At 66.0% G+C, this 57127-nt stretch carries 53 protein-coding genes (2 of these 53 running past the window's edge); 22 read left to right on the forward strand and 31 right to left on the reverse strand.

Going from position 1 to position 57127, the window contains the following annotated elements:
* The 5 genes from mlaD to SR882_RS07275 form a co-directional block, all read right to left on the reverse strand.
* A protein-coding gene (mlaD, locus tag SR882_RS07255; RefSeq protein WP_322520589.1) for an outer membrane lipid asymmetry maintenance protein MlaD crosses the window boundary here: on the reverse strand, nt 1-63 show its 5' end (the start). It extends 396 nt beyond the left edge of the window; 63 of the gene's 459 nt are visible here — the first part of the coding sequence; its start codon is at nt 61-63; its stop codon lies beyond the left edge, outside the window.
* A 4-nt stretch (nt 64-67) separates the two neighbouring features.
* A complete protein-coding gene (gene mlaE, locus SR882_RS07260) occupies nt 68-856 on the reverse strand; it encodes a lipid asymmetry maintenance ABC transporter permease subunit MlaE (protein WP_322520590.1) in 789 nt (262 codons plus the stop codon).
* Nucleotides 853-1680, reverse strand: coding sequence for an ABC transporter ATP-binding protein (locus SR882_RS07265; RefSeq protein ID WP_407653305.1), 828 nt, complete (start codon nt 1678-1680; stop codon nt 853-855). Before SR882_RS07265 ends, mlaE begins: the two co-directional genes overlap by 4 nt.
* Complete coding sequence (locus tag SR882_RS07270) at nt 1677-2165, reverse strand: hypothetical protein (protein ID WP_322520591.1); 489 nt, start codon at nt 2163-2165, stop codon at nt 1677-1679. Before SR882_RS07270 ends, SR882_RS07265 begins: the two co-directional genes overlap by 4 nt.
* Nucleotides 2166-2272: 107 nt before the next feature.
* Nucleotides 2273-3133, reverse strand: a complete 861-nt coding sequence (locus SR882_RS07275) for a formylglycine-generating enzyme family protein (RefSeq protein ID WP_322520592.1) — start codon at nt 3131-3133, stop codon at nt 2273-2275.
* A 146-nt stretch (nt 3134-3279) separates the two neighbouring features.
* On the opposite strand from SR882_RS07275, the gene SR882_RS07280 reads away from it, so the two are divergent.
* From SR882_RS07280 to SR882_RS07340, 13 genes are all read left to right on the forward strand, one after another.
* Nucleotides 3280-4266, forward strand: a complete 987-nt coding sequence (locus SR882_RS07280) for a KpsF/GutQ family sugar-phosphate isomerase (RefSeq protein ID WP_322520593.1) — start codon at nt 3280-3282, stop codon at nt 4264-4266.
* On the forward strand, nt 4266-4799 hold the full coding sequence (locus SR882_RS07285; RefSeq protein ID WP_322520594.1) for a KdsC family phosphatase: 534 nt from the start codon (nt 4266-4268) through the stop codon (nt 4797-4799). Before SR882_RS07280 ends, SR882_RS07285 begins: the two co-directional genes overlap by 1 nt.
* Nucleotides 4800-4801: 2 nt before the next feature.
* The gene (gene lptC, locus SR882_RS07290) at nt 4802-5425 is read left to right on the forward strand and encodes an LPS export ABC transporter periplasmic protein LptC (RefSeq protein WP_322520595.1); all 624 of its coding nucleotides are present in this window, start codon (nt 4802-4804) and stop codon (nt 5423-5425) included.
* 64 nt (nt 5426-5489) lie between these two features.
* Nucleotides 5490-6056, forward strand: a complete 567-nt coding sequence (gene lptA, locus SR882_RS07295; protein ID WP_322520596.1) for a lipopolysaccharide transport periplasmic protein LptA — start codon at nt 5490-5492, stop codon at nt 6054-6056.
* Between the two features lie 7 nt (nt 6057-6063).
* On the forward strand, nt 6064-6840 hold the full coding sequence (lptB, locus tag SR882_RS07300) for an LPS export ABC transporter ATP-binding protein (protein WP_322520597.1): 777 nt from the start codon (nt 6064-6066) through the stop codon (nt 6838-6840).
* Nucleotides 6841-7064: 224 nt separating this feature from the next.
* Nucleotides 7065-8540, forward strand: a complete 1476-nt coding sequence (locus SR882_RS07305; protein ID WP_322522401.1) for an RNA polymerase factor sigma-54 — start codon at nt 7065-7067, stop codon at nt 8538-8540.
* 21 nt (nt 8541-8561) lie between these two features.
* Entirely contained in the window at nt 8562-8855 is a 294-nt protein-coding gene (gene hpf / locus SR882_RS07310) for a ribosome hibernation-promoting factor, HPF/YfiA family (RefSeq protein ID WP_125198923.1), read from the forward strand.
* 179 nt (nt 8856-9034) lie between these two features.
* On the forward strand, nt 9035-9517 hold the full coding sequence (locus SR882_RS07315) for a PTS sugar transporter subunit IIA (protein ID WP_322520598.1): 483 nt from the start codon (nt 9035-9037) through the stop codon (nt 9515-9517).
* Between the two features lie 74 nt (nt 9518-9591).
* On the forward strand, nt 9592-10557 hold the full coding sequence (locus tag SR882_RS07320) for an HPr(Ser) kinase/phosphatase (RefSeq protein ID WP_322520599.1): 966 nt from the start codon (nt 9592-9594) through the stop codon (nt 10555-10557).
* A complete protein-coding gene (gene rapZ, locus SR882_RS07325) occupies nt 10554-11435 on the forward strand; it encodes an RNase adapter RapZ (protein ID WP_322520600.1) in 882 nt (293 codons plus the stop codon). The genes SR882_RS07320 and rapZ overlap by 4 nt, the downstream gene beginning before the upstream one ends.
* A gap of 179 nt (nt 11436-11614) precedes the next feature.
* The gene (locus SR882_RS07330) at nt 11615-12016 is read left to right on the forward strand and encodes a PTS sugar transporter subunit IIA (RefSeq protein WP_322520601.1); all 402 of its coding nucleotides are present in this window, start codon (nt 11615-11617) and stop codon (nt 12014-12016) included.
* Entirely contained in the window at nt 12013-12303 is a 291-nt protein-coding gene (locus SR882_RS07335) for an HPr family phosphocarrier protein (RefSeq protein ID WP_322520602.1), read from the forward strand. The genes SR882_RS07330 and SR882_RS07335 overlap by 4 nt, the downstream gene beginning before the upstream one ends.
* 17 nt (nt 12304-12320) lie before the next feature.
* A complete protein-coding gene (locus SR882_RS07340) occupies nt 12321-12650 on the forward strand; it encodes a hypothetical protein (protein ID WP_322520603.1) in 330 nt (109 codons plus the stop codon).
* Nucleotides 12651-12769: 119 nt separating this feature from the next.
* On the opposite strand, the gene hemL is transcribed toward SR882_RS07340, so the two are convergent.
* The 8 genes from hemL to gatC all read right to left on the reverse strand — a co-directional run bounded on the left by hemL (nt 12770) and on the right by gatC (nt 23755).
* Nucleotides 12770-14059 (reverse strand): glutamate-1-semialdehyde 2,1-aminomutase, encoded by a 1290-nt coding sequence (gene hemL, locus SR882_RS07345; protein WP_322520604.1) that lies wholly within the window; start codon nt 14057-14059, stop codon nt 12770-12772.
* Complete coding sequence (gene thiE / locus SR882_RS07350; RefSeq protein ID WP_322520605.1) at nt 14060-14746, reverse strand: thiamine phosphate synthase; 687 nt, start codon at nt 14744-14746, stop codon at nt 14060-14062.
* The gene (locus SR882_RS07355) at nt 14746-15780 is read right to left on the reverse strand and encodes a glucokinase (RefSeq protein WP_322520606.1); all 1035 of its coding nucleotides are present in this window, start codon (nt 15778-15780) and stop codon (nt 14746-14748) included. The genes thiE and SR882_RS07355 overlap by 1 nt, the downstream gene beginning before the upstream one ends.
* Nucleotides 15764-19048 (reverse strand): glycoside hydrolase family 15 protein, encoded by a 3285-nt coding sequence (locus tag SR882_RS07360; protein ID WP_322520607.1) that lies wholly within the window; start codon nt 19046-19048, stop codon nt 15764-15766. Before SR882_RS07360 ends, SR882_RS07355 begins: the two co-directional genes overlap by 17 nt.
* 368 nt (nt 19049-19416) lie before the next feature.
* Entirely contained in the window at nt 19417-20382 is a 966-nt protein-coding gene (hslO, locus tag SR882_RS07365; RefSeq protein ID WP_322520608.1) for an Hsp33 family molecular chaperone HslO, read from the reverse strand.
* A gap of 39 nt (nt 20383-20421) precedes the next feature.
* Nucleotides 20422-21891, reverse strand: a complete 1470-nt coding sequence (gene gatB, locus SR882_RS07370; protein ID WP_322520609.1) for an Asp-tRNA(Asn)/Glu-tRNA(Gln) amidotransferase subunit GatB — start codon at nt 21889-21891, stop codon at nt 20422-20424.
* Nucleotides 21892-21902: 11 nt separating this feature from the next.
* The gene (gene gatA, locus SR882_RS07375) at nt 21903-23351 is read right to left on the reverse strand and encodes an Asp-tRNA(Asn)/Glu-tRNA(Gln) amidotransferase subunit GatA (RefSeq protein WP_322522402.1); all 1449 of its coding nucleotides are present in this window, start codon (nt 23349-23351) and stop codon (nt 21903-21905) included.
* Nucleotides 23352-23467: 116 nt separating this feature from the next.
* Nucleotides 23468-23755 carry an Asp-tRNA(Asn)/Glu-tRNA(Gln) amidotransferase subunit GatC gene (gene gatC / locus SR882_RS07380; protein WP_322520610.1) on the reverse strand — a complete coding sequence of 96 codons (288 nt, stop codon included), beginning with the start codon at nt 23753-23755 and terminating at the stop codon, nt 23468-23470.
* Between the two features lie 401 nt (nt 23756-24156).
* On the opposite strand from gatC, the gene SR882_RS07385 reads away from it, so the two are divergent.
* Genes SR882_RS07385 through mreD form a run of 3 tightly spaced genes read left to right on the forward strand, consistent with a single transcriptional unit; the run spans nt 24157 to nt 26622 of the window.
* Nucleotides 24157-25194, forward strand: a complete 1038-nt coding sequence (locus SR882_RS07385; protein ID WP_322520611.1) for a rod shape-determining protein — start codon at nt 24157-24159, stop codon at nt 25192-25194.
* 11 nt (nt 25195-25205) lie between these two features.
* A complete protein-coding gene (gene mreC / locus SR882_RS07390; protein ID WP_322520612.1) occupies nt 25206-26159 on the forward strand; it encodes a rod shape-determining protein MreC in 954 nt (317 codons plus the stop codon).
* Nucleotides 26149-26622, forward strand: a complete 474-nt coding sequence (gene mreD, locus SR882_RS07395) for a rod shape-determining protein MreD (RefSeq protein ID WP_322520613.1) — start codon at nt 26149-26151, stop codon at nt 26620-26622. The genes mreC and mreD overlap by 11 nt, the downstream gene beginning before the upstream one ends.
* Before the next feature lie 8 nt (nt 26623-26630).
* Here mreD and SR882_RS07400 read toward each other — a convergent pair whose 3' ends face one another.
* Both SR882_RS07400 and gcvH read right to left on the reverse strand, forming a co-directional pair.
* Nucleotides 26631-26993: a diacylglycerol kinase gene (locus SR882_RS07400; protein WP_322520614.1), complete on the reverse strand. Its 363-nt coding sequence runs from the start codon at nt 26991-26993 to the stop codon at nt 26631-26633.
* A 69-nt stretch (nt 26994-27062) separates the two neighbouring features.
* Nucleotides 27063-27443, reverse strand: a complete 381-nt coding sequence (gene gcvH, locus SR882_RS07405) for a glycine cleavage system protein GcvH (protein ID WP_322520615.1) — start codon at nt 27441-27443, stop codon at nt 27063-27065.
* A gap of 241 nt (nt 27444-27684) precedes the next feature.
* Between gcvH and SR882_RS07410 the strand changes: the two genes are divergently transcribed.
* Entirely contained in the window at nt 27685-29736 is a 2052-nt protein-coding gene (locus SR882_RS07410; protein WP_322520616.1) for a TonB-dependent receptor domain-containing protein, read from the forward strand.
* 192 nt (nt 29737-29928) lie between these two features.
* Here the strand turns inward: SR882_RS07410 and SR882_RS07415 are convergent, their stop codons facing one another.
* Nucleotides 29929-30909 carry a sigma-54 interaction domain-containing protein gene (locus SR882_RS07415; protein ID WP_407653306.1) on the reverse strand — a complete coding sequence of 327 codons (981 nt, stop codon included), beginning with the start codon at nt 30907-30909 and terminating at the stop codon, nt 29929-29931.
* A gap of 98 nt (nt 30910-31007) precedes the next feature.
* On the opposite strand from SR882_RS07415, the gene SR882_RS07420 reads away from it, so the two are divergent.
* The gene (locus SR882_RS07420; protein ID WP_322520618.1) at nt 31008-32255 is read left to right on the forward strand and encodes a multifunctional CCA addition/repair protein; all 1248 of its coding nucleotides are present in this window, start codon (nt 31008-31010) and stop codon (nt 32253-32255) included.
* A gap of 21 nt (nt 32256-32276) precedes the next feature.
* On the opposite strand, the gene SR882_RS07425 is transcribed toward SR882_RS07420, so the two are convergent.
* The 9 genes from SR882_RS07425 to ppsA all read right to left on the reverse strand — a co-directional run bounded on the left by SR882_RS07425 (nt 32277) and on the right by ppsA (nt 44145).
* Nucleotides 32277-33161, reverse strand: coding sequence for an alpha/beta hydrolase (locus tag SR882_RS07425; protein WP_322520619.1), 885 nt, complete (start codon nt 33159-33161; stop codon nt 32277-32279).
* Nucleotides 33162-33253: 92 nt separating this feature from the next.
* Entirely contained in the window at nt 33254-35548 is a 2295-nt protein-coding gene (metE, locus tag SR882_RS07430) for a 5-methyltetrahydropteroyltriglutamate--homocysteine S-methyltransferase (protein WP_322520620.1), read from the reverse strand.
* 89 nt (nt 35549-35637) lie between these two features.
* Complete coding sequence (locus SR882_RS07435) at nt 35638-37752, reverse strand: diguanylate cyclase domain-containing protein (RefSeq protein WP_322520621.1); 2115 nt, start codon at nt 37750-37752, stop codon at nt 35638-35640.
* 390 nt (nt 37753-38142) lie between these two features.
* A complete protein-coding gene (locus SR882_RS07440) occupies nt 38143-38295 on the reverse strand; it encodes a hypothetical protein (protein ID WP_322520622.1) in 153 nt (50 codons plus the stop codon).
* Nucleotides 38296-38427: 132 nt separating this feature from the next.
* Complete coding sequence (locus SR882_RS07445) at nt 38428-39351, reverse strand: ROK family protein (protein WP_322520623.1); 924 nt, start codon at nt 39349-39351, stop codon at nt 38428-38430.
* A gap of 113 nt (nt 39352-39464) precedes the next feature.
* Nucleotides 39465-39962 carry a thiol peroxidase gene (tpx, locus tag SR882_RS07450; protein WP_322520624.1) on the reverse strand — a complete coding sequence of 166 codons (498 nt, stop codon included), beginning with the start codon at nt 39960-39962 and terminating at the stop codon, nt 39465-39467.
* A 97-nt stretch (nt 39963-40059) separates the two neighbouring features.
* Entirely contained in the window at nt 40060-40530 is a 471-nt protein-coding gene (locus SR882_RS07455) for an HAD family hydrolase (RefSeq protein ID WP_322520625.1), read from the reverse strand.
* 3 nt (nt 40531-40533) lie between these two features.
* Complete coding sequence (gene apbC / locus SR882_RS07460; RefSeq protein ID WP_407653367.1) at nt 40534-41646, reverse strand: iron-sulfur cluster carrier protein ApbC; 1113 nt, start codon at nt 41644-41646, stop codon at nt 40534-40536.
* A 105-nt stretch (nt 41647-41751) separates the two neighbouring features.
* Complete coding sequence (gene ppsA / locus SR882_RS07465; RefSeq protein ID WP_322520627.1) at nt 41752-44145, reverse strand: phosphoenolpyruvate synthase; 2394 nt, start codon at nt 44143-44145, stop codon at nt 41752-41754.
* A 154-nt stretch (nt 44146-44299) separates the two neighbouring features.
* Between ppsA and SR882_RS07470 the strand changes: the two genes are divergently transcribed.
* Nucleotides 44300-45265 carry an MBL fold metallo-hydrolase gene (locus tag SR882_RS07470; RefSeq protein WP_322520628.1) on the forward strand — a complete coding sequence of 322 codons (966 nt, stop codon included), beginning with the start codon at nt 44300-44302 and terminating at the stop codon, nt 45263-45265.
* Nucleotides 45266-45369: 104 nt separating this feature from the next.
* On the opposite strand, the gene SR882_RS07475 is transcribed toward SR882_RS07470, so the two are convergent.
* The 4 genes from SR882_RS07475 to SR882_RS07490 form a co-directional block, all read right to left on the reverse strand.
* Nucleotides 45370-45621, reverse strand: a complete 252-nt coding sequence (locus SR882_RS07475; RefSeq protein ID WP_322520629.1) for a hypothetical protein — start codon at nt 45619-45621, stop codon at nt 45370-45372.
* Entirely contained in the window at nt 45614-46279 is a 666-nt protein-coding gene (locus SR882_RS07480) for a hypothetical protein (protein ID WP_322520630.1), read from the reverse strand. The genes SR882_RS07475 and SR882_RS07480 overlap by 8 nt, the downstream gene beginning before the upstream one ends.
* Nucleotides 46280-46340: 61 nt before the next feature.
* The gene (locus SR882_RS07485; protein WP_322520631.1) at nt 46341-47069 is read right to left on the reverse strand and encodes a pirin family protein; all 729 of its coding nucleotides are present in this window, start codon (nt 47067-47069) and stop codon (nt 46341-46343) included.
* Nucleotides 47066-48067 (reverse strand): glutathione S-transferase family protein, encoded by a 1002-nt coding sequence (locus SR882_RS07490; protein ID WP_322520632.1) that lies wholly within the window; start codon nt 48065-48067, stop codon nt 47066-47068. Before SR882_RS07490 ends, SR882_RS07485 begins: the two co-directional genes overlap by 4 nt.
* Before the next feature lie 249 nt (nt 48068-48316).
* Between SR882_RS07490 and SR882_RS07495 the strand changes: the two genes are divergently transcribed.
* Both SR882_RS07495 and SR882_RS07500 read left to right on the forward strand, forming a co-directional pair.
* Nucleotides 48317-49567 (forward strand): YeeE/YedE thiosulfate transporter family protein, encoded by a 1251-nt coding sequence (locus tag SR882_RS07495; protein WP_322520633.1) that lies wholly within the window; start codon nt 48317-48319, stop codon nt 49565-49567.
* A gap of 298 nt (nt 49568-49865) precedes the next feature.
* Nucleotides 49866-52100: a choice-of-anchor F family protein gene (locus tag SR882_RS07500; protein WP_322520634.1), complete on the forward strand. Its 2235-nt coding sequence runs from the start codon at nt 49866-49868 to the stop codon at nt 52098-52100.
* A gap of 162 nt (nt 52101-52262) precedes the next feature.
* Here the strand turns inward: SR882_RS07500 and SR882_RS07505 are convergent, their stop codons facing one another.
* Nucleotides 52263-52940: a hypothetical protein gene (locus SR882_RS07505; RefSeq protein WP_322520635.1), complete on the reverse strand. Its 678-nt coding sequence runs from the start codon at nt 52938-52940 to the stop codon at nt 52263-52265.
* A 158-nt stretch (nt 52941-53098) separates the two neighbouring features.
* Between SR882_RS07505 and SR882_RS07510 the strand changes: the two genes are divergently transcribed.
* Nucleotides 53099-54904, forward strand: a complete 1806-nt coding sequence (locus tag SR882_RS07510) for a Na/Pi cotransporter family protein (protein WP_322520636.1) — start codon at nt 53099-53101, stop codon at nt 54902-54904.
* 122 nt (nt 54905-55026) lie between these two features.
* On the opposite strand, the gene katG is transcribed toward SR882_RS07510, so the two are convergent.
* Nucleotides 55027-57127 carry the 3' portion of a catalase/peroxidase HPI gene (gene katG, locus SR882_RS07515; RefSeq protein WP_322520637.1) on the reverse strand. It continues 119 nt past the right edge of the window, so 2101 of the gene's 2220 nt are visible here — the last part of the coding sequence; its start codon lies beyond the right edge, outside the window — the gene reads right to left on this strand; it ends in the stop codon at nt 55027-55029.

Consider the following 57127-nt stretch of genomic DNA (forward strand, 5'->3'; position numbering starts at 1 on the left):
CGCGGCGATCCCGGCGAGCACGAACAGCCCCACCACCAGCTCGACTCCGCGTTGCACATTCATTCCATCACGCCCCAAACATGAAAGCCGTCATTACAAAATCCAGTCCCAGCACGGCAAGCGAGCTCAGGACCACGGTCTGTGTCGTCGCGCGAGCCATGCCGCTGGCGGTAGGCTCGGCCCGGTAACCCTCGTAGACGGCGATCAGGGCGATCACGGCACCGAAGGCCAGCGACTTGATCGCGCCGCCGCCGACATCGTCCCAGGCCTCCATCTGCTCGCGGATCTGGCCCCAGTATGAGGCCTGGTCGACCCCCAGCACCACGACCCCGATCAGGTAGCCCCCGACGATGCCGACCAGCGAAAACATCGCCGCCAGCAGGGGCACCGCGATCATCGCCCCCCAGAAACGCGGGCCGATCACCCGCCGCAGCGGATCGACCGCCATCATCTCCAGCGCAGCGAGCTGCTCGGTGGTCTTCATCAGCGCGATCTCGGCGGTAATCGCCGAACCGGCCCGTCCGGCGAACAGCAGCGCGGCCACCACCGGCCCCAGTTCGCGTACCAGCGAAAGGGCCACCATCACCCCGAGCGACTCGCTGGCATTGAAATTCGACAGGATGTTGTAGCCCTGCAGCCCCAGCACCAGGCCGACAAACCCACCGGCGACCAGGATGATCACCAAAGAGAGCACGCCGGCGGCGTATATCTGCTGGAGGATATCCCGCGGGCGCGACCAGGTCGGGATCAGCACCCAGGCCAACTCGATCGCAAACAGCGCCATCGATCCGGCGTGCTGGGCCCCGTCGAGCACCAGCCGGCCCAGGCGGGCGATCGCGTTCAGCACGGCATTCATTGCCCGCCCCCCAGACCGAGGTCGGCAGACAGCGGGGCCTCGTCCTCGGCCGCATTGAGCGGACCGTCGGCCGCCCCGTCGAGAAACTGTGCCAGGGCCGGCTCCTGCTCGCGCTGCGCGCGCACCTCATCCGGCGTGCCCTGCCCGATGACCCGGCCACCGGCGATCACGATCACCCGGTCGGCGATACTCATCGCCTCCTTCACGTCATGGGTCACGACGATGCTGGTCAGGCCCAGGGCATCGTTGAGCCGCCGGATCAACCGCAGCAGCACGCCCATGCTGACCGGATCCTGGCCGGCGAATGGCTCGTCATAGAGCATGATTTCCGGATCGAGGGCCATGGCGCGGGCCAGCGCGGCACGGCGGGCCATGCCGCCGGAAAGCGCCGCCGGGTACTTGTCCCGGGCGGAGCGCAGCCCGACCGCCTCGAGCTTGAACAGCACGATGCGGCGAATCAGCGCCTCGTCCAAACGGGAATGGGCGCGCAGCGGAAAGGCGACGTTCTCGCCCACCGTCAGGTCGGTGAACAGGGCCCCGTTCTGAAACAGCACGCCCATGCGCCGCCTCAGGGCGTACAACGCCTTGCGGCGGGCACGCGCCACCTCGATGCCGTCGACCATCACCCGACCACTCGCCGGGCGTACCTGTCCGCCGATCAACCGCAGCAGCGTCGTCTTGCCGGTACCCGAGGGCCCCAGGACCACGGTGACCTCGCCGCGGCCGAAACGCATGTCGACGCCGTCGAAGATCACCTGGTCGCCCCGGGAGAAATGCACGCCGTCGAGCTCGATCATGTCGGTCGTGTTACGAGGATCGTTCACCGTCCCATCAACTCCGTCAGGGTGCGCAACCGATCGACGGTGGCCACGGAGGGCGGCTCGCCGTCGACGAACAACGCGGCCTCGGCCGGCGCCTGATCCAGGAAGGCCGACAGCCAGCCATGCAGATCGGCCGGGTTGTTACTGGCCGGCACCAGCCCCACCACCGCCGCCGCACTGACGGCACCGGGGCGCCAGACCGGCGTTTCGTCCGTCAACCGCACCACGACGTGGCGGTCGGCATCGGCCAGCGCCTGCCACGCCGGCGACCAGGCCGACGCTTCGACCACCACAAAAACATCCGTGGGGGCTTCTTCCAGCTCCGCGAGCACGGTCTCGACGTCCGGGTCGTCTCCGGCCACCCACAAGGCGTCCTGTTCGTTGAGCAGGAAGGCCACACGCCAGTCGGCCGGCATCTCGGGATCGAAAAAGCTCGATTCGAGTGCCGGCGAACGCCGGTAGCGCAGACCTAGATGTATCGCCTTCATGGCTGGTGGCCACCTCGGAACGTCAATTGGCCGCCCCTGAACGGGGCAAATCGGACCTTCAGGATCGCTATCGGATCGCTAAATGCGCCGCGCATGATACACGTCGCTCAGGCCCCGATCTCGCGCACCAGGCGAAAACCGAGGTTCAGGTCGAATTCGTCCTGATGACGGCGCGCCCGCGATCCGCTTCGGCATGCCCCCGGGGGATCGAACCACGACCCACCCCGCACCGCGCGCAGATAACGGTATTTCTGGTCGATGCCTTGATAGGCGCGATCACCCGGACGCGGCCCGCCGGCATAGGCATCGCGCCAGTGGTCCTGGGTGAATTCCTGCAGGTTGCCGTGCACCTCGAACAACCCCCAGGCATTGGGCGGCAGACTGCCCACGGGCACGGGCTTGCCCACCCCGCAGAGAAACAACCCGCGGGTGCAGTGCAACCCGCCGGCGCAATTGACCTCCTGGCGGCGAATCCGGTCACCGAAGCAGAACATCGTGTCGGTGCCCGCACGGGCGGCGTACTCCCACTCGGCTTCCGTGGGGAGGCGATAGAGGTGACCGGTGATCTCGCTCAACCATCGCGCGTAGGCCTCGGCATCGCGCGCCGAGACGTTGTACATGGGGAATTCCGGGTGATTCCAGCTGTAGGGGCGTGGCCGACGGTGCCCGCTCGCCGCGAGGAAGGCGAAATACTCGCGGCGGCGGATCGCCCCACGGGTCATGGCGAAAGCGCGCTCGAAATGCACCTCGTGGCGCGGCTGCTCGACGGGCCGGGCACCATGTTCAGTGGCCCGGCTGCCCATCCAGCACCCACCCGGTGGAATCACGGCCACCTCGGGCGCCGGCTCGCCGCCGGCATCGCCGTCCCGGAAGACCACCTCCAGATGATGGCGCCGTGCCGCGTCGCGTTGTCGCTCGATCACCGCATCGGCAGGATCGACCTGAATGGCAGTAGCTCCCGGCTGCATTCGCTCACCTCCAGGACAGGAACAAGGGATCGACCGACGCCGGAACCGCAGGAATCGCCAAGGCAGCGTCTGCCACGGGCGGCCCGCGCGCGTCGGACTGATATACTCCGAAACCCGAAAATCTTAGCACGCCAACCGGACACGCCATGGAGCACAACGCCCTGCATCCCGACAACCTGCTGCGCATGGCCCGCGAGGTGGTCGACATCGAGCGCCAAGCCATCGACGCGCTGCCCGCACGCCTCGACCAGACCTTCGTGGATGCCTGCCGCCTGATGCTTGATTGTGACGGTCGCGTGATCGTCACCGGCATGGGCAAGTCCGGGCATATCGGTGGCAAGATCGCCGCCACCCTGGCAAGCACCGGCACCCCGGCCTTCTTCGTCCACCCGGGCGAGGCGAGCCACGGCGACCTGGGCATGATTACCGAGCGCGACGTGGTCATCGCCCTGTCGAACTCCGGCGAAACCGGCGAGATGCTGGCCATCCTGCCGGTGATCAAGCGCCTCGGTGTCGGCCTGATCGCCATGACCGGCCGCGCACAGTCAACGCTCGCCCTGTCGGCCGACGTGCATCTGGACGTCGGCGTCGACCGCGAGGCCTGCCCGCTCAACCTCGCGCCAACCGCCAGCACCACCGCCACGCTCGTCATGGGCGATGCCCTCGCCGTTGCCCTGCTCGACGCCCGCGGCTTTCAGCCCGAGGACTTCGCACTCTCCCACCCGGGTGGTTCGCTGGGCCGGCGCCTGCTGCTGCACGTGCGTGATGTCATGCACACCGGCGAGCAGCTGCCACGCGTGGGGCCCCGCCAGAGCGTCAAGCAGGCCCTGCTGGTGATGTCCTCGGGTGGACTCGGCATGGCGGCGATTGTCGACGAGGACGATCGCCTGCTGGGGCTATTCACCGACGGCGACCTGCGCCGCCTGCTCGATCGCAGCGATTTCGATCTCGACTGCCCGATCGAGCGCGCCATGACCCCTGACCCGCGCACCTGCCCGGCCAATGTGCTCGCCGCCGAGGCGATGGCGATGATGGAGCGTGACAAGATCAACGGGCTGTTGGTCGTCGACGAGCAACACCACCTGGTCGGCGCCCTGAACATGCACGACCTGCTGCGGGCGGGGGTCGCGTGATGGCCAACCGCGACACGACATGGATCGAACGGGCGCGACAGGTCCGGCTGCTGGTGCTCGACGTCGACGGCGTGATGACCGACGGGCGCCTGCACCTGACCGAGGATGGCGAGGAACACAAGATCTTCCACAGCCGGGACGGCCATGGCATCAAGCTGATCCAGGAGCTGGGCGTGGATGTCGCGATCATCACCGGGCGCTCATCGCCGGCGGTCAGCCGACGGGCCAAGTCACTGGGCATCCAGCATGTGGTACTCGGCGCGACCGACAAGGGCCAGGCGATCGAGGAACTGGCCCAATTGCTCGAGATCGGCCTCGACGAGATCGCCGCGATGGGGGACGACGTGCTCGACCTGCCGATGCTCAACCGCGCCGGACTATCGGCCACGGTCAGCGATGCCCCCATGGTGATCCGAAGCCGAGTCGACTGGATCAGTCCGGTCCCCGGTGGCTGCGGCGCGGTGCGGGCGTTGATCGACACGCTGATCGACGCGCGCGACCAGTGGGGTGACGTACTGGCGCGGTACCGTTAGGCATGCGCTGGCGGCTCTCGTCCCGGGCCAACCGCGGCCTGCTCGCCATCGCGGGGCTGGGCCTGCTCGGCTGGCTGACCTGGCAGAACCTTGCCGACGAACTGATCCCGCCGACGGGTACCGCCGGTGGCTATGCCCAGCGGCTCGACAACGCCACCAGCTGGCAATACGACGAGGCGGGCCAACTCGCCTATCGGCTTGACAGCTCGCAGGCCATTCAACTCGACCAGGCGGCGACCGGCGACCGCTACGAGCTCGATTCCCCGCGAGCCACCCTGCTGGATGCCGACCCAGCCGCACCGCCTTGGACTTTGCGTGCCGAACACGGCACGGTGACCGATCGAGGCGAGACGGTGGAACTGACGGGATCGGTTCACGCCCAGCGCGTACCGTACCGGGAACGCGGGCAACTGGAGCTGACCACCGAACAACTCTGGCTCTACCCGGCACAGCGCCAGGCACGCACCGAGGTTCCCGCTCGACTCAGCGAAACCGCCCCGGACGGCACGCCGCGCTGGCACAGTAACGCCGAGCGGATCGCCCTCGACTGGGGCAACGAGGTCCTGACCCAGACCGGGCAGGTCCAAGACGAAATCCAACCCGGCACGACGGGTAACACCGACTAACCCACCCGCCCCGGCACGGCAGGAATGCCGCCCGGCGCCGGCGAGAAGGCAGGAAGACCACACCATGCATATTCCGACGCGTTTCATCCGCGCAAGCCGCCCCCACGCCCCCCGACTCGCGACCCCGCTCACGATACTGGGCCTGTCACTGATGATCGGCCTCGGCGCCCAGCCCGTCCTCGCCGCCCAGGCCGACCGGGCGCAGCCGGTCAAGGTGCAGGCGGACAAGAAGGTGACCAAGTACCAGGAAGGCACCAGCGTCTACACCGGTGACGTGGTAATCGACCAGGGCAGTCTGCATGCCACCGGCAATCGCGCGACGCTCTATCTAGAAGATGGCGAGCTGATTCGGGCCGTGCTCGAGGGCCGCCCCGCCACCTTCCGCGAACGCGATGACGAAGGCAACTGGGTCGAGGGCGAAGCACGCGAGGCCGACTACCGCACCGCCGAGGGCTCGGTCGTTCTGACCGGCGAGGCGTGGCTCAAGCGCACGGGTGACGAGATTCGCTCCGATCGCATCACCTACGATCTCGGCACCGAGGTGGTCGAAGCCGGCGAGGAAGGCGGCAACGCCCGTGTCGAGATGACCCTGCAGCCGCGCAACACGAAAGACGCCAACAGTGGGGACTGAGGCAACCATGACCGAGGCGACCGCCCACTCGCGCCCTGAGGCTACCCCAAAGCGGGCTCCGGCCCTGCTCGAGGTCCACAGCCTGTCGAAGAGTTACGGCGCTCGCCCGGTGGTGCGCGATGTGTCGTTGAGCGTCGAGGCAGGCGAGATCGTGGGCCTGCTCGGTCCCAACGGGGCCGGCAAGACGACCAGCTTCTACATGATCGTCGGCCTGGTCGGCGTCGATCAGGGCGCGGTCCATCTCGATGGCCGCGACATCACGCACACGCCGATCGACCGGCGCGCCCACCTCGGGCTGGGTTACCTGCCGCAGGAACCCTCGGTATTTCGCAAGCTGACCGTGCGCGAGAACATCCTCGCCATTCTCGAGCTGCGCCGCGATCTCGACCGCGCCACCCGCCGACGCGCGCTCGACGAGCTGCTCGAAGAACTCCACATCACGCACATCGCCGACTCCAAGGGCCAATCCCTGTCCGGGGGCGAGCGTCGTCGCGTGGAGATCGCCCGGGCGCTCGCCGCCAACCCCCGCGCCATGCTGCTCGACGAACCGTTCGCCGGCATCGACCCCATCTCGGTGATCGATATCCAGCGCATCATCGAGCACCTGCGGGATCGCGGGATCGGTGTCCTGATCACCGACCACAACGTGCGCGAAACCCTCGGCGTGTGCAAACGGGCCTACATCGTCTCCGACGGCACGATCCTGGCGCACGGCACGGCCGAGCAATTGCTGGCGAACCAATCGGTGCGCGACGTCTACCTCGGCCACGATTTCACCCTGTAATCACCCCGAGACGAACCGGGACGAAGCGATTTCGTGGGCGGCACTCCGGGCGAAATCGCTGGCACAGTGCGCCTCCGATCGGCTAAACTCGATCTTATGCAAATTGCGTGCGCACACCCCTCTCATTGCCTGTTGCCGGGCTCGGCAATCCCCATGGCAGCCATTCCCCTCGCTCGCCACCAGCTCGGCGTTTTTGCAACCGCGGGAGGCCCGACATGGCCGGCATGAAGGCAGGACTCGAGCTTCGCCTGGGCCAGTCGCTGGCGATGACGCCGCAGCTGCAGCAGTCGATTCGGTTGCTGCAGCTCTCCACCCTGGAACTGAGCCTCGAGATCCAGCAGGCACTCGACAGCAACCCGCTGCTCGAGGTCGCCGAGGAGGAGCACCCGGAAGAAGACACCGCCGAGCCGGACACCGCCGAGGAGCAGGACCCTGGCGCGCAGGCGGGCGAGGAACTGCTCGAGGACCGCAAGGACAAGTCGGCGGACGACGACCTGGTCGTGGACTCATCCTGGGAGGACTACTACGAGTCAGACGGCAGCACCTCCCTGAGTGCCAACACGCCCGGCGATGACTACGACCCCTTCGCGACCCAGTCGACCGGGGAGGACAATCTGCGCGATCACCTCCTGAGCCAGATCCATCTGGCCACGCTGTCGGAGACTGATCGCCGCATCGCCACGGCACTGATCGAATCGATCGAACCGTCCGGCTATCTCGAGGAATCACTCGAGGAGCTCGTCGCCCTGCTCGATAAGGAACTGCCGGGCATCGATGTCGAGGAAGTCGAGGCCACGCTTCACTACATCCAGCGTCTCGACCCGGTAGGCGTCGGTGCCCGCTCGCTGGCCGAGTGCCTGGTCATCCAGATCGACCAGCGCCACGGCGACGACCCGGCCGCCGCCGATGCCCGCGCCGTGCTGGAGGGCGACTGGCTCGAGGCAATCGCACGACGTGAACTGCCGCAGGTCACCAAGGGCCTGGGCATCAGCCGCGAACGCCTCGAGGCGGCGCTGAGACTGATCCAGATGCTCGATCCCCGCCCGGGGCTGGCCATCGGCGACACGGCAGCCGACTACATCAAGCCGGACGTGGTCGTGACCCATCGCGAGGATGGCTGGCATGTCGACCTCAACCCGGAAATCGCGCCCCGACTGCGAGTAAACCAGACCTACGCCGGACTGATCGACCGCTCCAGCCGGGGCAAGGATGCCACCTACATCCGCAACCACCTGCAGGAGGCGCGCTGGTTCATCAAGAGCCTCAGGAGCCGCAACGAATCGCTGCTGAACGTGGCCCGCGAGATCGTGCGTCGGCAGATCGAGTTCTTCGAACAGGGCGAGATCGCCATGAAACCCCTGGTCCTGCGCGAGATCGCCGAGACACTCGAGCTGCACGAGTCCACGGTCAGCCGGGTGACCACCAACAAGTACATGCTCACCCCCCGGGGCGTGTTCGAGTTCAAGTATTTCTTCTCCAGCCACGTCGGCACCAGCGACGGCGGCGAATGCTCCGCCACGGCCATCCGGGCACGCATCAAGAAGCTGGTCGAAGAAGAAAATCCCAAGAAGCCCTTGAGCGACGCCAAGATTGCGACCATGCTTGGAGACGAGGGGATCGACGTCGCGCGACGGACGATCGCCAAATACCGCGAGGCGATGGGGATCGCCTCATCAACCGACCGCAAGCGACTGATATAACGCACTTATAAGGAGCGGCACATGCAGATAGACATCACCGGTCATCACGTCGACGTTACCGAGGCCCTCAAGGCCCACGTCCACGAGAAGTTCACTCGTCTTGAGCGTCACTTCGACAAACTGGTGGATATCCACGTCATTCTGACCGTGGAGCGCAAGGAAGCGCAGAAGGCCGAGGCCAACCTGCACGTCAGCGGTCAGGACATGCACGCCGAGGCGGTCACCGACGATATGTACGCCTCCATCGATGCCATGATCAACAAGCTCGACCGGCAGATCGTCAAGCACAAGGAAAAGCTGACCAGCCACCGCTGAGCCGCCCCCGCCGGCGTGATCGCCGGCGGATGACGAGAGAAGCGCACGAATTGCTCCCGTCACCATGTCGGAATCGGTGTTGCACAGCCGGCGCAACACGCTATGATGCGCGCCGATTCAACCATTCCCGCCCCGACCCGTGAGTGATCCTCGCGGCCAGTCGACCGACAGGGTGCTTAATGAATACTGCCGAGCTGTTTCCGATCCATCACATCCGGATCGACGAGCTGTACCAGAGCCGCAAGCGTGTCCTGGAGGTACTCTCCGGCCTGCTGGCCGACGACGAACTGGGCGGCCAGCAGGCCACCCGCATCTTCGAGGCCCTGGTTGCCCGTGAACGGCTGGGCTGCACGGCCATCGGGCATGGCATTGCCGTGCCTCACGGCCGAGTCGACGACATCCTCACCCCGCGAGGCGCGCTGATACGGCTGCGCGAAGGCGTCGACTTCGGCGCCCCCGACGGCGCCCCGGTCACGCTGGTGATCGGCTTGGTCATCCCCGAGGACTGCCCGGAGCAACACCTGGAAATCCTCGGCCGACTGGCTCGCCACCTCAATGATCCCGACGAGCGGGACACGATCATGGGGGCCCAGAGCGCCGAGCGCGTCCAGGCGCTGATGGTAGAGTGGCTCAAGGACAGCGCGGAGGCGACTGCCGGCTAGGGAAGGTCGTGCAGACCTTCCCTAAACCGGGCTTTCGCCCGACCATCGAGCCTTGATCGGCAAACGGGCAGGCCATGATCCCGAGCTTCACCTACCAACACCTTCCCTCCAATGCCGGCGACGGCGACTGGCAGCAGGCGCTTCCCGACAGCTGGGACACGCCCGTTGGCGACGACCAGCGCCTGGTCGGCCCGGCGAACCCCTGGATACCCACCCGCGTCGCGCTGATCTCCCCGGCGCTGCGCCACTACCTGCAATGCGGTGAAGAGTGCCTGCAGCGGGCCAATGGCCCCGTCGCGACGATCGCTTCACCGCGGGTGATCATTCTCAGTCGGGCACACGCCGACGTGCTCGCCGACTGGCTTGATCGGCACGCCACGGCCCCAAGCGCGTCGGCCGATATCCATATCCTGAGCAGCAGTGAGGATGACGAGACTATCGCTCGTCGGCTGCGGCGGCTGTGTGGCAACACCAACGAGGACTGGCGCCATGGCGTGTTCATGGAAGTCAGCGGGCTCGGGGTGCTGATCCGCGGCTCGGCGGGCATTGGCAAGAGCGAGGTGGCACTCGAACTCCTCAGCCGCGGGCATCGCCTGATCGCCGACGACGCGCCGTGCTTTACCGCACACGGTGAAGAGGTCACCGGCTCGTGTCCCGATCGCCTGTTCGGCCTGCTCGAAGTCCGAGGCATCGGTATCGTCGACATCCGGGAACTCTTTGGCAGCAACGCCCTCAAGACCCGCAAATATCTTCGTCTGATCGTCGACCTCTATTCCTCCGATGCCGGCCGGACGATCGGCGCCGAGGAACGGCTGTTCGGCGACCGCGGCAACGAGCGGGTCGCCGGGCAGACGATCCCCGTCTGGCGCCTGCCGGTGGCACCGGGGCGCAACCTGGCGGTCCTGTTGGAAACCATCGTCCGCCAACGCAATCTGGAACGTCAGCGGGGCGGCCAGCCGGCCAGCCCGCAAATCACGCGGCTGTTCGCCGACGGCGAGATGCCCCCACGACCCGACGAAAGCCCGGAGCCCTGGTCATGACCAGACCGTTACCGCGCTTGATACTCGTCACGGGGCAATCCGGCTCCGGCAAGTCCGTGGCCCTGGCCGCGCTGGAAGACAGCGGGTTCTACTGCATCGACAACCTGCCGCCGGACCTGCTCGACCATCTCGCCGAAAGCTACCTGGAAGGCGGCATCGTCGCCCGGGGGATCGCAATCAGCATCGATGCGCGTGCGCCCGAGCAATCGCTGGCCAACCTGCCCGACCGAATCGACCGACTCAAGGAGCGCCTGCCGCAACTGCAGATCAGCAGCCTGTTCCTGGAGGCCGACCGTCAACGCCTGATCACCCGCTTTTCCGAGACACGTCGACGCCACCCACTCTCCTACCAGATCGACAACCTGGTCGAGGCGATCGCGCGCGAGGGTCAACTGCTGATGCCCATCCGCGCCTACGCCGACCTGGTCATCGACACCAGCCTGACAACCGTCCACCAGCTCCGCGAGGACGTGCGTGCGCGCCTGATCGGTGAAAAGGAGTCCGGTCCACGCATCCTGATCCAGTCGTTCGGCTTCAAGTTCGGCATCCCGCTCGATTCCGACTTCCTGTTCGATGTGCGCTTCCTTCCCAACCCGCATTGGGCGGCAGCGCTGCGTTCGCACAGCGGTCTCGACCAACCGGTCGTGGACTACCTGGAACAGCACCCCGTGACCCACGAGACCCGCGCGCGCATCGCGGACTTTCTTGCTCACATGCTGACCGAGGCAAGCCACAGTGATCGCAGTTATCTGACCTGCTCGGTCGGCTGCACCGGCGGCAAGCACCGCTCGGTCTACATCGTCGAGCAGATCGCCTGCGATCTGCGGCCGACCTTCGCCAACCTGGTGGTGCGGCATCGTGATCTCGGCAACCACTGAACCGGCACGCCGTCCCCTGTCTCGAACCGGTTTTTCGGTATGATGCCCTTTTTGCGAAGGTCTGCACGAAGCCGATGCCACTCTGGCCTGGCGAGTCGTCCGTGCTCAAGGGGCGCAGAGCGGTATCGGATTTGTGCAGACCTTCCTTTGCCGACCGCGACCGAGGAAGCATCCCCGCAATGACCGTCGGAATCCTGCTGATCTGTCACAACGACATCGGCGGCCAGTTGATCGAGACGGCCACCGACATGCTCGAGCGTCTCCCCACCCGGCTCGACCACCTCGACGTCCGTCAGGACGACGATCCGATCGATCTGCTCAACGCCGCCCGGCGACGGGTCGCGGACCTCGACAGTGGCGAGGGGGTACTGGTGATGACCGACATGTACGGCTCGACCCCGTCGAACATCGCCCATCGCTTGCGCGACCAGCACGACGTGCAGGTGCTGTCCGGCGTGAATCTCCCCATGTTGGTCCGCGCCCTGAACTATCCGCGTCTGCCGCTCGAGCAGATGACGGCGAAGGCCTGCAGCGGGGGACGCGAGGGCATCATCCAGGAAGGAGCGACCGACCGGTCATGAACGACAGCGCCCCATCAGTCGCCCAGCGGCAATTGACCCTGCGCAATCGTCGCGGCCTGCACGCCCGAGCGGCCGCGCGTTTTGCCGCGAAGGCCGAACAATTCGAAAGCGAAGTCGAGGTCGAATTCAACGACCGCCGGGTCAATGGCAAGTCGATCATGGGCCTGATGATGCTGGCCGCCGCCTGTGGCAAGACGATCAGCGTCACCGCCACCGGCGACGATGCTGCCCAGGCCATCGAGGGGATCGCCGACCTGGTCGATGCCCGTTTTCACGAATCCGAATAAGAGAAACGGAGTACAGCATGCAGCGTAGAGGCAACTCAGCGAAAGACGGTTACGTCGGGATCGACAACGACCGAGATGGTGGCATGACCTTCCACGGCCGCCTGGTGCTCGACGCCCGCGTGTTCGGACTGATCCCGGAAGACGAGACCTGCGAAGGCTGGGAACTGGGCCGCCTGCAGGGACTGGCCGACCGGGTCAACGCCGAGTGGGACAAGCATGGCGGTGGCATTCCGAGCCTGCTGCCCGACGATCTGCGCCGTCGCCACGCGGAGATCTACGAGAAGCAGATGGAGAAGGCGCGCGATGCCGGCTGGAACCCGGACGCGAATCTCGAGGACGAACAATAAGGCGATCGGGCACGAAGCATCCCTTCGCCCCGCCCTAGACGTCAAAAGGCCGCCGGACCCCCTTCCGGCGGCCTTTTTTACTGCCCGGAGACCCGCTAATCGCAGGCCCCGCCGGGTATTCAACCTGCCATGCGGGCCAGCACGCGCTCGGCGGCGCTGATCGTCGCATCGATCTCCGCCTCGCCGTGGGCCATCGAGACGAATCCCGCCTCGAACGACGACGGCGCAAAGTACACGCCCTCGTCGAGCATGCCGTGGAAGAAGGCCTTGAAGGCCTCCTTGTCGCAGGCAGTCGCGTCGTTGAAGTTGGCGACGCGGTCCTTGTCGGTGAAGAACAGCCCGAACATGCCACCCACGTTCTGGGTGATCATCGGGATGCCGTGCGCCTTCGCGGCGGCCGACAGACCATCGCAGAGTGCCTGGGTGCGACGGGTCAGCACGTCGAAGAAACCCGGCACGCTGATCAGCTCGAGCGTCTTTACGCCGGCCGCCATGGCCATCGGGTTACCCGACAGCGTGCCGGCGTGGTAGACCGGCCCCATCGGCGAGATCATCTCCATGATCTCGCGCCGGCCGCCGAAGGCACCCACCGGCATGCCGCCGCCGATCACCTTGCCCATGGTGGTCAGGTCCGGCTTGATGCCGTAATGCTCCTGCGCCCCGCCCAGCGACACGCGAAAACCGGTCATCACCTCGTCGAAGATCAACACCGCGCCGTACTCGTCGCAGACGTGGCGCAGCCCCTCGAGGAAACCCGGCTCCGGCGGGATGCAGTTCATGTTGCCCACCACCGGCTCGACGATGATCGCGGCGACCTCGTCACCCACCTCGGCAAACACCTCGCGCACCTGCTCGAGGTTGTTGTACTCGACCGTGGTGGTCAGATCGGCGAACGCCTTGGGTACGCCCGGGGAGCTCGGCACGCCGTGCGTGAGCGCCCCCGAGCCGGCCTCGACCAGCAAGGAGTCGGAGTGACCGTGGTAGTTGCCCTGGAACTTGACGATCCGGTCCCGGCCGGTAAAGCCGCGAGCCAAACGGATCGCGCTCATGGTGGCCTCGGTGCCCGAGGAGGTAAGCCGCACCATGTCCATCGACGGCACCAGCTCGCAGAGCAGATCGGCCATGCGGGTTTCGCTGACCGTGGGGGCACCGAAGGACAGGCCGCTCTTGGCGGCGTCGCGGACCGCCTCGATCACGTCGGGGTGCGCATGCCCCAGGATCATGGGCCCCCAGGAGCCGACGTAATCGATATAGGACTGGTCGTTCTCGTCGAAAAAGCGGGCGCCCTCGGCGCGCTTGACGAAGACGGGATCGCCGCCGACCGAGCCAAAGGCACGCACCGGCGAATTCACCCCGCCGGGGATGTGGGTCTGCGCGCGTTCGAACAGCTCGTGGTTGGATGCGGTCATCTAGGGATTCTCCGGATCGTGGTTTGTGCTTGAAAGGGATTCGATCGGGCCGGCGGCCATGGCTTGCGCCATGGTCTCGGCGGCGGCCCGGATGTCGGGGGCGGCGAACACCTCGCTGATCACCGCGATCATGTCGGGCCGATGCGGCATCAGGTCGCCCACGTTGGTCGCCGTAATACCGCCGATGCCGCAAACCGGACGACCGAGCCGCTCCCGGGCCCAGCCGAGCACCTCCGCGGGGGCGCCGGGCGCATGCGGCTTGGTTGGCGACGGGAACATCGCGCCGAAGGCCAGGTAATCGGCACCTTCGGCCGCGGCGCGTTCGGCCCGAAGCCGGTCAGCATAGCAAGACACACCGATGATCGCATCGAGCCCCGCGGCCTGAAAGCGGGCCCGCGTGTCGGTCAACGGGGCATCCTCGCGGCCCAGATGCACCCCGTCGGCGCCGACCTCGGTCGCCAGTGCCACGTCGTCGTTGACGATGAAGACGCGACCATGATGCCGGCACAGCTCGCCGAGGGCCGCGGCCTCGTCACGGCGCCGCTCGGCATCGCCGCTCTTGTCCCGATACTGGACGATCCGTGCCCCACCCTGAATGGCCTCGCTGACCGCCTCGACCAGCGCCTCGCGCTGAAATCGGGTGGTATCGGTGATCACGTAAAGTCCGTTCAGCTCGCCCCGCCTCATCACGCTCCCCTGCTCGAGTCCATTGCCTGCTCGGCACGGTCCCGCGCAGCCAGTTCGCGCGCGCCGGCCAGGCCGAGTCCGCCATCGGCAATCACCCACAACGGCAGACGACCGAGCATGGTCGCAAACCGCCCCTTGTCGAGAAAGCCCTCGAGCGTCTGCTCGCGCAGGAACGGCAGGATGTGCCCGACAATGGCGCCGGCGAGGAACACCCCGCCGGTGGGCAGTGCCTTGAGCGCCAGGTTGCCGGCCTCCGCGCCAAGAATCCGCGCGAACAGCCGACAGGCGATCACCGCGCACTCGTCCTCGCCGCGATTCGCCCATTGCGTGATCAGGGCATTGGGGTCGGAAGCCGCTGACAGCTGTCCATCGGCGCCCGGGGCCGGTCGCCCAAGTTCCGCGTGACGCGCAAAGGCATAGAGCGAGGAAAAGCCGTCACCACTGAGAATGCGCTCGTAGCTGACATGCCCACCGAACCGCCCACGCAGGTAGCGCAGCAACGCCATCTCGCGCTCGTCGTTGGGGCCGAAGTCGCAATGTCCGCCCTCGCTCGGCATCGGGTTGTGGTCATGACCGTCATGGAAGAACAGGGCCTCGCCCAGCCCGGTACCCGGCGCGATCACCGCCGCGTGCCCCTTGCCCGACGCGGCCTCGGGATTGAGGTTCACCCGCCGGTCGATCGGGCTTGCCAGCGCGCCCAGGCCCACGGCGATCAGGTCATTGACCAACCGCACCGGCGCGCCGCCGAGCGCCTTGCCAATCATCGCCGCCGACAAGGTCCAGGGCAGGTTGGTCGCCTGTACCCGGGCATCCGCGCCCTCACCCTGCACCGGGCCGGCGATACCGAACGCCGTCGCCTCGATCGGCTCGCGGTCATGATGTCGCCCGGCAAGGTCGAGAAAGGTCGACAGCATGGCGGAAAAATCCGCGTATTCCCGACTGGACAAGGTCTGTTCGAATCGCGCCACCGGCTCGTCGTCGGCGAACAGCGCCAGGCGTGAGCGTGTTCCACCGATGTCACCCGCGAGAATCATCGCCGACCTCCTCCGTCACACCCGCCGAATCGGCATCGGCCATGAGCAAGTAATCAAGCGCCGCGCCCACCCAGTAGGCAACGGCCTGAGGGGGCCGATGGTAGAAGGCCTGCCAGGCATCTGCCCGCGACTCGTCGTAAAGCCCCTCTTGTTCGGGATGATCCTGGAGCCAGGCCAGACGCACGGCGTGCCCGATTACCACGTCGAGTACCAGCGGTTCCTCGATCGACAGTCCCGGCGCCTGCGCCACGATCTCGATCAGCGCAGCGATCGCCTCGACGTTCAACTCCCGGTATTCAGGCGCCTCGATTCGATTGAGCCGATGTTCGACGGCCAGGGCGAAGTTGTGCTCGCGGGCCGTGGACTGGCCACGATAAAGCGCGCTGTCGAGCACATTGCGCGGATCGAACCGGTTGCCGATCACCAATGTCGGGACATGGCCGAGCAAACCCCAGACCCCCTCGTAAAAGCGTTCGGGCAACCGACTCATGGCCCCGCCGATCTCGCGATGGTGGTACCAGTCGACCGAGCGACCCGCCTCATGGGGCGACTCCGGGTGACTCGACCCATATCGAGCCAGCACCGAGGCCACCGCCGATTGGGTCATTTCGTCCCCGACAGACACGGGGGGAAGGCTGGCGCTGTCGCGTCGATGCAGCGCCTCGAGCCGCTCGGGTTGATCGCGCCAGTCGATCGCCTCGCGCAATCGATCGCGCAGGGCGTGCGGCGTCATGTCGACGAGATCATCCAGCGCCTGCGACGGCGGGATCGCTGCCTCCCGGGCGCGCAGGGCCACCAGGATCTGCAGCAGCGGGCCGGTACGCAGGGTGATCACGTTGCAGAACAGCTCCGGCTCGGCGCGCAGCCAGGCACCGAGGTGAATCACGAGTTCCTGGGTCAGGCAACGCTCGCGCGGATCGTCCCCGCAATAGGCGTGGATCCGCCGCAGGATCTCGCGGTTCGAAATCGGTGCGTCGATCACGGCCGAACGGCTGTAGGAACGGCCCACGGCCAACCGCTTCTGGCGCACGACCAGGTCCATCAAGGCGACCTCGAGGAACCCGTCGACCACCCCGGCCAGATCAGCAACCAGGCGCATCACCCGCCAGGCACCCACTCGCTGGGCCAGATGCAACAGGGCGAAACAGTGACCTTTCCAGTCGCGCCATTCACCGTTGACATCGGCGAACGTCCGCTCAGGGGGCAGCGCGCTCCGCGCCAGCCAATCGAGCAACGCCAGCCGTTCATCCAGCGCGGTGACGCGCCCGAAGGCCGCGATCCGCTCGTCGACCGAAGGCGCCTCGCCCAGCTCGGCGGCAATGGCATCGACGTCACCACCCCACTCCCATGGTCCGTCGGTGACGGGCGGTTCGGCGGGCGCCTCGGGGAGCTCGCCGGGCAATCGCCACCGGGATGCCGATTCCGCCAACGCGTCCAGGGCCTCGACCCGAATCCCGTCAACCCGGCCGCTCGCCAGCTTGTCGAGGAATGCCAACAGCGCCTTGCCACCCGGCCCGTCGAGCATCCAGTCGAAAACCGGAATGGCCCACAGCGGCTGACCCGGGCCACGGGCATACCGGGCCAGGTAGGCAAGGCTGGTACGAATCTCGTGGACCAGCAATTCGGTATCCCGGCCAAGGAGGAAGATGTTCGTGTCGAACAGGGCCGGGGCCACCGCACAGTCGCCCTTGTCGGTGGCGATCAGACGGCCCGCCGAGAGACCCAGCAGGCGGCGCTTGGGACGCCCGCTCAACGCGAGGCGCGCATTGGTACCGACCGAGGCCAGTCGCTCGACCAGGACGTCGGCCGGAATCACGGCCGTGCGGGTCCGATCCGGCCACGAGACCGGTGCAATGCCCGCCGCCTCGAGCCGCTCGCCCACGGAGGGCGTCTGGGCCAGCAGGGTCACGCCGATCGCGGGATTAGCGGTATCCCGCCGGGAGCCATGACGGCCGATCGGGTCCACATCATCCGGTTCAATACGTCCCGCCAACAACAGCCGGCCGACCACCCAAAGGCTCTGCGCCCAGACCAGCGGTCGGTTTTCATTCGCCAGCCGATCGGCGGAGCCGGGGGCGTGACGCTCGGTCGCGAGCGACTCGATCGGCACGTAATAGAGTTCGGGCAACACCGGGGCGCCACATTCGCAGACCGCGACCCACTGGATCTGCCGTTGAATCGACACGGCGGTGGCGCGATCCCCGGAAAAACAGGCGTTGATCAGCCGATAGGTGAAAAACAACGGCCACTCGCACTCGATGCGGGCAAAGGCCTCGAGCTCTTCGGGCTCGTAGTGGAGCTTGGTGTCATCCTCGATCGCCGTCTGGTGTCCGTCGCGCAGAAAGCGCTTGTAACCGTAACGCCCGGCCAGCCGGGTCTCGATGCGTTCACCCACCTCCTCGGCCTTGTTGCCGGCGGCAAAGGCCGGAAAACCGATCACGGCGAGCAGGGCCGAATCGATCTCCTTGGAGGCCGATTCCCGCGGGAGGATGGAGTCCAGGCACTGCTGTACCCGGGCGATATCGTCGGGCACCACCTGCAATCGACTGCTGTCGTCGCCCTGCTTGCCGAACAGATCGAATTCGTCGGCGGCCTCCAGCGCGGCGAGTACCAGGCCAAGCGAACTGGCATTGAGCTCGCGCACGCCGTGGTTGATCTTGTTGCCACGCTCCCAGATGCCGTAGTCGGGGATCACGTAGGCCCGGGACAGGTACCAGACCAGGTTCTGGACGAAATCCACCTCGTCACGCCCCTGCACGATCGTCAGTCCGCCTGCGGTCATCTGCACCAGCATCAGCACGAACAGCGAGGTGGCATCCAGTTGCAGGTGCCCCCACTCCTCGTCGCCCACCACCGCCTCGCCGCTGGCGGTGTCGTACTTGGCATGCAGGGCGTCGATCGGGTCGAGGCTGTGCTTGAAGCGCTCGACCCGGTCGGCCTGGCGCATCATGGCGAGCAGCAGCCCGCGCATGTTGCGAACGACCGCCTGTTCGAGCTCGAAGGCACGGGTCGAGTGCCCGGCGCGGCGGCAGGCGATACCCAGCGCCCAGGGGCCGAGGATGCTGTAGACGTTGTCGCGCACCCAGGCGTCCGTGTAATCGCCGTGGGCGGTCACGGCGGTGCTGGCCGGCAGGAGCCCGGAGACAGGGTGCTGCCGATCAAGGATGTGCCGGCGCACCTCGCCGAACAGCGCATCAAGCGACACCGCGTCGATCGAAGGATCGACGGCGGCGTCGGATGAAGGGGAAAGGACGTGACCGGACGTCATGCGATATACCGGGTGGTCGTTACGGGCAGGCCGGGGACAGCGTCTAGGGAAACTCTGCACGATTCGAGGGCGCCTCTGCGAGACCGCCAAGGGGGTCAGTTGCAAGGCGCAGTCCGCCGTGACTGCGGCGCCCCTTCACACGGGCTGCAACGTCGACAAATACCCCCTTGGCGACCCGCCCGGCCGGGCGGGGCTTGCGGGTCTGTCCGCACTCGGCGTTCCCGCCCCTCGCCGGGCAATGAGCCCGCCTTCGGCTCGGCGCCTTGATTGCGAACAGACCCGCGAGCCAGAGGCACCATCGAATCGTGCAGCGCTTCCCTAGTATGGGGGCGATGGCGATTTCCGACCAGAGGTCGGCGGCATCGAATTCAGTGGCGGGTAGACTCGGGCGGCTCGACACTGTCGCTGGTGAGCAATTGCTCGACGTCGACCCGATCGAAGCGGTACAGGCTGCCGCAGAAGTCACAGCGAATCTCGACCAGTCCCGGCGTCTCGTCACTGTCGATCGTCGCCTCGAGTTCCTCTCGTCCCAGGCTGGCGAGCATCTGGCCGACACCCTCACGGGTGCAGCCACAATTGAACGAGACCCGCGCCACGTCATGGATGCGCAACGCCTCCTGGTGGAACAGGCGGTGCAGGAGCTCCGGGGCAGAGATGGCAAGCATCTCGGACCGGCCCTTGTCGCCCACGAGGGTATCGACCAGCTTACCGACGTGCTCGAACCCGCGGGCCGCCACCCCGGAAGCCGGCGCAATCCCACCGGTCTCGGGCATCTGCTGGACCAGCATGCCCGCGGTCACCTCGCCGTCGGCCGCCAGGACCAGACGGGTCGGCAACTGCTCTGATTGCTGGAAATACCCCTCGATGGCGTTTTCCAGGCCGGCACCGGCGATCGGCACCAGTGACTGGTAGCGCGCGCCCTCGTCGGGCTCGATCGTCAAGACCAACTGCCCGCGCCCGAGCTGATCCTCGAGATGGGCGCTCGTGCCCTCAAGACGCTCGTCCTCCCACTTGGCCATGCAGCGAAAGCGACGATCGGAGGTGACCTGCACCACCAGCAGGCTGATCGGACCGCGACCGGCGAACTGCAGCACCAGGCGCCCTTCGAACTTGAGACTCGCGACCATCAACACGGCCCCGGCAACGGCCTGCCCCAGCAGACTCGCCACCGCCGGCGGGTAGTCATGGTTCTCGATCGCCGCCTGCCAGGTGGGCTCCAGGCGCAGGGACACCCCGCGCACCCGCCCATCCTCGAAGGAAAAGCGGAACAGTTCGTCGCCCTGCGGCAGGTTTTGCCAGTCGATCGATTCCGACTTGCCGGTCATCTCGCTCATGGGATTCCCCCGGGTTGCTGCACGACGGTTCAGTCGCTCTCAGTTGCCATCGAGGCGGCGCTTGAGCACCTCGTTGACCGCCTGCGGATTGGCCTTGCCCTTGGCCGCCTTCATCACCTGGCCGACAAAGAAGCCGAACAGCTTGTCCTTGCCGCCCCGGTAGGCCTCGACCTGCCCCGGGTTGGCGGCGATCACCTCGTCGACCATCGCCTCGATCGCGCCGGTGTCCGAGATCTGCTTGAGACCACGTGCCTCGATGATCTCGTCGACCGATCCGCCCTGCTCGGCCAGCGCCTCGAACACCTCGCGGCCGAGCTTGTTCGACAGCGTGCCGTCGGCAATCCGCTCGAGCAGGTCGGCCAGCTTGTCGGCCGGCACCGGGCATTCGCCAATCTCGCACTCGAGCCGGTTCAAGAGCGCGGCGACCTCGCCCATCACCCAGTTGGCGGCCAGCTTGGCGTCGCTCCCCTCGCGGGCGATCACCGCCTCGAAGTACTCGGCGGTCGCGCGGCTGGCGGTGAGCACGCCGGCATCGTAGGCGCTCAGGCCGTACTCGGACTGGTAGCGTTCGGCCTTGGCATCGGGAAGTTCGGGCAACTCGGCGCGCCAGGACTCGATCGTCTCGTCGTCGATGACCACCGGCAGCAGGTCCGGGCACGGGAAGTAGCGGTAATCGTCCGCCTCTTCCTTGGTGCGCATCAGGCGGGTCTCGTCGCGGTCCGGGTCGTACAGGCGGGTGGCCTGCACCACCTCGCCGCCGGTCTCGAGCAGGTCGACCTGGCGCTCGATCTCGAACTCGATCGCCCGCTGCAGAAAGCGGAACGAGTTGACGTTCTTGACCTCGGTGCGGGTACCGAAGGCCTCGTCACCCTCGGGACGCACGGAGACGTTGGCATCCACCCGGAACGAGCCTTCCTGCATGTTGCCGTCACAAATGCCCAGATACTGGACGATTGCGTGCACCTTGCGGGCGTAGGCGACCGCCTGCTCGGGACTGCGCATGTCCGGCTCGGAGACGATCTCGATCAGCGGCGTGCCCGCCCGGTTGAGATCGATGCCCGACATGCCGTGGAAGTCCTCGTGCAGCGACTTGCCGGCATCCTCCTCCAGGTGGGCACGCGTCACATGGATGGTGTGCTCTTTGGCCTGCTTGCCCTCGCCGGTGGTCACGGTCACCGAGCCACCCACCACGATCGGGCGAGCGAGCTGCGTGGTCTGATAGCCCTTGGGCAAATCCGGGTAGAAGTAGTTCTTGCGGTCGAAGCTCGAGACCCGCGAGATGTCGGCGTCGATGGCCAGGCCGAAGAGCGAGGCCATGCGCACCGCGCCCTCGTTGAGCACGGGCAGCACGCCCGGCAGGCCGAGATCGACGGCACAGGCCTGCGCGTTGGGCTCGGCACCGAAGGCGGTCGATGCCCCGGAAAAGATCTTGGAACGGGTGGCCAGCTGGGCGTGGATCTCCAGACCGATGACCGCTTCCCAGCCCGAAGGGATTGCGAATTGACTCATGAGTGCTGTCCTTACCCTTCGCGGTTGTCGTTGGCGGAATCGGCAGCCATGGACGGCATCCGCTCGTGCCAGTCCACGCGCTGCTGATACTGGTGCGCGACGTTGAGCAGGCGCGCCTCGTCGAAGTGGCGGCCGATCAACTGCAGGCCGACCGGGCGCCCCTCGACGAAACCGGCCGGCACCGACATGCCCGGCAGGCCGGCGAGGTTGACCGGGATGGTGAAGATGTCCTCGAGGTACATCTTGGCCGGATCGGCGCTGTGCGCACCGCGATCGAACGCCGGGGTGGGCGTCACCGGCCCGGCGATCACGTCGCACTGCTCGAAGGCGCGCTGGAAGTGTTCGGTCACCAGCCGGCGCGCTTTCTGTGCACGACGGTAGAAGGCGTCGTAGTAGCCCGCCGAGAGCGCGTAGGTACCCACCAGGATGCGGCGCTTGACCTCCGAGCCGAAGCCCTCCGAGCGGGTGCGCTCGTAGAGGTCCTGCAGATCCTTGGGATCCTCGCAGCGGTAGCCGAAGCGCACGCCATCGAACCGCGACAGGTTCGAGGAGGCCTCGGCCGGCGCGAGCAGGTAGTAGGCCGCCAGGGCAATATCCGCGTCCGGCAGGTCGATCTCGACCGTTTCGGCGCCGGCGGCGCGCAACTCGTCGATCGCCGCCGAGACGGCATCACCCACCGCCGGCTCGAGCGCATCGGAAAACCATTGCTTGGGAATGCCGACCCGCAGACCGCTGATCGACTCGTCCAGCCCGGCGACGTAATCCGGCACGGGGTGGTCGGCCGAGGTGGAATCGCGCTCATCGAACCCGGCCATCTCGCCGAGGACCAGCGCGCAGTCGGCGGCGGATTTCGCGATCACCCCACCCTGATCGAAGCTCGAGGCGTAGGCGATCATGCCGTAACGCGATACCCGCCCGTAAGTCGGCTTGATGCCGGTCACGCCACAGAAGGCGGCCGGCTGGCGAATCGAACCACCCGTGTCGGTCCCGGTGGCAAACGGCACGAGCCGCGCGGCAACCGCCGCGGCCGAACCGCCCGACGACCCGCCCGGCACCGCGTTCGCATCCCAGGGGTTGGCAACCGCGCCGAAGTGGCTGTTCTCGTTGGACGAGCCCATGGCGAACTCGTCCATGTTGGCCTTGCCCAGCAACACCGCCCCACTCTGGGTCAGGCGCTCGTGGACGGTCGAGTCGTAGGGCGCGACCCAATCGGCCAGCATGCGCGAGCCGCAGGTGGTGCGCGTGCCCTTGGCGCAGAAGATGTCCTTGTGGACATAGGGAATGCCGGCAAGCCGGCCGTTGGCCGATGCCGGCTCGATCGCCGCGACCCGACTGACCAGGCTGTTGAGGGACGGATCGATCGTCTCGATGCGCTCGGCAAAGGCAGAGGCCAGGTCGGCGGCGGTGTACTCGCCGGCCGTCAGCGCGTCGCGCAACTGGGCAATCGAGGCATTGATCAGGGCGGCATCCCCGCCGCGGTGCGGTGTATCACTCGTGGACACGAAAGGTGTTCCCCTTTGCAGGCAATGTGGGCGTCGATCGGGACAGCGCCGGGCGGATGCCGGCGAGATACGACTTACTCGATGACTTTCGGCACCAGGAAGAGACCCTGCTCCTGCGCCGGCGCACCATCCATCAGGGTCTCGCGCTGATCGCTCTCGGTCACCGCATCGGGGCGCAGCCGCTGAACCTGGTCAAGCGGGTGGGCCATCGGCTCGAGGTCGTTGAGCCTCGGGTCGTCCAGCCGACTGGCCTGGTCGAGAATGCCGTTGATATCCGAGCGCAGCGCCTCGGTCCATTCCGGCTCGACGGCAATCCGGGCGAGATGGGCCACGGTTTGCAACTGCTCATTGGTCAACGACATCGTCGTCACCCCTCATGGAACGTGGTTGGCAAATCAGGTTTTGCTGGGCGGGTCTCGCCCACCCGCCGTGATCCGACGGGAACCCAGCGACCAATGCCCTGTCGAAGGGCGCCTGCCGGTGGGCGGAAATTCGGCGGAAAGCCTATCACAGCCGCGCCTGCCTGCCGAGTCCGGCACTTGCCTGAACGCGCGCATGTTGCTACCTTAACCGCTTATTTTTACGCGGCACCACGGCAGCGGTTACGGACCCGCTTGCCGTGGGGACGAGCCCGGCAAGGGCAGGCGACTCGGGCCGCGCGAACGGGAAAGGACTCAGGCGCCGCCGCCCGCCGCGGCAGCGCGACAACGGACCGCCCACCGGTCCGACCACATACAGCAGACATTATTCGGTTATAACCCCCATGTTCAAAGGCTTCCGCGGCATCTTCTCCACAGACCTCTCCATCGATCTGGGGACGGCCAACACGCTGATCTACGTTTCGGGACGCGGCATCGTGCTCGACGAACCGTCGGTGGTGGCCCTGCGGAACGACGGTGGCCAGACGGTCATCCAGGCCTACGGCAATGAGGCCAAGCAGATGGTCGGGCGCACGCCGAAGTCGATCCACGCCGTCCGCCCGCTGCGTGATGGCGTGATCGCCGACTTCCACGTCACCGAGAAGATGCTGCAGCACTTCATCAAGAAGGTGCATTCCTCGCACTGGTTCCGCCCCAGCCCGCGCGTGCTGGTGTGCGTGCCGGTGGGAGCGACCCAGGTCGAGCGCCGCGCGATCCGTGAATCGGTGCTATCCGCGGGCGCCCGTCGCGCGTTCATCATCGAAGAGCCGATGGCCGCCGCGATCGGCGCCGGTGTCGACGTCGACGAGCCGCGTGGCTCGATGGTGGTCGACATCGGCGGCGGCACCTCCGAGGTGGGCGTCATCTCGCTCGACGGCATCGTCTACTCCTCGTCGGTGCGCATCGGCGGCGACAAGTTCGACGAGGCGATCATCGCTTTCGTCCGTCGCCACTACGGCATCCTGATCGGCGAGGCCACCGCCGAGCGCATCAAGAAGGAGATCGGCTCGGCCTACCCGGGCAAGGAACTGCGCGAGATCGACGTCAAGGGCCGCAACCTGGCCGAAGGCGTGCCGCGCAGCTTCACGCTCAACTCCAACGAGATCCTCGAGGCACTGCAGGAGCCGCTGTTCGGCATCGTACAGGCGGTGCGCGCCGCCCTCGAGCAGACGCCGCCGGAACTCGGTGCCGACATCGCCGATCGCGGCATTGTCCTGACCGGCGGTGGCGCGCTGCTGCGCGACCTGGACAAACTGATCATGGAAGAGACCGGCCTGCCGGTCGTGGTGGCCGAAAACCCGCTCACCTGCGTGGCACGTGGCGGCGGCAAGGTCCTTGAGCTGATCGACCAGCGCAATAACACCCTCTTCGCTGACGAGTAACGGCGCCGGTCATGGCGCTTTTCGATTCCCACCGTCCCGGACTCAACCTGCTCCTGGTCCTGGCGGTGGTCTCGATCGTCCTGATGAGCCTCGACCGAATCGGCACCCGCTGGGTCAGTCAGCTCGATCAGGGACTCGGCGGCGCCACCGACGGCATCGTCAAGGCCATCCACCAACCGGTGGTCATGGCCCGCGGGATCGGCCAGTGGTTTGTCGAGCGTCGCGAGCTCCATGCGGAGGTCGACCGCCTGCGTGAGGAGAACACGCTGCTCCGGGGCCAGATGCAGCAGTTTGTCGCCTTGCAGCGCGAGGTCGACGAATTGCGCGACATGCTCGACGGCGAGGCCAGCACCATCCCGGGCGTGCTGCTTGCCCGTCGCGTCGGCCATCCCCCCAGCCAGCAGGGCAACCTCTTCACCATCGGCCGCGGACACGGTGACGACGTGCGTCCCGGCGACCCGGTCATCGATGCCCACGGGGTGGTCGGTCAGATCCTGCGCAGCACGCGCAACGGCGCTACCGTCATTCAGCTGACCTCGCGCGACCACATCCTTTCGGTCGTCCTCGGCGATACCGGCCGCACCGCCCTGCTCCGCGGCACCGGCAACCGGCAGCTGATTGCCGAGCGCGTCCCCGAACGCACCGCCGTCAAACCGGGCGATCTGCTGACCACCTCCGGCATCGACACCGCCTTCCCGCGTGGCTACCCGGTCGCGCGTGTCACCGCCATCGAGATGGACGAGGCCCAGGGCTTTATCCGGCTGATCGCCGAACCGGTCGCCGATCTCGAGCGTCTCGATCACGTCCTGGTGATCACCGAGGCACCGGACGCAGCGGCCGGCGCGGAATCGGGGACGGAGACCACCCTGGAGCGTCCAGCGATCGTGCCCGCCGCCGATGGCGCCGCCGACGGGACCACGCCATCCGATGCCACGACGGGCACGGGAGCGACCGATGACGACTAGCTGGTTCGCCATCATCCTGACGAGCATCGCGGCACTGGCACTGACCCTGCTGCCCCTGCCCGCGAGCATGCAGGTGCACAACCCGCAGTGGCTGCTCCTCACGGTAATCTTCTGGTCACTCTACCGCCCGGCGCAGGCGGGGCTGATCTATGCCTGGATCGCCGGGCTGATGCTCGACGTGGCCACCAATGGGCTGCTGGGCCTCAATGCCCTGCTGTTCACGATGACGGCCTTCCTCGTCCTGTCGTTGCGACAGCGGCTCGGGGTGGCCCCCCTGCTCTCTCAGGCCCTGCTGATCGCAGGCTTCACCCTGGTGTACCTGATCGTGGCGCTGTGGGTGGAAGGCGTGGCCACCGACCTGGTGTCCATGGCCACCTACCTGTCTCGGGCGCTGAGCAACCTGGCCGCCTGGCCCGTGGTGTTCTTCCTGCTCAGCCGGTTGGCGCGCATCTCGGAGCGTTGAGAGCGGCCTCAGTCGAACAGCAGCAACCCCCAGACCACCGCAGCGATCACGATCGCCATCAGGACCGCCGCCGATCCGACATCCTTGGCGCGCCCCGAGAGCTTGTGTGGATCGTGGCCGATGCGATCGACCACCGCCTCGATCCCGGTGTTGATCAATTCCACCATCAGCACCTGGAGCACCACCGCGATCAACACGGCTCGCTCCAGGGCGCTCTCGCCGACGAACCACGCCACCGGCACGGCCACCATGGCGACCACGACCTCCTGCCGGAACGCCTCTTCCTTTCGCCAGGCCGCGTGCACCCCCTGCAGGGAATAACGCAGCGCGTACCAGACGCGCCTCAGGCCGTAGTTGTGTTCGGATGCCATGGGTTGGTCTCCCGGCTCAGGGGCGAGCGAACCACCGAGGGCGGCCCGCCGGTTCAGTGGCCATGGTGATCAGTCGGTCGCCTCGAGCATCCGGCCGTACTCGTCCGGGTCCATCCACTCGGCCGGCTCGCCCTCCATGCGGATCTTGAGGATCCAGCCCTCGTCGAGCGGATCGTCGTTGATCAGCTCCGGGCTGTCCTCGAGCGCCTCGTTGATCTCGAGCACCTCGCCATCGACCGGGCAGAGTACGTCGGACGCCGCCTTGACCGACTCGAGCGTGGCACAGGGCGCGCCCTCCGAGACCGCCTGACCCACGTCCGGCAGGTCTGCGAACACCACGTCGCCCAGCATTTCCTGGCCCTGCTCGGTGACCCCCACCGTGATCACGTCGTCTTCCACCGTGTACCACTCGTGGGTTTCGCCGTAGCGCCGATCCTGCAGAATTTCCATGGGCGACTCCTTCGTCAGGTAAAGCGGGTAAACAGGCCCGCGATTCTGGCACAAACCGCCAACCTTCTCGATTGCCCGTTGCTGCCCGGCTGAGGCAAATGCCCCACTGGCTGCGGCATCTGCCTCATTCCCCGGCGCCTCGGCGTCGTTGAATCAACGACTTGCGGATGGCCCGTTTCCTGCTGTGCAGGGTGTCAACACGCCACACCCTACCGACCACACAGTGAGGAACGATTCCCGCATGACTGCCGCTCGCCCGCATCGCCGCCCCACCCGTCTCCATACCGCCATTCTCGCCAGCTTGGCCACGATGGCAGCCGGTGCCCAACCCGTCGCCGCTCAGGGCCTGGATACCATCCTGATTACCGCCCCGGAGCCGATGGCCATCGATCAACCCGTCACGCTGACGGCCGACGACGCCGCGCCCCGCGCGGATCTGGCCGAGGTGCTGCGCGAGATCAGCGGCGTGGAGGCAGGACGCATGTCGGGACACGGCCTGGACCCGGTCATCCGTGGCCAACGGGAACACCAGCTCAACGTACTGCTCGACGGGGCGGCCATCGCCAACGCCTGCCCGAATCGCATGGACCCGCCGACCAGCTTCGGCAACCTGGCCGGCTACGACGCGGTCGAGGTGCGCAAGGGCGTCACCACCCTGACCCGTGGCCCGGGCGGCAGCGGCGGCAGCATCGAGCTCACCCGCAATACCTTCGAGCGCGCCGCCGAGCCTGGTGTCCAGTCGCGCTTCGGTTTTGCCACCAGCAGCAACGGCCTGACCGATCAGAGCAGTGCCGACGTGCTGATGAGCAACGGCCATGCCTACGGGCGCGTCATCGGCCAGATCGCCAACGGCGAGAACTACGAGGACGGTGATGGCAACGAGGTGCCCTCGTCGTTCAAGCAGCGCAGCGGCACCATCATCGGCGGCTACCGCGTCTCTGATGCGACCGGGATCGAGGTCTCCATCGACCGCAACCGCATGCTCGACACCCGTTACGCCGGCACCGGCATGGATTCAATCTTCGACAACGCCACCATCTACCGCCTCGACGGCCGATTGGGTGATCTCGAAGGACCGGTCGATGGCGTGCGGCTGGAGGTCTCGCGGGCCAATGTCGACCACCTGATGGACAACTACAGCCTGCGCGAGCTGACCGCCCCCATGCCGATGGAGGCACCGGCGGAGTCGCACACCACCACGGCCCGACTGACCGCGTCATCACATATCAACCAAATCGAGATCGACTACGGCCTCGACTTCCAGCGCGTGGAGCAAAATGCCCAGGCGATCAACGCGATGACCGACATGCTTGCATTCCGCCAGTGGCCGGATGGGCAGACCGACCAGTTCGGCGCGTTCGTCGAGAGTGACTGGGACCTGGGGGACAGCAACTCGCTGCGTGCCGGTCTGCGCCTTGATCGCTTCGAAAGCGAGATCGACACCGCTCTCGACAAGAGCATCGCCACGCACATGATGGTACCGGCCGACATCCGCGCCGCGGCGGCCGAGGCCAAGAGCGACACCGAGATTAGCGGCCTGCTTCGCTACAACCATGCCTTCAACGCCAACCTCTCGGGTCACGTTGGGCTCAGCCGGACGGCGGTCGCGCCCAACCTGACCCAGAAGTACATCACCTTGTTGATGAACGGCATGCTGGCGAAGGTGGGCAACCCGGACCTAGAGCCGGAGATCCACCACCAGATCGAGGCCGGGCTGGCGTGGCAGAACGAGCGGCTCGCGACGAGCGCCAACGTGTATATCGACCAGGTCGATGGCTACATCCTGCAGGACCGCCAAATCGCGGGCCTGATGCCGATGACCACGAGTTACCGCAATGTCGATGCCCGCCTTTATGGCGGCGAACTCGATCTGCGTTATGCCCTGACCGACTGGCTGGCGACCGAGGCCCAGTTCAGTTACGTCCGCGGGCGCAACACCAGCGACTCGCGCGACCTGCCGCAGATCCCGCCGCTGTCCGGCAATCTCGGCGTGCGCGCCGAGCGAGGGGCGATCGATGGGGCCGTGGTGCTGCGCTGGGCCGCCCATGCCGAGGCCATCGACGAACAGAGCGGGCTCGACACCCGCGAGACCGCCGGCTACGCGGTGCTCGACCTCAACGCCGGCTACGACATCACTCGTAACTGGCGGCTGGAAGCCGGTGTCGACAATGTCTTCGACCGGACTTATGCGCAGCACGTCAATCGCGCCTACAGCGGCGCGTTCGGTGACCCGACCAGCCGCATCAACGAGCCGGGACGCACCGTCTGGGCACGCCTCACCGCCAGGTTCTGACCTTTTCTTCTCTCCAGACTGCCACGCCTCGGCGTGGCCTTGCGGCAGCTTCAGGCTGCCGTTTTTTTTGCGCGACCGGATAGGCACTAGCCCCACCCACTGGGCTCCTCGGGTACATGACCAACGCAAAGGCCCCGTATCGAGACATGCCGATACGGGGCCTGACCATTCGGGACAAGGGGGCGTCAGTCGCTATTCGATGGCGAACTTTTTCAGACGATAGAGAAACGTGTCACGCGACAGATGAAGCAGGCGAGCGGCATGCGACTTGTTACCGCCGGTATGGGCCAGGGCCTGGCGCAGGAGATCGCTCTCGACGGCCTCGAGATCGACGCCCCCTTCCGGCAACACGAAACCCGGCGCGAGCGGACCGCCTCGTTCGCTCTGCGCCGCGGATCGCATCGCCGGCGGCAAGGCCTCCACGTCGACCACGCCGCCCGCGTGAAAGATCACCAGCCGCTCGGCCAACTGCTTGAGCTCGCGGACATTGCCCGGCCAGCGGTAACGGCGCAGCACACCGGTCGCACGCGCGGTCAGACGCGGCTGTGCCACGCCATTGCGGGCGGCGTTCTCGGCCAGGAAACGGGCGAACAACCAGTCGACGTCACCCTGACGATCGCGCAACGGCAACAGCTCGACCGGCACCCCGGCCAGTCGGAAGTAGAGATCGGCGCGGAATTCGCCTGCCTCGACCATCGCGGAGAGGTCGCGATGGGTCGCGGCCACCACACGCAGGTCGACGCGCCGGGTCCCTGTCTCCCCCACGGCCCGGGTCTCGCCATTCTCCAGCAAGCGCAGCAGTTTCGCCTGCAGGGCCAGCGGCAGCTCGCCCAGCTCGTCGAGAAACAGCGTGCCGCCATCGGCCTGGTCGACCAGCCCCGGCTGGTCGGCGAGCGCGCCGGTGAACGCGCCACGCCGATGGCCGAACAACGTCGATTCGGCCAGCTCGTCCGGGATGGTCGCGCAATTGACGGTCACCAGTGGGCGGCTGGCACGTGGCGAGCCGGCATGGATCGCTCGTGCGGCCAGCTCCTTGCCCGTGCCGGTCTCGCCCATGATCAACACCGTCGCTTCGGTGGCCGCCACCAGCCCGATGCTGCGCAGCGTGGACTCGAAACGTGGCGACTGGCTCTGCAATGCCTCAAGATAGGGGTTTGCGTTCATGGCGAGCATTCCAAAACGTGAAAGACTGGCCGGCAGTCTACCCCTGCCCGCCCTATCGATAAAGCAGGCTTTGCCGCCAAAACCCGACTCAATCACCCGGAGATACGATGCCCGACACGGTCACCGACAACCTCGAGTGCTACATCGTCGGCGGCGCCGTGCGCGACCGATTGCTGGGCCGCGAGGTGGTCGACCACGACTGGGTGGTCGTCGGCGCCACGCCCGAGGTCATGCTTGCACGCGGCTTCAAGCAGGTCGGTGCGGACTTCCCCGTGTTTCTTCACCCGGACACCGGCGAGGAGTACGCACTGGCCCGCACCGAGCGCAAGCAGGGACGCGGCTACCACGGTTTTGCGGTGCACGCGGCCCCGGAGGTCACCCTCGAGGACGATCTGGCCCGGCGGGACCTGACCATCAACGCCATGGCCATGCGGGAAAACGGCGAGCTGGTCGATCCATTCGGCGGTCGCGACGACCTCGAGGCCCGCCGACTGCGCCATGTCGGCCCCGCCTTCGTCGAGGACCCCCTACGGGTGTTGCGCGTGGCGCGTTTCGCCGCGCAGCTGGGCGCCCATGGATTCGAGGTCGCCGACTCCACTGCCTCGCTGATGCGTCAGATGAGTGCCAGCGGGGAGCTTGCCGATCTTGTCCCCGAACGCGTCTGGGCGGAGACGGTCAAGGCACTGGGCACCGAACGCCCCTCGCGCTACTTCGCGGTACTCCACGACGTCGATGCCCTGGCCGAGACCTTCCCCGAGGTCGAGGCGCTGTTCGGCGTGCCGCAACCGAAGGAATACCACCCCGAGGTGGACACGGGCATCCATACCCTGCTGGTGCTGGATGCCGCCGCCGGTCTGAGCGATTCGGTTGGCGTACGCTTTGCCGCGGTCTGCCACGACCTGGGCAAGGCTCTGACCCCGCCGGAGGAATGGCCCCGTCATATCGGTCACGAACGGCGTGGCGTGGAGCCGACACGGGTACTGTGCGAGCGCCTGCGCACCCCCAAGGCCATTCGCGAACTGGCCCTGACCGTCACCGCCCAGCACGGCCGGATTCACCGTGCCCTGGAAATGCGCGACACCACCCTGGTCGACCTGATCGACGAGCTTGATGCCCTGCGACGCCCGGAGCGATTCGAACAGATCCTGACCGTCTGTCACGCCGACTCGCGCGGCAAGCCCGGCAAGGAGTCGGTCGACTACCCGGAGGGGGATTGGCTACGCCGTGTCCGCGAAACGGTGGCCGCCATCTCGCCCCAGCCGCTGCTGGAACAGGGAATCAAGGGCAAGGCGCTGGGCGAGGCGCTCAGGCGCGAACGCATCCGCGCCGTCGCCGACCTGCCACGTCCTGATTGACCGCAGCGCGGCAGCGGGCCCTTAGTCGGTCATTGCCTGCGCGGGCCCGGTCGGCGACACCCGATCGAGAAACCGCGATACCGTCGTCAGGATCTGGTCGTCGAAGGGGAAGACGTTCGACAGGCTGACCACGACCCCGGCATGACGCAGATTGTCGACCCGCAACAGCTCGACCGGCACCCCGGCCCGTTCCAGGCGCTCGGCCATCCGCTCGGTATTGCGTGGATCGACCACCGGGTCATCGGCACTGACGACCAGCAACGTCGGTGGTACCTCGCCGTCAACCCAGTTGACAGGCTGGCTCGACTCGAGCGGATCGGCGGGTTCGAAGATGCGCTCGAGCGTGGGGTCGTTCAGCGGCAGGAAGTCATAGGGTCCGGCGAGACCCGCCCAGGCCGTCACCCAGCCGCGTTCGCCGCCGACCGCCTCGAGGTAGCGATCGTCGCTCACCAGCATGGCCACGTTGTAGGCCCCCGCCGAATGCCCCATCAGTGACAGGCGCGCCGGATCGGCGCCGTAATCGCGGGCGTGCGACCGTGCCCAGACCACCGCACGGGCCGAGTCATACAGAAATTCGGGGTAGCGCACCTCGGGATAGACGCGATAGTCGGGAATCATCACCACGAACCCCCGGCTGGCCAGCGTCCGGCCGAGGAAGGCATACGTGGAGCGATCCCCCGTCTGCCAGCTGCCGCCCCAGAAGAACACCACCAACGGTGCCCCTTCAACGCCGTTGGGGCGGTAGACATCCAGCGCCAGGTCACGCCCGACATCGAACACCACATCCCGGGTCACCGTGACCGAATCACTGGGCGCAAGCGATTCGAGCACCTTCGCCCCGGAACAGGCCGTCAGGTTCAGCAGGGTGACCGTCGCGGCGGTGAGTAGCGTCAGCAATCGTTTCACGATGGGCTCCGGGGGCGAGGCGCCCCCTTTTTCAATTGGGGCCGAGTCAGGGTGGGCCGAGTGTAGACCCCGCCTCGCCCCGATGGATCGTTTTATTCGCGACGATGCTCGTGGCGCAGATCGCGCGCCGCCGCGACCAGGTTTCGCAGCCCGGCCCTCACCTCCTCCCAGCCGCGCGTCTTGAGACCGCAGTCGGGATTCACCCACAGGCGATCCACCGGCACCTTGTCCAGTGCCAGCCGCAGCCGGTCGCCAATCTCCGCCACGCTCGGCACCAACGGCGAGTGGATGTCCCAGACACCCGGGCCGATCTCGTTGGGGTATTCGAACTCGGCGAAGGCATCCAGCAGCTTCATGTTCGAGCGGGTCGTCTCGATGGTGATCACGTCGGCATCCAGTGCGGCAATCGCGTCGATGATGTCGTTGAACTCGCTGTAGCACATGTGGGTGTGGATCTGGACGTCGTCCGGCGCCACCGCGGTCGCAAACCGAAAGGCACGCACCGCCCAGTCGAGATAGCCATCCCAGCCGACGCGACGCAGCGGCAGCCCCTCGCGAAACGCCGGCTCGTCGACCTGGATTGCGGCGATGCCCGCGGCGCACAGGTCGGCAACCTCTTCTCGCAATACGGCGGCGAGCTGATACGCAACCGCTTCACGGGACAGATCATCGCGAACGAACGACCAGGAGAGCATCGTGACCGGGCCGGTGAGCATCCCCTTGACCGGCCGATCGGTGAGCGACTGCGCATACCGGCTCCAGTCCACGGTCAGGGAGCGCGGGCGGGCCACATCACCCCAGATGATCGGCGGCTTGACGCAGCGCGAGCCGTACGACTGCACCCAGCCGGCACGGGTGAAGGCAAAGCCATCGAGTTGCTGGCCGAAGTACTCGACCATGTCGTTGCGCTCGGGCTCGCCGTGCACCAGCAGATCCAGATCCAGCCTTTCCTGCTCACGGATGGTCTCGGCGATCGCCGCGCGCATTGCCTGCTCGTAGGCAGCGGTATCGATTTCCCCGCGGCGATGCGCTCGGCGTGTCGCCCGGATCTCGTCGGTCTGCGGAAACGAGCCGATGGTCGTGGTGGGCAGGATTGGCAGGTTCAGGCGGGCCTGCTGTGCCGTCGCCCGCTCGACATACGGACAAGCCCGTGTCGGCTCGTCGGCGAGCGACCGGGCCAACTGCTCGCGGCGCCCGGCATCGTGGCGACCATCCAGTGCCTCCAGCCGCCGACGCGCCGTGATGGTCGCCTCAAGTGCCTCGGCGATCGCCCCGCGCCCCTCGGCCAAGCCACGCGCCAGCGAGGTCAGCTCGTCGAGCTTTTGCCGGGCGAAGCTCAGGTTGGCGGCCAACGCGGGCGGCAAATCGGTTTCCTCGCCGGCATCCAGCGGCAGGTGCAGCAGCGAACAGCTGGGGGCCAGCCAGAGACGCTCGCCCAGCCGCTCGTAGAGCGGCTCGAGTCGATCGAGCAGCGCCGACAGATCCGCCCGCCAGACCGACCGGCCGTCCAACACGCCCGCGGAGAGCACCTTGAACGCCGGCAGTCGATCCCCCAGGGCCTCGAGATCATCCCCGGCGGCTACGTCCACGTGCACACCATCGACCGGCAGGTTGGCCAGCAGGGACAAGCGCCCGTCCACCGGCGAGAAATAACTGGCCAGCAGCAGGCGCAGTCCCGGCGTTTTCAGGCGGTGATAGATCGGCTCGAAGGCCGCCAGCCAGACCGCGGGAAGATCCAGACCCAGGATCGGCTCGTCGAGCTGGACCCACTCGGCACCGAGGGCGGCAATCTCGCTCAACAGCGAGGCGTAAGCGGCGGCCAGCTCGGGGGCACGCTGCAGGCGTGCCTCGCGACTGACACCCCCACTCAGCCACAGGAAGGTCAGTGGGCCGATCAGCACCGGCTTGCTGGCCGGATCACCGGCCAGCGACTCGCGAATCTCCATCAACAGCCGCTCGGCATCGAGTCGAAACGGGCGATCCGCGTCCAGCTCGGGCACCAGGTAGTGGTAGTTGGTATCAAACCACTTGGTCATCGCCAACGGGGCGAGACTGCCCTGCGCCGACGATCTCCCGCGAGCCAGGGCAAACAGCGAATCGAGATCGTTGGGTAGATTGCCGAAACGGCCGGGCGCCTGCCCGAACAACAGGCACAGATCGGCCATGCCATCGTAAAAGCTGAAGTCGCCGCAGGCTGGCCGTGCGACACCCGCCTCGCGATGCCACTGGCGTGATTCGGCTCGCACGTCACACGCGGTTTTATGCAGGGCAGTGGTGTCGGCCTCGCCGCGCCAGTGGCTTTCCAGCGCCCATTTGACTGCGCGCTCGCGTCCGATACGGGGAAAACCCAGGGTGTGGGTAACGGGATGGTGAGTCGCTTGCGGCATGTCGATTCCTCTCTGATTCGGGTGATGGATTCACCCTATCGGAATGCAACATGCATTTCGTCGAACCTTATTCCTTACTTACATTATTTTCATTCATCATCGGGCGATTCGGTGGCGTCGACCAGGTCCCGATGGAAAACGACGGTGTCATCCTTGGTTTCCTTCGCACGGTACATCGCCGCATCCGCCCGCCTCATCAGGCCATCCAGGGTGTCGGCATCATCCGGAAAGCGGGCGAAACCGATCGAAGCCTGGACGTGAACCAGTTGGGCCGTGCCACTGAGCACCATGGGTTCGCGTAGCCGCTCAAGGAGCGAGGCGCCCAAGCGGACCATGTCCTCGTTGCTGCGCACACCGTAGAAGGCCACCACGAACTCGTCGCCCCCCAGGCGGGCGACAATGTCCTCTCGCCGCCCCACACGGGACAGCCGCCGGGCGACCTCGCGCAATACCTCGTCACCGACGTGGTGGCCGAGGGTGTCGTTGATGGGCTTGAAACCGTTCAGATCGACAAAGGCCAACGCGATACCCGTTCCCTCACGCAGCGCGTGCAGGCGGGCCTGCTCGAACCGCTCGTCGAGCCCCGAGCGGTTGAGCGTATCGGTCAACGGGTCATGGAGTGCGCGGTGGTGCATGGCCTGCATGCGGCGGTGCCGGGTGGTGACATCACTGATGACGGCGACGTAACGACTCACACGGCGGCGGTCGTCACGTATCAGGTCCACCGACCAACCGAGAACGCGCTCGCGGCCATCCGGCAACCGGCAGGCCAGTTCTTCGGTCCAGCGGCCACGCTGCCGCAGCCCACGCGCGCAGGCCTCCAGCCGCCGATGGCTGCGGTCGAGCGGCTCGGGGGTGGTCAACCGTCCACCCACCAGCTCCTTGGATGATTGCCCCACCAGCCGCTCGAAAGCCGGATTGACGGCCAACACGCGGCGATAGCGATCAAGAATGACGATGGCATCCCCGGCGCCCTCGAACACCGCCGTGGCCAGTCCCTCGAGTTGTTCGAACGCCTGGCGATCCGAAAGATCGGTCATCGTGCCGACCAGCCCCGCCCCCCCCTGACCGGCCAGGATCACCGGTTCGACCCGCACCTCGGCCGGGATTTCCGTCCCGTCGCTGCGCGTGAGACGAACGGCCAGGACCACCCGAGCACCGTGCGAGGCACCGGACGGGGCCCGATTGGGTTGCTGCATCCTTTCAGCGGCCTCGCGAATTCGGCGACGCTCGTCTTCGGGGAACAGATTCAGCCATGAGGCGCCGATTACGCCTCGAGCCGCGGGGCCGACCATGCGCTCGTAGGCCGGGCTGACGTAGACAAGTTGGCCGACATTGTTTGTGCGAAAGACCACGTCACTCACGTTGGACGTGACGTCGCGCAGGAGACGTTCTGAGTCGATCATCAGGTGCTGCTGGGCCTGCCAGCGCACGGCAAGCCACATCACCAGCAGCCCCGCGAGCAGTGCCATTACCTCCGCGAATCGGATCAGCCCCGTGACCATCGCGCTTGGTTCACTGGGCTGCATGGCAAGCTGCCAGCGTCCGTCCAGCGCAATCACCGGCGACTTGAGGGTATCGCCTTGCTGGAACAAGCCGGGGTGGCCGAGAAAGACCGCCCCCTCCGCTCCCAGGCCGTCCATTCCACGAACGGCCAGCGTCCCCTCGCTGAGCTTCTTGCCCACCCCGGCCGCCTCGAAGAGGCGCATGATGTCGATCGGCGTGGAGACCACCCCCCAATACTCGTCCGCCCCGTCACCGTCGCGGTCGAAGCGTACCGGCACCCGGTGGATGACCGCGTAGCCACCCTGCACCAGTTCGTAAGGCCCGCCCAGGACCGGCTCACCCGTCTGCATCGCGCGGCGCAACGAGCCGCCCTGCTCCGGGTGGGCGGCGAGATCCACGCCAATGGCCGCCTCGTTCCCTTCCAGCGGAATGCTGACCCGGATGACGTTGTCCGGTGCGATGGCGATCGAGCGGATCACCGGCGTGCGTTCGAGCATCCGCTCGGCTACGGGACGCAAGCTAAGCTCATCCAACCCTTGGTTGACCTCGATCATGGCCCCGACCCCGTCAGACACGTTGGAGGCCTGATTGAGCTGGGACTCGATGCGGGTGCGGATCTGGGCCAGGTTATCGAGATCGGCCTGCAGGACGGCCGTGGTCAATTGTCGCTCGACCACCCAAGTGGTCGTAAGCAACACGCCACTGACCACGAGGCCCGCCGCCAATGGCGGGAGAACCCGTTTCAGGCGGGCAAAGAAGGACCAGCTCCCGGGAGGGAACGGCTCCGACTTATGCTGGTTCTCGGCCGACCGGCCGGCATGCAGACCACCCACAACCGATCTCCCTGTTGATACGAATTACCCTATAAAAACAGTCTAGCTTAGAGTGCCGGTCGCGCTGATAGGCAACCTAATAAAGTTGAGGTGGGCTGCCCCGCCAGCAATAACAAAGCCGACGCCTGAGGCGTCGGCTTTGTCGACTCGTGACCTGAACAATGGCCCAGCAGAGTGGCCTAGCAATGAGGGTCTGGCAGAGCTGACGCGCTCAGGCCATTCAGGCCATTCAGGCCAATTTTTGTTTTGCTGGCGTCAGCCGTGCTGGTGTCGGTGTTGTTTCTCTTCCTGGGCATGCTTGGCATCGCCAGACTTCTTCCAGAGCATCCAGAATGCGTATAGCGGCATGCCAACGATGCCGATCATGGCGACGATGCTGATAAGCACGATTTGCAGCTCAATGTCCATGACAATCAACCTCCGGTTGTTTGATCGCATGACCGCGACAGTCGGTACGGGTCACCAAGCCGACTTTAGACCTTACTTATATCCCCATCAACCCAGAAGATTGCTTTAGTATTTGCTTTTTTACTTAAACACTTAGCCCATGTGCCGACCGAGCGAATCATTGAGGAATGCCGCCCCGCGCACCCCGCTGGAATCCCCGAAGCGCGGCGCCACCAATCGGGTGGTGATCGGGTCGGAAAAGACGAACTCGTCCCACTGTCGGGGCACGCTCTCGTAAAGCCGTTCGACGTTCGACATCCCGCCGCCGAGCACGATCACGTCCGGGTCGAACAGGTTGATCACGTGCGCGAGTGCGCGGGCCAGCCGCCGCTCGTAGCGAGCGAGGCTCGCATGGGCCGCCTCGTCGCCGGCCTGCGCACGGGACACGATGATCTCTCCGGAAAGAGACTCGCCGGTACGCTCGGCATGATCGCGCTCGAATGCTGGGCCGGAGAGCCACTGCTCGATGCAGCCGCTCAGACCGCACCAGCAGGCAGGCCCGGGGGACTCGTCGGTCGCCGCCCAGGGCAACGGATTGTGCCCCCACTCGCCGGCAATCGCGTTGCGGCCCACCAGTACGCGACCATCGACCACCAGCCCGCCACCCACACCGGTACCCAGGATCACGCCGAACACCGAATCGGCGCCCGAGGCGGCCCCGTCGACGGCCGATTCGGACAGCGCGAGACAGTTGGCGTCGTTGGCCATCAGCACCTCGCGCCCGAGGCGGGCCTCGAGATCCGCCTTGAGCGGCCGGTCGTTGAGCACCACCGAGTTGGCGTTCTTGACCAGGCCGGTGCGCGGCGAAATCGTGCCGGGCGTGCCCACCCCGATGCCGCCGGCTCGTCCGCACTCGCGCTCGGCGCGCTCGATCAACGCGGCCATGGTCTCGACCGTGCCGGCGTAGTCGCCCTTCGGCGTGGGTTCACGCTCCCGCCAGCGAATGTGATTGTCGGGGGCAAGCACCGCGACCTCGATCTTGGTCCCGCCCAGGTCGACGCCCAGTCGATTGCTCATCGGCTCGTTCCTTAAAAAGTCGGCCCGGGCGCGACGCGAATTGTCATCCGCTCACGCACCGGGCCGAGGATCAATCAACCGCCCGGTGGCAACCGGGCGCCTTGCCGTTCAAATCAGAGCGCGCCAAGGGCGGCCTCGTAATCCGGCTGGTCGGCAATCTCATCGACCAGCTCGACATGGCGCACCGTGTTGTCGGCATCCAGCACCACGACGGTACGGGCCGCCAGGCCCGCCAGCGGGCCATCGGCGATGCGCAGGCCGTAATCGTCCAGGAATTCCGGGTGACGGAAGGCCGACAACATGGCGATGTTGTCGATCCCCTCCGCCTCGGCGAACCGGGCCTGGGCAAACGGCAGGTCCATGGAGATGCCAAGCACCACCGCATCACCATGCTCGCCGGCACGACGGTTGAACTCGCGCACCGATTTGGCACAGGTGCCGGTATCCAGGCTCGGGAAGATGTTCAGCACCTTCTTCTTGCCCGCAAAGGCGTCCAGCCCCTTGTCGGAGAGATCGCTCGCGGTCAGCGAGAAAGCGGGGGCCTTCTCACCCACGGACGGCAGCGTGCCGGCGACGTTGACGGGCGTGCCCTTGAATGTGACCTGGGACATGGATTGCCTCCTTTGTCTTGACCAGTTGAACTGGCTGAAATGACTGTCGAAATCGTTCGAATGGGCGGCGGCCGGGGTGTCGGGCCGCCGACGGGTGTCAGTTGCGTAGCGTCGCGATCAATCGCTTGGGTTTCAAGAGTAGATCAAGGGCGCTGTTGATGTCCGGGCAGACCACGTCGCAGGCATCCAGCGCGTGCCGCGAGAGCCCCTCGGGCTGCATCACACCGAGCCCCAGCACCGCTTCGGCCAGCATCAGGGCATCGTTGCGACCATTGCCGATGGTGACGCATTCGCGCGCCGAGAGCGTACGCACGTAACGCTGCTTCGCCTCGTCCTGCAGGTGGTCGGACAAGGTCGAGAGCGTCACCGGCAGATCAACCAGTCGCCCCTCGACGTCACCGTAGGTATCGGCGGTGATCACGTGCACGTCGACGTGCTTGGCCAGTTCACGCAGGCGTTCGCCCACACCTTCGACCAGGGCACCGTCGAGCGCCAGCGTGCCGTTGTAGTCGAGTACCAGGTGCGACAAATGCAAGACGCCCCGACTGGGGATAGTGATTTCCAGCATGGTTTACTCCTCGATGACGATTTCGGGGCCGGCCTGTTCCTCGGCGCGCACGGCACGCCCGAGGCCCGCCGCCAGTCGCCGCGCGGCCTGGCGGTAGGTGCCGGCCAGCGCGCCGGTGGGGTCCTTGGCAACCGTCGGGGTACCGGCATCCAGATCCTCGCGGATCCGCAGGTCCAGCGGCAGACGACCCAGCAACTCGGTGTCGTACCGGCGGGCGATCGATTCACCGCCACCCTCACCGAAGATCGCCTCGACGTGTCCGCAGTTCGAACAGACGTGGGTCGCCATGTTCTCGATCACGCCGAGGATCGGCACGTTCACCTTGTTGAACATGTTGATCGCCTTGCGCGCATCCAGCGTGGCGATCTCCTGGGGCGTGGTCACGATCACGCTGCCCGCCACCGGCACCTTCTGCGCCAGTGTCAGCTGCACGTCACCGGTGCCCGGCGGCATGTCGACGACCAGGTAATCCAGGCCGTCCCAGCGGGTGTCGTTGAGCAGTTGCATCAGGGCCGAGGTGACCATCGGGCCGCGCCAGACCATGGCCGATTCCTCGTCCACCAGATAGCCGATCGACATGGTCTGCAGGCCGTGGGCCTCGACCGGCGCCATCGACTTGTCGTCGACCTGGCGCGGCTTTTCATGGCTACCGAGCATGCTCGGCTGGCTGGGGCCATAGATGTCGGCATCCAGCAGCCCCACCTTCGCCCCATCCGCCGCCAGGGCCAGCGCGAGGTTGATGCTGGTACTGGACTTGCCCACGCCGCCCTTGCCCGAGGCCACCGCGATGATGTTCTTCACGCCGGGCAACGGCTTGCCATGCATCGCCGACCCCTCCGGGGCGACAAACGCCACCGTGACGTCAGGATCCAGCGAGGCATCGACGGTCGTCACTGCCTCACGCACCCGACTGGTCAGCTCGGCCTCCCAGTCGCCCGGCGGGTAATCGAGGACGATATCGATCTGACACGAAGAATTGCGGCACTCGACACGCTCGATCGCCCCCGATTCGGCCAGCGTCTGCCCGTTATTGGGGTCGCAAATCGCCTCCACCGCACGCTGGATATCGGCGTTTCGTTCATCGTTCGCGTTGCGCTTCTTGCCGAACAGGCCCATCAAGCTCGTCTCTCCCCTTGGTTTATTTGGCCACAGAGCCGGCTCTCGACCGACTTAGCCCACTAGGGTAGCAAAATCGGACCATTCTGGTCTGGTTAGGGAGCATCAGGCCAGTCGTCTCTCGGCCTCGATCACCGTCTGCTGCATGGGCAGAAGGCTGTCGGGATTCAGGGACAGGCTCGAGATGCCCTGCTCGACCAGCCACTCGCTGATCTCGGGGAAATCCGAGGGGGCCTGACCGCAGATCCCGATGTACTTGCCCTGCTCGCGGCAGGCGGCAATCGCCATCGCCATCAGCTTCTTGACCGCCGGGTTGCGCTCGTCCAGCCCCTCGATCAGCGAGGAGTCGCGATCCACCCCCAGGGTCAGCTGGGTGAGATCGTTCGAGCCGATGGAAAAACCGTCGACATGTTCGAGAAATTCCTCGGCCAACAGCGCATTGGCCGGGATTTCGCACATGAGATACACCTTGAGGTCATGCCGTCCCCGCTCCAGTCCCGCCTGGGTCATCAGGGCGAGCACCCGGTCGACCTCCTCGACGCTGCGCACGAACGGCAGCATCACCTGGGCATTGGTCAGGCCCATCCCCTCGCGCACCCGTCGCAGGGCCTCGCACTCGAGCGCGAAGGCCTCGGCGAACGACTCGGCGTAGTACCGCGAGGCGCCGCGAAACCCGAGCATGGGGTTTTCCTCGTGGGGCTCGAAACCCGCCCCACCGACCATCGCGGCGTACTCGTTGGACTTGAAGTCAGACAGGCGCACGATCACCGGGCGCGGGTGGAAGGCCGCCGCGATCGTGCCCACGCCCTCGGCGAGCTTGCGGATATAGAACTCGCGGCGATCATCGAACCCCGCGGTATGCCGATCGATCTCGGCCTGCGTCTGGGCGTCGAGCTGGTCGTATTCCAGCAACGCCCGGGGATGAATCCCGATGCGGTTGTTGATGATGAATTCCAGGCGCGCCAGCCCCACGCCCGCCGCCGGCAAGGAGGACAGGCGAAACGCCTGCTCGGGATCGCCGAGATTGATCATCAGATCGGTGCGCGTGGTTTCCGTCACCGAGTGGTCGATCCGCTCGACCGTGAACGGCAACACGCCACGATAGACGTGTCCGGTGCTGCCCTCGGCGCAGGAGACGGTCACCTCTTCGCCGTCGGCAACCCGCTCGGTGGCATCACCGCAGCCGACGATTGCCGGGATGCCCAGCTCACGGGCGATGATCGCGGCGTGGCAGGTCCGTCCGCCCCGGTTGGTGACGATGGCACCGGCGCGTTTCATGATCGGCTCCCAATCGGGATCGGTCATGTCGGTAATCAGGATCTCACCGTCGTCGAGCTTCGCCATTTCGGCCGAGGATTCGATCGTGCGGGCGCGGCCGGCGGCAATACGCTCGCCGACGCTCTTGCCCTCCACCAGCACCTCGCCCCGTTCCTCGAGCCGGTAGGTGGCATGGGTGGCCGCCTCGCGTTGCGAGTGAACCGTCTCGGGGCGCGCCTGCAGGATGAACAACTCCCCGCTGTCGCCGTCCTTGGCCCACTCGATGTCCATCGGGCGGAATTCGCCGGCCTGCTCGCTGTAGTGGCGCTCGATCTCCACGGCGAACCGTGCCAGCGTCAGCACCTCCTCGTCGCTGATCGCGAAACGTTGGCGCTGCTCGAGCGGCACGTCGACATTGCGGGTCGAGGCACCATGGCGGGCATCCTCGGTGTAGATCATGCGGATCGCCTTTTCGCCCAGCTGGCGCGAGACGATCGGGCACAGCCCTTCCTTGAGCATCGGCTTGAAGACGTAGAACTCGTCGGGATTGACGGCCCCCTGCACCACGTTCTCGCCCAGCCCGTAGGCGGCGGTAATGAATACTGCTTCCCGGAACCCGGATTCGGTATCGATGCTGAACATCACCCCCGAGGCGGCCTTGTCGGAACGCACCATCTTCTGCACCCCGGCGGACAGGGCCACGGCCATGTGATCGAAGCCCTGGTGCACGCGGTAGGAGATCGCCCGATCGGTGAACAGGGAAGCGAACACGTGCCGGATGCTGTCGATCAGGGCCTCTTCGCCGGCGATGTTGAGGTAGCTTTCCTGCTGGCCGGCGAACGATGCGGTGGGCAGATCCTCGGCGGTGGCCGAGCTGCGCACGGCGACGTCGGTGTTCCCGCCGTATTCCCGGCCCAGTTCCCGGTAGGCGGCAACGATCTCCTCGGCAAGATCCGCCGGCATCTCACCCTCGGCAATCCAGCTGCGGATCTGCCGACCCGCCTTCTCCAGTGCGGTGACGTCGTTGGTGTCGAGCGGGCCGAGCACGCCGCTGATCCGGTCAACCAGGTGGTTGTGCCGCAGGTAATGGCGATAGGCCTCGGCGGTGGTGGCAAAACCGTCGGGCACCCGCACACCCCGCTCGCCCAGCTGGGCCACCATCTCGCCCAGCGAGGCGTTCTTGCCACCCACCGTGGCCACATCGTTCATACCCAGTTCGGAAAATCGACGCACAAAGCGCATCACTGCCTCTCCCTTGCTCATTTGCAGTTGCCATCTCGGGGGATGCCACCTTGGTTCGAGCTTAGCACCGGCCGAGAATCCGTTGGCGGAACCTTTACGCAAATATTCGGTCCATCGAATGTATACTTGGGCGCCGCCCTCACAGGAGACCCCCATGCAACGACTCACTGCCCTGCTTGCCGGCACCCTTTCCATGCTGGCCGGCACCCTGGCCCTGCTGGCCACGACCCTCGGTCATGCCGATGCCGAGACCCTCTACCAGCCAACCGCCGAGCCGGTCACCGATTCGGTGTACGCCATCATCGGTCCGACCGATGCGCGCACCTATGAGAACCACGGCATGAATGCCAACTACGGGGTGATCGTGACCGATGAGGGTGTCATCCTGATCGATTCCGGCCCGGGCGCCTTCAGCGGCCCCAATATCGAGCGGGCCGTCGCCGCGGTCAGTGACCAGCCGATCCGCTGGGTGATCAATATCGGCGTACAGGACCATCGCTGGCTGGGCAACGACTATTTCAAGAAACAGGGGGCGGAGGTGATCGCCTTCGAGGCGACGGTCGAGTCGCAGAAGGCATTCGCCGACCAGCACATGGAAGGCCGCCTGCCCGAGGCGCTGGGCGAACGCTTCGAGGGCACCCAGCCGGCCTACGCCGACCGCCTGCTCGAAGGCGACACCGCCAGCATTACCCTGGGTGGCACCGAGCTCGAACTCTCGCTCACCAACGCCCACTTTCCGGGGGACGCGATGGCCTATCTGCCGCAAAGCGACGTGGTGTTTACCGGTGACCTAGTCTACGTCGACCGGTTGCTGGGCATCCACCCGTGGTCGAACCCCAAAAATGGACTGGAGGCCTTCGCTCGACTCGACGCAATCGACCCGGACCACGTCGTCCCGGGCCACGGCCGCGTCAGTGACATGGAGCGCGCGCGACGCGACTCCGGCGACTACTACGACTTCCTGGTCAACACGATCGGCGAGGCGGCTCGCAACTTCGAGGCCATGAGCGAGGTGATGAATGCCCACCAGGACATGGAGCAATTCAAGCACCTCGAACACTACGACAGCTGGCACGGCACCAACATGAACCGCACCTTCATCCTGTTCGAAGGCATGTAACGCGAACGGCAAGCCGCCCACCATTGGATCGGTGGGCCGCCTGCAACCGAAAAAAAACGGGGCATGCGCCCCGTTTTTTTGTGCCTTCTTCTTCCCGCTCGGTTTCAGTCCGACACAGGACGGGCCATCTCGATCCGGCCCACGGCCAGCCGTTCATCGCCGTCAAGGATCACCCAGTCCTCGCCGTGATCGGTAGCCACGTCGATCACCCTGACACGCCGCCAACGGCCATCCACATGAACCTCGGCGTGGCGCTGGTGCAGCGCGGCGGCCTCGAGCACATCGAGGATGCCGCAGCGAAAATCGACGTCGGAGGACCCGGGGCCAGACTCGTCAACCATGCGGTTGTCAGCCATGGAAGGCCATAGCGCCCGAGCGTCGATCAATCAGGTACAGCCCCAGGGCCACCAGGAACAGTACCGGCAAGGCCGATTCCATGCCCTCCTCCAAGGCGAGCATCACCATGTCGATATTCTCCGGCAGGGTAATGTCGAATTGCACCCGCAGGATCGACGGGCCGCGATCGACCGCCTTGAGAAGCGGCGAGATCGCCACCGCGAACAGCGCCAGCCACCCCCAGGGACGACGCCAGCCACCGCGGGCGAACACCTCGCGCCCACCCAGCACCAGCAGCCAGATCAGCGTGATCGTCAGTCCCACCGCAACGGCACCCGCGATCAGCTTTTCGGCCATGGGCACGCCGGCCATCTGGTAATAGTCCGACTTGAACAGGCTGTCGGTGGTGAACTTCTTGTGCCAGCCCTCTTCCCGGGCCGCCAGCGCGGCGGCAACCACGGCCATGCCGATCCGCTTACCAAGCCCGATCGGTCGCGCGAACAGCAGCACCGCCGCCAATACCAGCCAAAGCACCGCACTGAGATCCTCGAACCAGCCCGTTTCGCTGAACAAGACATCGGCGCGCTCGGCAGGCAGAACGAGACCCAAGTAGACAAGCCAAGCGGCGTAGGCCACCAGCACCAAGCCTGTCAGGGCAACGAGGGAACGTTGATTCATGGAACGGTCATCCAAAAAATCGCCATGCTACCCAGCCGCGCGCGGAGCGGCAATGCGACGATCAATCCACATAGGGACCGCGCTGGCGGATCGGCTCGCCGTGTGGATGGCCGGCGACCACCATCAACTCGCTGCCCTCACTCGCCTCCAGCTCGATGCGCGCCTCGCCCTCCAGGAAGGCGGCCTGCGCCACGGCGAGCGTCTGGCCATTGACCCGCACGGCCCCGTCCTTGAGATAGACGATCGCCCGCCAGCCGGCCGGCGGTTCGATGGCATGCCGACCGCCGGCATCCAGCATCACGTGGCGGTACAGCGCGTCGGTCTTCAGGGAGACTCGACCGCCCTCACCGGCAATGCGCCGCTCGCGTCCGCCGTCGAACGCCACCTCGGGCACGGTCTCGGCAGGGGCCTCCTCGTAGGCCGGTTCGCTGGCCTTCAGTCGACGCGGCAGGTTCACCCAGAGCTGGATACCGCTGGTGGTCTCTTCGACCGAGGGCATTTCCGAGTGGACGATGCCGGAGCCGGCCGTGAAACGCTGGGCCCCGCCCGGCCCCACGGTCGAGACATTGCCCAGGTTGTCGCGGTGCTCGATCTCGCCACTGAACAGGTAGGTAATCGCCTCGAAGCCGCGATGGGGGTGCTCGGGAAACCCCGTGCCCGCGCCAAGCTCGAAGTGATCGAACATCACGAACGGATCGAAGTTCATGAACGTCGGCAACGGCAGGTGCCGCTTGACCCGCGCCCCGGCGCCCTCGGCCATCACGGTGGCATGCCGAATCTCGATGCTCACAGCAGCACCTCGCGCTCATCGCGATGCACACCCCGATGGTGGGGTTGGTCGAAGGCGATCTTCGGTCCACGCGGCACGATCCCCGTCGGGTTGATCCAGTCGTGGCTGACGTAATAATGGTGCTTGATGTGGTCGAGCCGCACCGTCTCGGCCACGCCGGGCCACTGGTACAACTCGCGGGTAAACGCCCACAGGTTGGGGAAATCCGTCAGCCGGTGACGGTTACACTTGAAGTGGCCGTAGTAGACCGCATCGAACCGCACCAGGGTGGTGAACAATCGCCAGTCCGCCTCGGTGATCCGCGCCCCCGTCAGGAAACGTTGCCGGGAGAGACGTTTCTCCAGCTCGTCGAGCGTCTCGAACAACCGGTCGAACGCCGCCTCATAGGCATCCTGCGTGGTCGCGAACCCCGCCCGGTAGACCCCGTTGTTGACCTGCTCGTACACGGTGGCGTTGATCGCATCGATCGCCTCGTGCAATTCCGTCGGGTAGTAATCGTCACGATTACCGGTCAGGTCATCGAACGCCGAATTGAACATGCGGATGATCTCGGACGACTCGTTGTTGACGATCGTCTGGCGCTGCTTGTCCCAGAGCACCGGCACGGTAACGATGCCGCTGACCTTGGGGTCCGCACGGGTGTAGAGCTGATGGAGGTGATGCGCACCCATCTGGCTGTCCGGGGTGGTGCCGGGGAAGTCACCGAAGTGCCAGCCCTCCGCGCGCATGTGCGGATGGACCACGTCCACGCTGATCAAGTCCTCGAGCCCCTTGATCGCGCGAAAGATCAGGGTGCGATGCGCCCAGGGACAGGCGTAGGAGACGTACAAGTGGTACCGCCCGGCCTCGGCGGGAAAGCCGCCCTCGCCACTCGGTCCCGGCGAACCGTCGGGCGTGATCCAGTGACGGAACATCGAGTCCTTGCGGACGAATTCGCCGCCCTCGGTTTCCGATTCGAACCAATCGGTGTGCAACTTCCCCTCGACCAGCAGACTCATCACTTCCTCCGTTCCCATGTCCCACCGGGGTTCTCCCCGAAATCAAGCGCCGGAGTATGGACCAAACACAGCATCATGTTGTCGCACTATTCATGATCGGTCATTCAATTCCGTCACACCTTTCCCAGGCTCACCCGACCACCCGACTTATGCCCCGATCACGAGATTCTGTGGCGAAAACAACGTCCTGACGGGCATTTGGCCCTACCATGAAGGCTCATCCGCTTTCCACGACTCGACGACCGCCTCATGCCCCTGCTGTTCGACAATCCCTGGCTCACCCTGCTGGCCGGCGCCGCACTCGTCGGACTGGCCTTCGGCGCCATCGCCGCGGCCACCCGCTACTGCAATATGGGGGCGGTCTCCGACTGGGTCCTGACCGGTGACCCGGGGCGGATGCGCGCCTGGCTGCTGTCGATCGCTGTAGCCGTCGCGGGCGTCGCGTTGCTGGAGGCCGGCGGGGTGTTCGATCTGGACCAGACCCGGGTCAACTATCGTGCCGCCGAGTTCCCTTGGCTTCGCTACCTGCTCGGGGGACTGCTGTTCGGCGTGGGCATGGTGCTGGCGGGCGGCTGCACGACCAAGACGCTGGTCAACATCGGCCAGGGCGACATGAAATCGCTGTGGGCCTATGTCGTGGTGGGCATCACCGCCGCCGTGCTGCTGTATTGGTCCGAGGCGCGCTGGTTCATCGATCAGACCCTGGCCTGGCCACAACTGAGCTTCGAGACCGTGGGCATAGCCCACCAGGACCTGGGCGCCCTGCTCGCGGGCATCCCCTGGGGCGGCACACGGGAACACTGGCGACTGGCCACCGCCCTGACCGTGACTGCCGGGCTGATCGCCTGGCTGTGGCGGATGGACCACGGGCAGCGCATGCGGCGTGCCGACCTGATCGGCGGGCTGGGCATCGGCCTGGTGATCACCGCCGGCTGGCTGTGGACCGGCTCACCGGCGGGGCAGGCCCTGATGGGCGAGGCGGCACTGGCCTTCGAGCCACCCAAGGGCACCGGCACCCAGTCGCTGAGCTTTGTTGCCCCCGCCGCCGAGGTGCTACGACTCGCCGAGTCACCGGCGTTGGGCCTGGTCACCTTCGGCATGGTGGCGATGCTCGGGGTGATCGTCGGCGCCGGCATCTGGGCCGTGTTGCGCGGCCATTTCCGCCTCCAGGGCTTTCGCGCCTGGTCGCAGTTCGCCTCCTACTCGGCCGGCGGGCTGCTGATGGGCGCGGGCGGGATCATCGCCATGGGCTGCTCGGTCGGCCAGGGGCTTTCGGGCACATCGACGCTCGCCGTGGGAAGCCTGATCGCGGTGGGCGGCATCGTGCTGGGCGCATTCGTGACGCTCAAGATCATGCTCTACCGTGCGCTCTATCCGGAAAGCCGCCGGCGCTCGCTGGCCTGCGCGCTACTGGCCGACCTGCGCCTGATCCCACGCCGTTGCCACCCCTTCCGCGACGAGGCTCCCACCGGCGAACGTCCTGCCGGCTGCTCACGCTAGCCCTACCGCAAAGCCCGAACTGCTCCTTTTTGGAGCAAAAAACCATTCCGTACCGGGCACCCCGGCCCAAACTCGGCGTTCTCACGCACCCGCGCAACCGCCTCGTTTTGGTGCGCCGAGAGAATGAGCGCACCAAATGAATACCGCTCATACTAATAATAAGCCACGTCCATAAGCATGCTCTGATAAAGAAAAAACTTTGAATGCATAAATAGCTGTTCTGGGCGTATGTTTTGCGGAATTATTTCCTTGACCAAGGGCAACTCCAGACCCGAGGCGCGCCAAGGAAATGAATCCTATGAAAAACGTGAGCCGGTTTCGCAGAACCTTCCTCTCCGCCTTTGTCGCCATGAGCTGCTCCGCAATTGCGGTGCAACTTCAGGCGGGGGAAGTACTTGATCTCGATTACACCACCGGTGACGGCTTTGTCTTTTACGACGAGGCCGACGGCCTGTTTGAGCCGGGCCTGAAAATCATTACCGGGCAGGAGAACAACGACGAGGCCAACGGCACCACACCGTCCGAGGCATTAAACTGCATCCTCTCCAACCGGCTTGGGGTGACTTGCGGCGGCGAACCGCGCTCGAGCAAGCGAGTCAAGAACCACCTGACCGGCATGGGGGCGTTCGACACGGTCTACACCACCGCCCCGACCGGCGGCACTACCGAATACTTCAATTTCGGCAAAATCACCAACGACACCGGCGCCCGCCTCACCGGTTTCAAGGTGATCGTCGGCACGGGCACCGGCAGCGACTTCGTCGCCGCAGACAACTCCAGCCTGGCTGGCCTGCTGAACATGGATGACATCGACGGCGACAATCAGGATCCGCGAGCCCAGGTACCTTGCGGCCTGTTCGGCAACAACTGCGCCAACACCGGCCAGGTCGGTTACTTCGACACCAACGGCAGCAACGACGGCTTCGCCTTCGTCCTCGACGGCACCGACACCCTGGTTGCGAGCACCCTCGGTGGTGACTACCTGACCATCGTCGGCGACGGCCTGCTTTCCTCGAACCAGGTGCCGGACGGCCTGTTCCTGGATGACGGCGACCCGAACACCGAGGATGAACTACTCTACTGGTACACCGGCACCGAGTGGCGCGACGGCGACAACAACACCGTCGACCAGGCGACCATCGATGCGGCGAAGGCCCAGTCGAACACCTACGTGTCCGAGATCGAGGACATGGCGAACGTCAACCTCAACTACTCCTTCGACATTGCCGACATCAACGGCTTCACCGTTCGCTTCGTGCCGGTCTTCTCGCCGATCGTCACCGTCGCCGCCTCCCAGTACCAGTTCGGTGTCGCGGCGGGTCTCGACAGCAGCGAGATCGCCTTCCTGGATGCCGATCCCGAGTACGCCACCATCATTAGCGACGTGCTTGCCCTGCCGACGACCGCCGAGCAACAGCAGGCGCTCGAGCGCATCGGTACCAGCTACCTGCGCAACTTCGGCACGCAGTCCTTCCTGATCGGTCGCGACCAGTTCGACCAGGTGCTCAGCCACCTCGCGCGTGCTCGCATGGGCATGACCAGCACGGCCAGCGGGCAGATGAACGCCAGAGCCACCTCCGTCGAGGACATCAGCGCGATCCGTCTGGCCTCGGCCGACTCCTCGCCGCAGGCGCTCGCCGGCCTGATGGCAGGCACCGGCTCGGACGGCAGCATGGCGATCACCGATCGCTTCTCGCTGTTCTTCGGCGGCAGCATCTCGCAGGGCGAGATGGACAGCACCAGCAACGGCGCGGGCGCCGACTACGACGGCTACAGCCTCACCGGTGGCGCGGACTATCGCTTGTTCGAGAACACCCGACTGGGTGCGGCCATCGGTTACGGCGAGAACGATGCCAGCGTGGTCGACGGACGCGGCGACCTGACGGTCGACGGCACCACCGCCATGCTCTATGGCAGCTACGGCGAGGAGACCGGTGTGTTCGTCGACGCGGTGGCCGGCTACTCGTGGCTCGACTACGATAACGACCGCTACATCGTCTTCGGCGACTATAACCGCATGGCCGAAAGCGGTACCGACGGCACCCAGAAGAGCTTCACGCTCGGCGGTGGCTACAACGTCGAGTTGGGCCGCTTAATCGTCGGGCCGAGCGCACGCTTCGAGTACCACAACCTTGATGTGGATGGCTACGAGGAAACCGGTGCCGGTGTGCTCTCGATGTCGGTCGAGGACATGGAATTCAAGTCCCGTACCATGTGGTTCGGTGGCCAGGTCGCCATGCCGATGGAACTGGACAACGGCGGCTCGATCCGCCCGCACGCCTCGCTGCACCTGGTGAAGGAACTCGAGAATAGCGGTAACTCGGTGCAAACAAACTTCACCGGCGGCACCCTGCCCTTCAGCACCCCGCTTGACGGTCGTGACGACGAGTACTTCCGCGCCGGGCTGGGTCTGGATGCCAACTTCACCTCGTTCGGTCAGCCGATGACCGTGTCGCTCAGCTACGACGGCACACTCGACAACGACGACTACGACGAGCACCGCGGCAGCGTCAGCGTCAGCATGTACTTCTGACACGTCGCTCGCTCAAAGGAAAAGCCCTTGCCATCTCGGCAAGGGCTTTTTTTGTTCAGGTGCATATAACCCGAAGACAATCAATCACTGAGCGACGTCAGCCAGGGCGCCGTCTCTCGATGGGCTTTGCCCGTAAGTTTTTGCGGAAGATTAAGAGCGCCATCACGGCGCGATCCACAGCAGTGGCGCGCGACCATCGGCAAACACCCGTTCGGCCAATGCCGGCGGATAGTCCAGCGAAACTCGAGCGTTGGCCTCGAGCACTTGCGGCTCACCCCACTCGATATCGTCCTCGGCAGGCTCACCTTGGCCGTCGTAACGGGCCAACCGGTAGCCGAATGGTTGCTCCTCGTTGTTGACCAAGGTCAGTCGCGTGGTGATCTCGGGTTGACCCTCAAGTCCGGCCTGTTCGCGCACCCGCTCGATGTTGCCCTGCACGTAGGGCGGCAAGCCGAGGGACAAAATCCGGTCATGGAGCTTGATATTGACGTGCGAGAGGCCACTGAATGCCGCATCCGGCATGGCGTCGAACACGATCATGTTGCGGAACGTCGTCACCGCACCCGCGTCGGTCTGGCGACAGGAGCGGTAGCGCGTGTCCGGGAACACCCCGGAGAGCACCCAGGTCGTCCAGCCCGCGCTACCCTCGCGTTCCATGCTTCGGGTGCCGCGGTCGCAATCCTCGCTGCGTACCTGACTGGTAGCAAACAGCCCTTGCGTCTCGCGCTCGCGGATGTCGCCGATCTCGAGCTCGGCCTCGACCTCGGCCTGGCAGCCGGTCAGCAAGGGGGTCAGACCCATGCCGGCGAGAAGCAGGGGAATCAGGACAATACGTCGCATGGTTCAGTCTCTCGGGGTTTGCCCACCCACACGGGCTCACCGGGTGTGCAGGGGGTGCGGATCCAATCAGGGGATCGAAGTCTAGCACTCGGTCGGAGAGTCATTGATGCGCGCAAACGCCACGGGATGGCCGACACACCCGGCGCAAGATGGCTATCATGAACGGCATGAACCTCCATCTGGCACTCACCTTCCTCGGCGGCGTCGGCCTGTTCCTGTTGGGCATGCGCCTGATGACCGATGGCCTCAAGGTCGCCGCCGGTGACGCGCTGCGCGAGATTCTGGCCCGCGGCACGGCCACTACCCCCCGCGGCATCATCTCGGGGATCGGCATCACGGCGGTGGTGCAGTCGTCCTCGGCGGTGATCTTCGCCACGGTCGGCTTTGTCAACGCGGGGCTGTTGACGCTGTTCCAGGCCATCGGGGTGATCATCGGCAGCAATATCGGCACCACCGCCACCTCCTGGCTGGTGGCGCTGGTCGGCTTCAAGGTCGACCTGCAGGCCCTGGCCCTGCCGGCCGTGGCCATCGGCATGCTGCTGCGCGTGACCGGTCAGGGCAAGCGGCGGGCGTATCTTGGCGACGCGCTGACCGGCTTTGGCATCTTCTTTCTGGGCCTGGATGTCCTGAAGGCGAGCTTCGGGGATTTCGGCGAGGGCTTCGACCTCGCCGAGCACACCGGCAACGGCGTGTGGAGCCTGCTGATGTTCACGGCCATCGGCGTGATCATGACCGTGGTGATGAACTCGTCGAGTGCCTCGCTGGCGATCACGCTGACGGCCGCCGGCACCGGCCTGATCCCGCTGACTTCGGCTGCCGCCATGGTGATCGGCGCGAATGTCGGCACCACCTCCACCGCCCTGTTCGCGGTGATCGGCGCCACCTCGTCGGCCAAGCGAGCGGCAATGGCCCACGTGCTGTTCAACGTGGTGGTCGGCATCGTGGCGTTCATCGGCCTGCCCGCCCTGCTCTGGCTGGTCGCGCAGGCCACCCAGTTGATGCGTCTCGAACCGGGACCGGCCACCTCGCTTGCCATCTTCCATACCACCACCAAACTGTTGGGCATGGCGATCTTCTGGCCACTGACGCCCCGGCTGGTCGGATTTCTCGAACGCCGATTCCGCAGCGCCGAGGAGGACGAAGGCCAACCACGCCACCTGGACCGCAACATCGCCAGCACCCCGGACCTCGCGCTTGACGCGCTGAACATGGAGTTGAAGCGCATTGGCGAGATCGCACGCCGCGGCGCCCGCGACGTGGTGAGCATGGAAGGCTCGGCGGCCATCGCGCGCCTGAGGCAGGATCGTGCGATCGTCGACCGGCTGATTCTCGCCACCGCCGAGTTCAGCAACCGCGCCCAGTACGGCGACATACCGGCCTCGATTGCCGACGGCTTCCCACTGGCCATGCGCATTGGCCGCTACTACGGCGATATCGTCGAGCACGTCGAGGAGATTGCGAAACTCGAAGCCACGCTGTCGAGCCCGACCGATCCGGCGATTAGCGAGGCGCTCACCGAATTCCGGCGCGAGACCGCGCACTTCCTCGCCCTGGCCGACCCGGACGCCGAGGGCTTCGAGATGAAGCCGATCAAGCATGCGATCAAGGACTTCGCCGACGATTACCAGTCACTCAAGAACCTGCTGCTGCGGGCCGGCGCCGATGATCGTCTGCCCGTGCGTCAGATGGTCGCCCGCCTGGATGAGCTCAGCCACGTCCGACGTATCGTCGACCAGGCCTACAAGGCGGCCAAGTACACCCGTCGGCTGCGCAAGCAGCTCTACCAGCACCGCGACGAGCCGCCGACCACCGAGGACAGCGACACCTACCGGGACGAGGCCGTGATGGAGATGACCGGCGCCCCGACCCCGTCGGCCATCCAGAACGAGGATGAACGAAGCGAGGCGACTTACCGGACAGCCTCCGCGGACGCCGACGAGGCCCAGCCGAAATCACCGGGCTGATCACCGCCGGCGCGGCCCACTCCTTTAGCGGCAACCATAAAAAGGCCACCGACCCCGGGCGGGATCGGTGGCCTTGTTGATGCGGGGCGTGCCCGTCGAGCGTGCCGACGGACTGGACGACCTCAGTCGAGGTCGCAGCGCCCGGCGTTCATCACCTTGTTCCAGGCCGCGACGAAGTCCTTGACGAACTTGTGTTCGGCATCGTCCTGGGCATAGGCCTCGGCGATCGCCCGCAACTGTGAGTTCGAGCCGAATACCAGGTCCAGCCGGGTGCCGGTCCACTTGAGCTCGCCCGTCTTGCGATCCCGCCCTTCATAGACGTCCTCGTCGGCCTCGGTGGGCTGCCAGACGGTGTCCATGTCGGTCAGATTGACGAAGAAGTCGCTGGTCAAGGTGCCGGGCTCGTCGGTGAACACGCCGTGCTTGCTGCCACCGAAGTTGGCATCGAGCACACGCATGCCGCCGACCAGCACGGTCATCTCCGGTGCGGACAGGCCCAGCAACTGGGCACGATCGACCAGCATTTCCTCGTCGGAGACGGTGAACTTGGCGCGACGGTAGTTGCGGAACCCGTCCGCCTCGGGCTCGAGCGGATCGAAGGAATCGGCATCGGTCTGCTCGTCGGTGGCGTCGGTGCGCCCCGGCGCGAACGGCACCTCGACCGGATAACCCGCATCCCAGGCCGCCAGCTCGACGCCTGCCGCGCCCCCCAGCACGATCAGGTCGGCCAGCGAGACGCGCTTGCCGCCGTACTGGGCGTCGTTGAACGCCGTCTGGATGCCCTCGAGGGTCTTGAGCACGCGGGCCAGCTGCTCGGGCTCGTTGACCGCCCAGTCCTTCTGCGGCGCCAGGCGCAGGCGCGCGCCGTTGGCCCCACCACGCTTGTCGGAACCACGGAAGGTGCAGGCCGACGACCAGGCGGTGTACACGAGTTCACGCACGGAAAGCCCGGACTCGAGGATCTGTGCCTTGAGCTCCTCGGCATCCTGCTCGTCGATCAGCACATGGTCGACCGGCGGCACCGGATCCTGCCAGATCAGGTCCTCGTCCGGCACGTCCGGGCCCAGGTAGCAGTCCTTGGGCCCCATGTCGCGGTGGGTGAGCTTGAACCAGGCACGGGCAAAGGCATCGGCGAACTCGGCCGGGTTGTTGTGGAAGTGCTCGGCGATCTTACGGTAGGCCGGATCCTCGCGCATCGCCATGTCGGCGGTGCTCATCATGATGCCGACCCGCTTGTTGGGGTCCTCGGCATCCGGGGCGTGGTCCTTCTCGGCCAGGTTCTTGGGCATCCATTGCCAGGCACCGGCCGGGCTCTTGGTCAGCTCCCAGTCGTAACCGAACAGCACGTCGAGGTAGGTCATGTCCCACTTGATCGGGGTGGGCGTCCAGGAGCCTTCAAGACCGCTGGTGATGGTGTCGCGGCCCTTGCCCGAGCCGTAGCTGCTCTTCCAGCCGAAGCCCATCTCCTCGATCGGCGCGGCCTCCGGCTCGGGGCCGACGGACTCGGCATCGCCGGCGCCGTGGACCTTGCCGAAGGTATGACCGCCGGCGGTCAGCGCCACGGTCTCGTAGTCGTTCATCGCCATGCGCTCGAAGGTCTCGCGGATATCTCGCGCCGAGGCGAGCGGGTCGGGCTCGCCGTCCGGGCCTTCCGGGTTGACGTAGATCAGGCCCATCTGCACGGCGGCGAGCGGGTTTTCCAGCTCGCGATCGCCGGAATATCGGCTGTGCGGCTTGTCGCTGGTGGCAAGCCACTCTTCCTCGGCACCCCAGTAGATATCCTCCTCGGGCGCCCAGATGTCTTCGCGGCCACCCCCAAAGCCGAAGGTCTTGAGCCCCATCGATTCGAGTGCCATGTTGCCGGCCAGGATGTAGAGATCGGCCCAGGAGAGCTTGTTGCCGTATTTCTGCTTGATCGGCCAGAGCAGGCGGCGGGCCTTGTCGAGGTTGGCGTTGTCCGGCCAGCTGTTGATCGGCGCGAAGCGCTGGTTGCCGGTCGATGCCCCGCCACGGCCGTCGGCGGTGCGGTAGGTGCCGGCCGAGTGCCAGGCCATGCGGATCAGGAACGGGCCGTAGTGGCCGTAGTCGGCCGGCCACCATTCCTTCGAGTCGGTCATCAGGTCGACCAGGTCCTTCTTCACCGCCTCGAGATCGAGTTTCCTGAAGGCCTCGGCGTAGTCGAACGCCTCGCCCAGCGGGTTCGACACGGCGGTGTGCTGGTGC

Origin of the sequence: Guyparkeria halophila, assembly GCF_034479635.1 — a bacterium.
GTDB lineage: Bacteria > Pseudomonadota > Gammaproteobacteria > Halothiobacillales > Halothiobacillaceae > Guyparkeria > Guyparkeria halophila.

What these genes read in the sequence shown, in the direction of transcription:
- mlaE (WP_322520590.1), bottom strand. Translation starts at nt 856, where the DNA reads ATGAATGCCGTGCTGAACGCGATCGCCCGCCTGGGCCGGCTGGTGCTC.
- SR882_RS07270 (WP_322520591.1), bottom strand. Translation starts at nt 2,165, where the DNA reads ATGAAGGCGATACATCTAGGTCTGCGCTACCGGCGTTCGCCGGCACTC.
- SR882_RS07275 (WP_322520592.1), bottom strand. Translation starts at nt 3,133, where the DNA reads ATGCAGCCGGGAGCTACTGCCATTCAGGTCGATCCTGCCGATGCGGTG.
- SR882_RS07280 (WP_322520593.1), top strand. Translation starts at nt 3,280, where the DNA reads ATGGAGCACAACGCCCTGCATCCCGACAACCTGCTGCGCATGGCCCGC.
- SR882_RS07285 (WP_322520594.1), top strand. Translation starts at nt 4,266, where the DNA reads ATGGCCAACCGCGACACGACATGGATCGAACGGGCGCGACAGGTCCGG.
- lptC (WP_322520595.1), top strand. Translation starts at nt 4,802, where the DNA reads ATGCGCTGGCGGCTCTCGTCCCGGGCCAACCGCGGCCTGCTCGCCATC.
- lptA (WP_322520596.1), top strand. Translation starts at nt 5,490, where the DNA reads ATGCATATTCCGACGCGTTTCATCCGCGCAAGCCGCCCCCACGCCCCC.
- lptB (WP_322520597.1), top strand. Translation starts at nt 6,064, where the DNA reads ATGACCGAGGCGACCGCCCACTCGCGCCCTGAGGCTACCCCAAAGCGG.
- SR882_RS07305 (WP_322522401.1), top strand. Translation starts at nt 7,065, where the DNA reads ATGAAGGCAGGACTCGAGCTTCGCCTGGGCCAGTCGCTGGCGATGACG.
- hpf (WP_125198923.1), top strand. Translation starts at nt 8,562, where the DNA reads ATGCAGATAGACATCACCGGTCATCACGTCGACGTTACCGAGGCCCTC.
- SR882_RS07315 (WP_322520598.1), top strand. Translation starts at nt 9,035, where the DNA reads ATGAATACTGCCGAGCTGTTTCCGATCCATCACATCCGGATCGACGAG.
- SR882_RS07320 (WP_322520599.1), top strand. Translation starts at nt 9,592, where the DNA reads ATGATCCCGAGCTTCACCTACCAACACCTTCCCTCCAATGCCGGCGAC.
- rapZ (WP_322520600.1), top strand. Translation starts at nt 10,554, where the DNA reads ATGACCAGACCGTTACCGCGCTTGATACTCGTCACGGGGCAATCCGGC.
- SR882_RS07330 (WP_322520601.1), top strand. Translation starts at nt 11,615, where the DNA reads ATGACCGTCGGAATCCTGCTGATCTGTCACAACGACATCGGCGGCCAG.
- SR882_RS07335 (WP_322520602.1), top strand. Translation starts at nt 12,013, where the DNA reads ATGAACGACAGCGCCCCATCAGTCGCCCAGCGGCAATTGACCCTGCGC.
- SR882_RS07340 (WP_322520603.1), top strand. Translation starts at nt 12,321, where the DNA reads ATGCAGCGTAGAGGCAACTCAGCGAAAGACGGTTACGTCGGGATCGAC.
- hemL (WP_322520604.1), bottom strand. Translation starts at nt 14,059, where the DNA reads ATGACCGCATCCAACCACGAGCTGTTCGAACGCGCGCAGACCCACATC.
- thiE (WP_322520605.1), bottom strand. Translation starts at nt 14,746, where the DNA reads ATGAGGCGGGGCGAGCTGAACGGACTTTACGTGATCACCGATACCACC.
- SR882_RS07355 (WP_322520606.1), bottom strand. Translation starts at nt 15,780, where the DNA reads ATGATTCTCGCGGGTGACATCGGTGGAACACGCTCACGCCTGGCGCTG.
- SR882_RS07360 (WP_322520607.1), bottom strand. Translation starts at nt 19,048, where the DNA reads ATGACGTCCGGTCACGTCCTTTCCCCTTCATCCGACGCCGCCGTCGAT.
- hslO (WP_322520608.1), bottom strand. Translation starts at nt 20,382, where the DNA reads ATGAGCGAGATGACCGGCAAGTCGGAATCGATCGACTGGCAAAACCTG.
- gatB (WP_322520609.1), bottom strand. Translation starts at nt 21,891, where the DNA reads ATGAGTCAATTCGCAATCCCTTCGGGCTGGGAAGCGGTCATCGGTCTG.
- gatC (WP_322520610.1), bottom strand. Translation starts at nt 23,755, where the DNA reads ATGTCGTTGACCAATGAGCAGTTGCAAACCGTGGCCCATCTCGCCCGG.
- SR882_RS07385 (WP_322520611.1), top strand. Translation starts at nt 24,157, where the DNA reads ATGTTCAAAGGCTTCCGCGGCATCTTCTCCACAGACCTCTCCATCGAT.
- mreC (WP_322520612.1), top strand. Translation starts at nt 25,206, where the DNA reads ATGGCGCTTTTCGATTCCCACCGTCCCGGACTCAACCTGCTCCTGGTC.
- mreD (WP_322520613.1), top strand. Translation starts at nt 26,149, where the DNA reads ATGACGACTAGCTGGTTCGCCATCATCCTGACGAGCATCGCGGCACTG.
- SR882_RS07400 (WP_322520614.1), bottom strand. Translation starts at nt 26,993, where the DNA reads ATGGCATCCGAACACAACTACGGCCTGAGGCGCGTCTGGTACGCGCTG.
- gcvH (WP_322520615.1), bottom strand. Translation starts at nt 27,443, where the DNA reads ATGGAAATTCTGCAGGATCGGCGCTACGGCGAAACCCACGAGTGGTAC.
- SR882_RS07410 (WP_322520616.1), top strand. Translation starts at nt 27,685, where the DNA reads ATGACTGCCGCTCGCCCGCATCGCCGCCCCACCCGTCTCCATACCGCC.
- SR882_RS07415 (WP_407653306.1), bottom strand. Translation starts at nt 30,909, where the DNA reads ATGCTCGCCATGAACGCAAACCCCTATCTTGAGGCATTGCAGAGCCAG.
- SR882_RS07420 (WP_322520618.1), top strand. Translation starts at nt 31,008, where the DNA reads ATGCCCGACACGGTCACCGACAACCTCGAGTGCTACATCGTCGGCGGC.
- metE (WP_322520620.1), bottom strand. Translation starts at nt 35,548, where the DNA reads ATGCCGCAAGCGACTCACCATCCCGTTACCCACACCCTGGGTTTTCCC.
- SR882_RS07440 (WP_322520622.1), bottom strand. Translation starts at nt 38,295, where the DNA reads ATGGACATTGAGCTGCAAATCGTGCTTATCAGCATCGTCGCCATGATC.
- SR882_RS07445 (WP_322520623.1), bottom strand. Translation starts at nt 39,351, where the DNA reads ATGAGCAATCGACTGGGCGTCGACCTGGGCGGGACCAAGATCGAGGTC.
- tpx (WP_322520624.1), bottom strand. Translation starts at nt 39,962, where the DNA reads ATGTCCCAGGTCACATTCAAGGGCACGCCCGTCAACGTCGCCGGCACG.
- SR882_RS07455 (WP_322520625.1), bottom strand. Translation starts at nt 40,530, where the DNA reads ATGCTGGAAATCACTATCCCCAGTCGGGGCGTCTTGCATTTGTCGCAC.
- apbC (WP_407653367.1), bottom strand. Translation starts at nt 41,646, where the DNA reads ATGGGCCTGTTCGGCAAGAAGCGCAACGCGAACGATGAACGAAACGCC.
- ppsA (WP_322520627.1), bottom strand. Translation starts at nt 44,145, where the DNA reads ATGCGCTTTGTGCGTCGATTTTCCGAACTGGGTATGAACGATGTGGCC.
- SR882_RS07470 (WP_322520628.1), top strand. Translation starts at nt 44,300, where the DNA reads ATGCAACGACTCACTGCCCTGCTTGCCGGCACCCTTTCCATGCTGGCC.
- SR882_RS07475 (WP_322520629.1), bottom strand. Translation starts at nt 45,621, where the DNA reads ATGGCTGACAACCGCATGGTTGACGAGTCTGGCCCCGGGTCCTCCGAC.
- SR882_RS07480 (WP_322520630.1), bottom strand. Translation starts at nt 46,279, where the DNA reads ATGAATCAACGTTCCCTCGTTGCCCTGACAGGCTTGGTGCTGGTGGCC.
- SR882_RS07490 (WP_322520632.1), bottom strand. Translation starts at nt 48,067, where the DNA reads ATGAGTCTGCTGGTCGAGGGGAAGTTGCACACCGATTGGTTCGAATCG.
- SR882_RS07495 (WP_322520633.1), top strand. Translation starts at nt 48,317, where the DNA reads ATGCCCCTGCTGTTCGACAATCCCTGGCTCACCCTGCTGGCCGGCGCC.
- SR882_RS07500 (WP_322520634.1), top strand. Translation starts at nt 49,866, where the DNA reads ATGAAAAACGTGAGCCGGTTTCGCAGAACCTTCCTCTCCGCCTTTGTC.
- SR882_RS07505 (WP_322520635.1), bottom strand. Translation starts at nt 52,940, where the DNA reads ATGCGACGTATTGTCCTGATTCCCCTGCTTCTCGCCGGCATGGGTCTG.
- SR882_RS07510 (WP_322520636.1), top strand. Translation starts at nt 53,099, where the DNA reads ATGAACGGCATGAACCTCCATCTGGCACTCACCTTCCTCGGCGGCGTC.